The sequence below is a fragment of the Bradyrhizobium sp. WSM4872 genome (genome assembly GCF_055811715.1).
In genome coordinates this window covers 170323-225734 of record NZ_JBVVPT010000009.1, presented here as the reverse complement: position 1 = coordinate 225734, position 55412 = coordinate 170323, and the positions used below count along the sequence as shown (strand labels likewise).

54 protein-coding genes, 1 tRNA gene, 1 pseudogene and 1 riboswitch (1 of these 57 running past the window's edge) are annotated in these 55412 nt (G+C 64.4%); of the genes and pseudogenes, 29 read left to right on the top strand and 27 right to left on the bottom strand.

The features are described from left to right. Positions 1–66: 66 nt before the first annotated feature. From AC0L3C_RS15715 to AC0L3C_RS15690, 6 genes are all read left to right on the top strand, one after another. A complete protein-coding gene (locus tag AC0L3C_RS15715; RefSeq protein ID WP_473408412.1) occupies positions 67–1221 on the top strand; it encodes an HlyD family secretion protein in 1155 nt (384 codons plus the stop codon). After that, positions 1218–2837, top strand: coding sequence for a DHA2 family efflux MFS transporter permease subunit (locus AC0L3C_RS15710; protein WP_473408411.1), 1620 nt, complete (start codon positions 1218–1220; stop codon positions 2835–2837). The genes AC0L3C_RS15715 and AC0L3C_RS15710 overlap by 4 nt, the downstream gene beginning before the upstream one ends. Before the next feature lie 95 nt (positions 2838–2932). Then, positions 2933–3934, top strand: coding sequence for an NAD(P)H-dependent flavin oxidoreductase (locus AC0L3C_RS15705; protein WP_473408410.1), 1002 nt, complete (start codon positions 2933–2935; stop codon positions 3932–3934). 107 nt (positions 3935–4041) lie between these two features. Next, positions 4042–4461, top strand: coding sequence for a hypothetical protein (locus AC0L3C_RS15700; protein ID WP_473408409.1), 420 nt, complete (start codon positions 4042–4044; stop codon positions 4459–4461). Positions 4462–4580: 119 nt separating this feature from the next. Then, complete coding sequence (locus AC0L3C_RS15695; protein WP_473408408.1) at positions 4581–6146, top strand: alkaline phosphatase D family protein; 1566 nt, start codon at positions 4581–4583, stop codon at positions 6144–6146. Positions 6147–6293: 147 nt separating this feature from the next. Then, the gene (locus AC0L3C_RS15690; protein ID WP_473408407.1) at positions 6294–7112 is read left to right on the top strand and encodes an aldo/keto reductase; all 819 of its coding nucleotides are present in this window, start codon (positions 6294–6296) and stop codon (positions 7110–7112) included. Positions 7113–7181: 69 nt separating this feature from the next. Here AC0L3C_RS15690 and AC0L3C_RS15685 read toward each other — a convergent pair whose 3' ends face one another. Both AC0L3C_RS15685 and AC0L3C_RS15680 read right to left on the bottom strand, forming a co-directional pair. Beyond that, the gene (locus AC0L3C_RS15685; protein ID WP_007607347.1) at positions 7182–7409 is read right to left on the bottom strand and encodes a hypothetical protein; all 228 of its coding nucleotides are present in this window, start codon (positions 7407–7409) and stop codon (positions 7182–7184) included. Between the two features lie 96 nt (positions 7410–7505). Then, the gene (locus tag AC0L3C_RS15680) at positions 7506–8033 is read right to left on the bottom strand and encodes a hypothetical protein (RefSeq protein WP_473408406.1); all 528 of its coding nucleotides are present in this window, start codon (positions 8031–8033) and stop codon (positions 7506–7508) included. Positions 8034–8117: 84 nt separating this feature from the next. On the opposite strand from AC0L3C_RS15680, the gene AC0L3C_RS15675 reads away from it, so the two are divergent. Further along, positions 8118–8390, top strand: a complete 273-nt coding sequence (locus AC0L3C_RS15675; RefSeq protein ID WP_473408405.1) for a helix-turn-helix domain-containing protein — start codon at positions 8118–8120, stop codon at positions 8388–8390. Between the two features lie 17 nt (positions 8391–8407). Further along, complete coding sequence (gene hpaD, locus AC0L3C_RS15670) at positions 8408–9262, top strand: 3,4-dihydroxyphenylacetate 2,3-dioxygenase (protein ID WP_473408404.1); 855 nt, start codon at positions 8408–8410, stop codon at positions 9260–9262. Positions 9263–9272: 10 nt separating this feature from the next. Here hpaD and AC0L3C_RS15665 read toward each other — a convergent pair whose 3' ends face one another. Both AC0L3C_RS15665 and AC0L3C_RS15660 read right to left on the bottom strand, forming a co-directional pair. Then, complete coding sequence (locus AC0L3C_RS15665) at positions 9273–10508, bottom strand: aminotransferase-like domain-containing protein (protein ID WP_473281453.1); 1236 nt, start codon at positions 10506–10508, stop codon at positions 9273–9275. A 65-nt stretch (positions 10509–10573) separates the two neighbouring features. Continuing rightward, positions 10574–11101, bottom strand: coding sequence for a DUF3124 domain-containing protein (locus tag AC0L3C_RS15660; protein WP_473265166.1), 528 nt, complete (start codon positions 11099–11101; stop codon positions 10574–10576). A gap of 67 nt (positions 11102–11168) precedes the next feature. Here AC0L3C_RS15660 and AC0L3C_RS15655 point away from each other — a divergent pair, with 67 nt between their 5' ends. From AC0L3C_RS15655 to AC0L3C_RS15640, 4 genes are all read left to right on the top strand, one after another. Continuing rightward, entirely contained in the window at positions 11169–12896 is a 1728-nt protein-coding gene (locus tag AC0L3C_RS15655) for a cation:proton antiporter domain-containing protein (protein ID WP_473265167.1), read from the top strand. 174 nt (positions 12897–13070) lie between these two features. Further along, complete coding sequence (gene ribB / locus AC0L3C_RS15650; RefSeq protein WP_007607359.1) at positions 13071–14147, top strand: 3,4-dihydroxy-2-butanone-4-phosphate synthase; 1077 nt, start codon at positions 13071–13073, stop codon at positions 14145–14147. Between the two features lie 160 nt (positions 14148–14307). Next, positions 14308–15522, top strand: a complete 1215-nt coding sequence (locus tag AC0L3C_RS15645; RefSeq protein ID WP_473408403.1) for an acyl-CoA dehydrogenase — start codon at positions 14308–14310, stop codon at positions 15520–15522. 149 nt (positions 15523–15671) lie between these two features. Further along, positions 15672–16592 (top strand): MBL fold metallo-hydrolase, encoded by a 921-nt coding sequence (locus AC0L3C_RS15640; protein WP_007594719.1) that lies wholly within the window; start codon positions 15672–15674, stop codon positions 16590–16592. Between the two features lie 116 nt (positions 16593–16708). Here the strand turns inward: AC0L3C_RS15640 and AC0L3C_RS15635 are convergent, their stop codons facing one another. Together AC0L3C_RS15635 and AC0L3C_RS15630 are read right to left on the bottom strand one after the other, a co-directional pair. Further along, the gene (locus AC0L3C_RS15635; protein WP_007594716.1) at positions 16709–17563 is read right to left on the bottom strand and encodes a DUF1499 domain-containing protein; all 855 of its coding nucleotides are present in this window, start codon (positions 17561–17563) and stop codon (positions 16709–16711) included. Positions 17564–17735: 172 nt separating this feature from the next. Beyond that, positions 17736–19364, bottom strand: a complete 1629-nt coding sequence (locus tag AC0L3C_RS15630) for a fatty-acid--CoA ligase (protein WP_473265168.1) — start codon at positions 19362–19364, stop codon at positions 17736–17738. A gap of 65 nt (positions 19365–19429) precedes the next feature. Between AC0L3C_RS15630 and AC0L3C_RS15625 the strand changes: the two are divergent. Continuing rightward, positions 19430–20549, top strand: a pseudogene (locus AC0L3C_RS15625) (extensin family protein). Between the two features lie 38 nt (positions 20550–20587). On the opposite strand, the gene AC0L3C_RS15620 reads toward AC0L3C_RS15625, so the two are convergent. Further along, complete coding sequence (locus AC0L3C_RS15620) at positions 20588–21274, bottom strand: L,D-transpeptidase (RefSeq protein WP_007594711.1); 687 nt, start codon at positions 21272–21274, stop codon at positions 20588–20590. A gap of 336 nt (positions 21275–21610) precedes the next feature. Here AC0L3C_RS15620 and AC0L3C_RS15615 point away from each other — a divergent pair, with 336 nt between their 5' ends. From AC0L3C_RS15615 to AC0L3C_RS15605, 3 genes are all read left to right on the top strand, one after another. After that, the gene (locus AC0L3C_RS15615; RefSeq protein WP_473265170.1) at positions 21611–22588 is read left to right on the top strand and encodes a magnesium transporter CorA family protein; all 978 of its coding nucleotides are present in this window, start codon (positions 21611–21613) and stop codon (positions 22586–22588) included. A gap of 186 nt (positions 22589–22774) precedes the next feature. Further along, the gene (locus tag AC0L3C_RS15610) at positions 22775–22993 is read left to right on the top strand and encodes a hypothetical protein (RefSeq protein ID WP_473265171.1); all 219 of its coding nucleotides are present in this window, start codon (positions 22775–22777) and stop codon (positions 22991–22993) included. Positions 22994–23189: 196 nt separating this feature from the next. After that, positions 23190–23819 (top strand): Uma2 family endonuclease, encoded by a 630-nt coding sequence (locus tag AC0L3C_RS15605; protein ID WP_473281439.1) that lies wholly within the window; start codon positions 23190–23192, stop codon positions 23817–23819. Between the two features lie 40 nt (positions 23820–23859). On the opposite strand, the gene AC0L3C_RS15600 is transcribed toward AC0L3C_RS15605, so the two are convergent. Together AC0L3C_RS15600 and pdxH are read right to left on the bottom strand one after the other, a co-directional pair. Then, on the bottom strand, positions 23860–24612 hold the full coding sequence (locus AC0L3C_RS15600) for an SDR family NAD(P)-dependent oxidoreductase (RefSeq protein WP_473265173.1): 753 nt from the start codon (positions 24610–24612) through the stop codon (positions 23860–23862). 97 nt (positions 24613–24709) lie between these two features. Continuing rightward, on the bottom strand, positions 24710–25351 hold the full coding sequence (gene pdxH / locus AC0L3C_RS15595; protein WP_473408402.1) for a pyridoxamine 5'-phosphate oxidase: 642 nt from the start codon (positions 25349–25351) through the stop codon (positions 24710–24712). Positions 25352–25464: 113 nt separating this feature from the next. Here pdxH and AC0L3C_RS15590 point away from each other — a divergent pair, with 113 nt between their 5' ends. Then, positions 25465–25866 carry an RT0821/Lpp0805 family surface protein gene (locus AC0L3C_RS15590; RefSeq protein WP_473265174.1) on the top strand — a complete coding sequence of 134 codons (402 nt, stop codon included), beginning with the start codon at positions 25465–25467 and terminating at the stop codon, positions 25864–25866. 107 nt (positions 25867–25973) lie between these two features. Continuing rightward, positions 25974–26936, top strand: a complete 963-nt coding sequence (locus tag AC0L3C_RS15585; protein ID WP_473265175.1) for a DnaJ C-terminal domain-containing protein — start codon at positions 25974–25976, stop codon at positions 26934–26936. Between the two features lie 329 nt (positions 26937–27265). On the opposite strand, the gene AC0L3C_RS15580 is transcribed toward AC0L3C_RS15585, so the two are convergent. Both AC0L3C_RS15580 and AC0L3C_RS15575 read right to left on the bottom strand, forming a co-directional pair. Then, complete coding sequence (locus tag AC0L3C_RS15580; protein ID WP_473265176.1) at positions 27266–28036, bottom strand: anti-sigma factor family protein; 771 nt, start codon at positions 28034–28036, stop codon at positions 27266–27268. Between the two features lie 106 nt (positions 28037–28142). Continuing rightward, positions 28143–28631 carry a sigma-70 family RNA polymerase sigma factor gene (locus AC0L3C_RS15575; RefSeq protein ID WP_007594679.1) on the bottom strand — a complete coding sequence of 163 codons (489 nt, stop codon included), beginning with the start codon at positions 28629–28631 and terminating at the stop codon, positions 28143–28145. Between the two features lie 172 nt (positions 28632–28803). Between AC0L3C_RS15575 and fabI the strand changes: the two genes are divergently transcribed. The 4 genes from fabI (at position 28804) to AC0L3C_RS15555 (ending at position 32776) form a co-directional block, all read left to right on the top strand. After that, positions 28804–29619 (top strand): enoyl-ACP reductase FabI, encoded by an 816-nt coding sequence (gene fabI, locus AC0L3C_RS15570; RefSeq protein WP_473265177.1) that lies wholly within the window; start codon positions 28804–28806, stop codon positions 29617–29619. A gap of 13 nt (positions 29620–29632) precedes the next feature. After that, positions 29633–30232, top strand: a complete 600-nt coding sequence (locus AC0L3C_RS15565) for a histidine phosphatase family protein (protein ID WP_473408401.1) — start codon at positions 29633–29635, stop codon at positions 30230–30232. A 184-nt stretch (positions 30233–30416) separates the two neighbouring features. Beyond that, positions 30417–31505 carry a chorismate synthase gene (aroC, locus tag AC0L3C_RS15560; RefSeq protein ID WP_473408400.1) on the top strand — a complete coding sequence of 363 codons (1089 nt, stop codon included), beginning with the start codon at positions 30417–30419 and terminating at the stop codon, positions 31503–31505. 80 nt (positions 31506–31585) lie between these two features. Beyond that, entirely contained in the window at positions 31586–32776 is a 1191-nt protein-coding gene (locus AC0L3C_RS15555) for an adenylate/guanylate cyclase domain-containing protein (RefSeq protein WP_473265180.1), read from the top strand. Positions 32777–32779: 3 nt separating this feature from the next. On the opposite strand, the gene clpS is transcribed toward AC0L3C_RS15555, so the two are convergent. From clpS to AC0L3C_RS15530, 5 genes are read right to left on the bottom strand one after another with little or no spacing between them, the layout of a single operon-like run. After that, positions 32780–33085 (bottom strand): ATP-dependent Clp protease adapter ClpS, encoded by a 306-nt coding sequence (clpS, locus tag AC0L3C_RS15550; protein ID WP_007594672.1) that lies wholly within the window; start codon positions 33083–33085, stop codon positions 32780–32782. A gap of 43 nt (positions 33086–33128) precedes the next feature. After that, positions 33129–33470, bottom strand: a complete 342-nt coding sequence (locus AC0L3C_RS15545) for a DUF190 domain-containing protein (protein ID WP_473408399.1) — start codon at positions 33468–33470, stop codon at positions 33129–33131. A 4-nt stretch (positions 33471–33474) separates the two neighbouring features. Continuing rightward, complete coding sequence (gene crcB, locus AC0L3C_RS15540) at positions 33475–33903, bottom strand: fluoride efflux transporter CrcB (RefSeq protein ID WP_473408398.1); 429 nt, start codon at positions 33901–33903, stop codon at positions 33475–33477. A gap of 6 nt (positions 33904–33909) precedes the next feature. Further along, on the bottom strand, positions 33910–34308 hold the full coding sequence (gene crcB / locus AC0L3C_RS15535; RefSeq protein WP_473265207.1) for a fluoride efflux transporter CrcB: 399 nt from the start codon (positions 34306–34308) through the stop codon (positions 33910–33912). A 7-nt stretch (positions 34309–34315) separates the two neighbouring features. Beyond that, positions 34316–35527: an MFS transporter gene (locus tag AC0L3C_RS15530; RefSeq protein WP_473408397.1), complete on the bottom strand. Its 1212-nt coding sequence runs from the start codon at positions 35525–35527 to the stop codon at positions 34316–34318. Positions 35528–35662: 135 nt separating this feature from the next. After that, a riboswitch (Fluoride riboswitch) is annotated at positions 35663–35740 on the bottom strand. Between the two features lie 259 nt (positions 35741–35999). Between AC0L3C_RS15530 and AC0L3C_RS15525 the strand changes: the two genes are divergently transcribed. Then, positions 36000–36869: a DUF1194 domain-containing protein gene (locus AC0L3C_RS15525; protein ID WP_473265184.1), complete on the top strand. Its 870-nt coding sequence runs from the start codon at positions 36000–36002 to the stop codon at positions 36867–36869. 167 nt (positions 36870–37036) lie between these two features. Continuing rightward, complete coding sequence (locus AC0L3C_RS15520; RefSeq protein ID WP_473265208.1) at positions 37037–37669, top strand: hypothetical protein; 633 nt, start codon at positions 37037–37039, stop codon at positions 37667–37669. Positions 37670–37884: 215 nt separating this feature from the next. Here AC0L3C_RS15520 and AC0L3C_RS15515 read toward each other — a convergent pair whose 3' ends face one another. Next, positions 37885–38943: a class I SAM-dependent methyltransferase gene (locus tag AC0L3C_RS15515; RefSeq protein ID WP_473265186.1), complete on the bottom strand. Its 1059-nt coding sequence runs from the start codon at positions 38941–38943 to the stop codon at positions 37885–37887. Between the two features lie 168 nt (positions 38944–39111). On the opposite strand from AC0L3C_RS15515, the gene AC0L3C_RS15510 reads away from it, so the two are divergent. Further along, the gene (locus tag AC0L3C_RS15510; protein ID WP_473408396.1) at positions 39112–39714 is read left to right on the top strand and encodes a hypothetical protein; all 603 of its coding nucleotides are present in this window, start codon (positions 39112–39114) and stop codon (positions 39712–39714) included. Positions 39715–39719: 5 nt separating this feature from the next. Here the strand turns inward: AC0L3C_RS15510 and AC0L3C_RS15505 are convergent, their stop codons facing one another. The 8 genes from AC0L3C_RS15505 to AC0L3C_RS15470 all read right to left on the bottom strand — a co-directional run bounded on the left by AC0L3C_RS15505 (position 39720) and on the right by AC0L3C_RS15470 (position 48719). Further along, positions 39720–40967, bottom strand: a complete 1248-nt coding sequence (locus tag AC0L3C_RS15505) for a class I SAM-dependent RNA methyltransferase (protein ID WP_473408395.1) — start codon at positions 40965–40967, stop codon at positions 39720–39722. Then, on the bottom strand, positions 40960–41694 hold the full coding sequence (locus AC0L3C_RS15500) for a TlyA family RNA methyltransferase (protein ID WP_473265189.1): 735 nt from the start codon (positions 41692–41694) through the stop codon (positions 40960–40962). The genes AC0L3C_RS15505 and AC0L3C_RS15500 overlap by 8 nt, the downstream gene beginning before the upstream one ends. A 26-nt stretch (positions 41695–41720) precedes the next feature. Next, positions 41721–42275: a nucleoside 2-deoxyribosyltransferase gene (locus AC0L3C_RS15495; protein ID WP_473408394.1), complete on the bottom strand. Its 555-nt coding sequence runs from the start codon at positions 42273–42275 to the stop codon at positions 41721–41723. 33 nt (positions 42276–42308) lie between these two features. Continuing rightward, a complete protein-coding gene (gene dxs, locus AC0L3C_RS15490) occupies positions 42309–44237 on the bottom strand; it encodes a 1-deoxy-D-xylulose-5-phosphate synthase (RefSeq protein ID WP_473265191.1) in 1929 nt (642 codons plus the stop codon). A gap of 593 nt (positions 44238–44830) precedes the next feature. Then, positions 44831–45082: an exodeoxyribonuclease VII small subunit gene (locus AC0L3C_RS15485; RefSeq protein WP_007594646.1), complete on the bottom strand. Its 252-nt coding sequence runs from the start codon at positions 45080–45082 to the stop codon at positions 44831–44833. 74 nt (positions 45083–45156) lie between these two features. After that, positions 45157–46086, bottom strand: coding sequence for a histone deacetylase family protein (locus AC0L3C_RS15480; RefSeq protein ID WP_473281404.1), 930 nt, complete (start codon positions 46084–46086; stop codon positions 45157–45159). A 134-nt stretch (positions 46087–46220) separates the two neighbouring features. Continuing rightward, positions 46221–47879: a bifunctional metallophosphatase/5'-nucleotidase gene (locus AC0L3C_RS15475; protein ID WP_473265193.1), complete on the bottom strand. Its 1659-nt coding sequence runs from the start codon at positions 47877–47879 to the stop codon at positions 46221–46223. Positions 47880–47957: 78 nt separating this feature from the next. Then, the gene (locus tag AC0L3C_RS15470; RefSeq protein WP_473265194.1) at positions 47958–48719 is read right to left on the bottom strand and encodes an enoyl-CoA hydratase-related protein; all 762 of its coding nucleotides are present in this window, start codon (positions 48717–48719) and stop codon (positions 47958–47960) included. A 247-nt stretch (positions 48720–48966) separates the two neighbouring features. Here AC0L3C_RS15470 and AC0L3C_RS15465 point away from each other — a divergent pair, with 247 nt between their 5' ends. Beyond that, positions 48967–50208 carry an MFS transporter gene (locus AC0L3C_RS15465; RefSeq protein WP_473265195.1) on the top strand — a complete coding sequence of 414 codons (1242 nt, stop codon included), beginning with the start codon at positions 48967–48969 and terminating at the stop codon, positions 50206–50208. 91 nt (positions 50209–50299) lie between these two features. On the opposite strand, the gene AC0L3C_RS15460 is transcribed toward AC0L3C_RS15465, so the two are convergent. Then, positions 50300–52078, bottom strand: a complete 1779-nt coding sequence (locus AC0L3C_RS15460) for an acyl-CoA dehydrogenase (protein ID WP_473408393.1) — start codon at positions 52076–52078, stop codon at positions 50300–50302. Between the two features lie 254 nt (positions 52079–52332). Between AC0L3C_RS15460 and AC0L3C_RS15455 the strand changes: the two genes are divergently transcribed. Continuing rightward, positions 52333–52407: transfer RNA gene (locus AC0L3C_RS15455), tRNA-Gln, on the top strand. Between the two features lie 234 nt (positions 52408–52641). Then, positions 52642–53229, top strand: coding sequence for a DUF4062 domain-containing protein (locus AC0L3C_RS15450; protein WP_473265197.1), 588 nt, complete (start codon positions 52642–52644; stop codon positions 53227–53229). Between the two features lie 93 nt (positions 53230–53322). Here the strand turns inward: AC0L3C_RS15450 and AC0L3C_RS15445 are convergent, their stop codons facing one another. Continuing rightward, on the bottom strand, positions 53323–54210 hold the full coding sequence (locus AC0L3C_RS15445; RefSeq protein WP_473408392.1) for a hypothetical protein: 888 nt from the start codon (positions 54208–54210) through the stop codon (positions 53323–53325). Positions 54211–54393: 183 nt separating this feature from the next. On the opposite strand from AC0L3C_RS15445, the gene AC0L3C_RS15440 reads away from it, so the two are divergent. Beyond that, positions 54394–55412, top strand: the 5' portion of a protein-coding gene (locus AC0L3C_RS15440; protein ID WP_473408391.1) for a CaiB/BaiF CoA transferase family protein. It continues 169 nt past the right edge of the window; 1019 of the gene's 1188 nt are visible here — the first part of the coding sequence; its start codon is at positions 54394–54396; its stop codon lies off the right edge, out of view.

Below are 55412 nucleotides of genomic sequence, written 5' to 3'. Positions count from 1 at the left end.
CTCGCGTCGCGTGAGCCGGCTTTGGCGGCTCTGCCGCCAGTTTGATCCCTGAGAAAGGTGTTCACCGTGGATGCTCAAACCCGGGAGCGTGATCCATCCGCGGAGCAGCCGCAGAGGGCGAAGGAAGCTCCGAAGACCTCTCCTGATCAGGTCCGCGAAGCCAAGGACTCGAAGCCGGCGAAGCCGCCGTCGCTGCGAGACCGGATTCGCGAGCATTGGTTGGTGGCAACCGTTGGCACCATCGTCTTGCTCGCGGCCCTGATCGGCGGATTGCTCTACTGGCTTCAGGTACGTCACTATGAATCCACCGACGATGCCTTCGTCGCGGCGCGCAGCTTTTCCGTGGCCTCCAAAGTCGGCGGCTACGTGACCGAGATCCCGGTCACGGACAACCAGCATGTCAAAGCCGGGGACCTTCTCGCCAAGATCGACGAGCGCGACTATCGCATCGCCATCGATCAGGCCAATGCTCAGGTCGCGGTCGCCAGGGCGAACATCGCCAATGTCGAGGCGCAGATCGTTTCGCAGCAGGAGCAGATCAAGCAGGCGGAGGCGCAGCTCGATCAGGCCCAGGCCCAGCTCAAGTTCTCGCAGGAAGAATTCGCGCGCGCCCAGGATCTCGCCGAGAAGGGCGCCGGCACCGTGCAGCGCCAGCAGCAGACCCGCTCCGATCTTCAGGCGCAGCAGGCCAATACTGAACGCGCGAAGACCGCGGTGACGGCCGCGCAAGTCGGCATCAAGACGCTGCAGGCCCAGCTCGAAGGCGCCCGGGCGCAGCTCGAGCAGTCGCAGGCGCAGCTCGATCAGGCCAAGCTGAACCTGCAATATACCAGCGTCGTTGCCGCGCAGTCCGGCCGCGTCGTCAAGCTCAGCGGCGCCAAGGGCACTTTCGTCAACCCGGGCCAGAGCCTGATGATGTTCGTGCCCGACGAAGTCTGGATCGTCGCCAACTACAAGGAGACGCAGCTCAACGACATGCGGCCTGGCCAGCCCGTCGAGATCCGCATCGACGCCTATCCTGGGCGAAAGCTCACCGGCCATGTCGAATCCGTGCAGCCGGGCTCCGGCACTGCGTTCAGCCTGCTGCCGGCGGAGAACGCCACCGGAAATTACGTCAAGGTGGTGCAGCGCGTGCCGGTGAAGATCGTGGTCGACAGCTGGCCGGCGGATTTGCCCGTTGGCCCGGGCATGTCGGTCGTGCCCTGGACCAAGGTGCGATGACGGATACGGCGCAAGGCGGCGCGTCAGCGGGCGGCTGGTCGCCGGAGCGCTCGGCGGCTGGCGGTCATAATCCCTACCTCATCGCATTCGTCGTCTCGATCGCGACCTTCATGGAGGTGCTCGACACCACCATTGCCAATGTCGCCTTGCGCCACATCGCCGGTGGGCTTGCCGTCGGCATCGACGAGAGCACCTACGTCATCACCAGCTATCTCGTCGCCAACGCCATCGTGCTGTCGATCTCGGGGTGGCTGTCGACCGTGATCGGCCGCAAGCGCTTCTACATGATCTGCGTTGCGATCTTCACGTTCTCATCGCTTTTGTGCGGCTTCGCCTGGAATTTGCAGGCGCTGGTGCTGTTTCGCATCCTTCAGGGCCTTGGCGGCGGCGGCATGGCGACCAGCGAGCAGGCGATCCTTGCCGACTCCTTCCCGCCGCACAAACGCGGCCAGGCCTTCGCGATCTACGGCGTCGCCGTCGTGGTCGCACCCGTGATCGGACCGACGCTCGGCGGCTGGATCACCGACACCTACACCTGGCACTGGGTGTTCCTCATCAACGTTCCCATGGGATTGCTGTCGCTGTTCCTGGTCGGCACGCTGGTCAAGGAGCCGTCGGGTGCGGAGGAGGAGAGGGAGAAGCTGCTGAGCAAGGGCCTGCGGGTCGACTATGTCGGCTTCCTGCTGGTTGCGATCGGGCTTGGCTCGCTCGAATACGTGCTCGACGAGGGCCAGCGCAACGACTGGTTCGGCTCGAACATGATCGTGTTCTTTGCGGTACTTTCGGCCGTGTCACTGCTTGCGCTGATCCCGTGGGAGCTGACGCGCGAGGATCCCATCGTCGATCTCCGCCTGCTCGGCCGCCGCCAGTTCGCAGCCTGCTTCCTGGTCATGCTGGCGACCGGCGCGGTGCTGATCTCGACGACGCAGCTCTTGCCGCAGTTGCTCCAGAGCGATTTGAACTACACCGCCATGTTGGCGGGCCTCGCGCTGTCACCTGGCGGAATCGCGACCCTGGTGCTGATGCCGGTGGTGGGGCGTCTCGTCAGCAGCGTGCAGCCGAAATACCTCATCATGCTTGGCGCTGCCATCGTCGCGTTCTCGATGTGGCATCTCACGGGCCTCACCGGCGACATCACCTACGGCTATGCCGCGATGTCGCGCATCTTCCTCGCGCTCGGTCTGCCTTTCCTGTTCCTGCCGGTCACGACCGCGTCCTATGACGGCGTGCCGCCGGACAAGACCAACCAGGCCTCGGCGCTGATCAACGTCGCCCGCAATATCGGCGGCTCCATGGGCGTTGCGCTGGCGCAGACAATCCTGGCGCAGCGCCAGCAATTCCACCAGAGTCGCCTGATCGAGCACGCCGCGCCATCGGATCTCGGCTACCAGCAGACCGTCGAGACGATGACCCGCTTCTTCCAGGCTCAGGGCTCGAATGCGAGCGATGCGGCCGCGCAGGCGGTCGTCTGGGTCGGCCGCACCTTGCAGCAGCAGGTGGATTTGCTTGCCTATATCGACGTGTTCTGGACGCTCGCGATCATCGCGGTGCTGATGATCCCGACCGCCGCGGTGCTGCGCCCGATCAAGCTGGGCGCTCCCGCGCGGGGGCATTGAGCCAACGGCCGTTCGGAGAGAAAGGGTGACCGCGGCGCAAAAGTCCGGCTAGACTGGTCCGAACACACCAAGCAAAAGCCCGGGAGGTAATTTAAGTGAAGACCGCGATCACCGAACTGTTCGGCATCGAGCACCCCATCATCCAGGGCGGCATGCATTTCGTCGGCCTTGCCGAGCTGGCGGCTGCCGTCTCCAATGCCGGCGGGCTCGGCATCATCACCGGTCTCACGCAGAAGACGCCGGAGCTGCTGGCAAAAGAGATTGCGCGCTGCCGCGATATGACCGACAAGCCGTTCGGCGTGAACCTCACCTTCCTGCCGACCTTCGCCGCGCCGCCTTATCCGGAATACATCGCGGCCATCGTCGAAGGCGGCGTCAAGTCCGTGGAGACCGCGGGCCGCAGCCCGGAAGCCTACATGCCCGCGCTGAAGGCTGCCGGGATCAAGGTCATCCACAAATGCACTTCGGTGCGCCACTCGCTGAAGGCCGAGCGCATCGGATGCGACGCCGTCAGCGTCGACGGTTTCGAATGCGGCGGCCATCCCGGCGAGGACGACATTCCGAACATGATCCTGCTGCCGCGCGCGGCGGAGGAATTGAAGATTCCGTTCGTCGCGTCCGGCGGCATGGCCGATGGCCGCAGCCTCGTCGCTGCGCTGTCGCTGGGGGCGGCCGGCATGAACATGGGCACGCGCTTCATCGCGACCAAGGAGGCCCCGGTGCATCAGAACGTCAAGAACGCGCTGGTCGCCGCGACCGAGCTCGACACCCGCCTCATCATGCGGAGCCTGCGCAACACCGAGCGCGTGCTGAAGAACGCCAATGTCGACCGCCTGCTCGAGATCGAACGCGAGAAGGGCGACAGGCTGAAGATCGACGATATCCACGACCAGGTCGCGGGCGTCTATCCCAGGATCATGCTGGACGGGCAGATGGATGCGGGCGCGTGGAGCTGCGGCATGGTCGCAGGCCTCATCCACGACATCCCCAGCTGCAAGGAACTCGTCGATCGCATCATGGCGGAGGCGGAAACCATCATTCGCAACCGTCTGATGGGGTTTCTTGAAGGGACGGGTGCACCGCGAAAGGTCGCCTGACACCGCCAAACTTCTTAACCACGGCGCCAGTTGACCGCTGGAATTGCGCGCGACACCTCCTAAATAGAGGTAAATTACCTCTTAACAATCAATTTCAGGAGGCGTCCGTGTTTCTGAAGAGCGCTCCTTTTGCAATTGCCGTTGCCCTCGTGCTCGCATGGGGCGGCGTCGCGCGCGCTGACGACTACAAGCCCGACGAATATCTCGGCCTCGATCTTTCGAAGGCGGTGTTGTCGCCGAAGCGGCTCGGGCCCGAAACCCAATTCGCGCCGGTCGCGCTGGAGGCACGCGGCGGCAACGAGGCGCAGGCGCGCGCCGAGCCGGTCGATGTGCCGAAGAAGGTCGCCGCCGAACGCGTGCGCGTCTCGGAGCCGAAGGTTGCGCACGCCAAGCCCGCACAGCCACGCGGCGCGGCGCGCACCAAGCTCGCGCATCGCCGCGGCAATCCGCTCGACGCGCAGGCGATGGACACCCGCATCCAGACCTGGCCGTGCCGCAGCGGCGGCATCTGCAACTGGAAGCATTAGGTTCAGTTCCGAGCCGTCATCCGCACGTCGTAAAACCGTAGGCCCGCGGTCAAGAAACCGTAAGCCGGGGGTCAAACGACGCAGGCACCTTCCGTCGCTAGTCGACGAAGGTTTCCTGAATGGTAGCGCTCCGCGCCTCGCGCGCCTGGACCCGGCGGCAATTCCTGGCCCGTTCCACCTCCAGCCTCGCCGTTGCTGCGCTCGCAACGCCACATCTCAGCCGCGCCGCGGATCGTCCGCAGATCGCAGGCGGCATCCAGTCCGGCGACGTCTCGGATGGGTCCGCCGTGATCTGGGCGCGCGCCGACCGGCCCGCGCGGATGCAGGTGGACTATTCGTCCGTGGAAAGTTTCAAGACCGTCATTGCGTCGGCTTCGAGCGATGCGTCGCCCGATGCCGACTTCACCTCGAAACGGCTGCTGGAAGATCTGCCGCCCGGGCAGGACATCTTCTATCGTGTGCGCTTCGACGACATCGCGACCGGCATCGCCGGCGAGAGCCGCATCGGCCGCTTCCGCACTGCGCCGGCTGCCGGCCGGTCGATCTCGTTCCTGTGGTCCGGCGATACCGCGGGGCAGGGCTGGGGCATCGACACGTCCCGCGGCGGCTACCGCAGCTATCGCACCATGCTCGACAATCGCCCGGATTTCTTCATCCACTCCGGCGATCACATTTACGCCGACTGCACGATCCCCTCCGAGCAGAAGCTGCCGAACGGCGAGTTCTGGCGCAACATCGTGACCGAGGAGAAATCCGAGGTCGCGCACACGCTGGCGCAGTTCCGCGGCAATTACAAATACAACCATCTCGACGAGCACTTCCGCGCCTTCCACGCCGAGGTGCCGATGTTCGCGCAGTGGGACGACCACGAGGTCACCAACGACTGGTCGCCGACCGGCAGCTATGACGCCGCCGGCCATGAGGATGACGGCACCCCGCGCCTGGTCGCGCGCGCCCGCCGTGCCTTCTTCGACTTCATGCCGATCCGCGACATCGGAGCGCGTAAGGGGCGGATCTATCGCAAGATCGCCTATGGTCCTTTGCTTGACGTCTTCATGATCGACATGCGCAGCTATCGCGACGATAGCTGGAACAAGGGCGGCGATCACCGCGGTTGGATCCTGGGCGCCGAACAGCTCGCCTGGCTGAAGCGTGAGCTCGCGGCCTCGCGCGCGACCTGGAAGGTGATCGCGGCCGACCTGCCGATCGGCCTGATCAGCCTGGATGCGGTTGCACTGGGTGATGGGCCGCCCGACCGGCGTGAGCACGAGATCGCCGATCTTCTCGCGTCCATCAAGCGCGCCGGAATTCGCAACATCGTCTGGCTCACCGCCGACATGCACTACACCGCCGCGCATTATTACGATCCGAACAGGGCGCAATTCCAGGAGTTCGAACCTTTCTGGGAGTTCGTCTCGGGGCCCTTGCATGCCGGCACCTGGGGCCCGGGCGAGCTCGACAACACCTTTGGTCCGGTCGCGATGTACCAGAACGGGTGCAGTGAGGCGCAGGGTGAAAACCTCGCCCCCTGTTTCGGATTGCAGTTCTTCGGCAAGGTCGACATCGACGGGCGGACCGGCCTGATGACCGTAACGCTGAAGGACGTCGACAACCGGGACCTCTGGTCGGTCGATATCGAGCCGCAGCCGCAGGCGCGTCCAGCCGTGGTGGCGCAGCATTCCTGAGGGGTGCTAACCCGATCTTGATTGGCCGCATTGCGCCTGCCGCGCTATGCTGTCCGTTCCCGCCACCTCTTTTCCATCCCCGAAGGGTCTGCTCACGCAGCATCGCTGCTGGCCTCCGGCGGGCTGAACGATGTCAGGAGCCTTTTCATGGATCATCTCAAGACACAGGGCATCAGCATGCCCAAGCTCGGCCTCGGGACCTTCCGCATGCAGGGCGATGCCTGCCGCGCGGCGGTCGAGAGCGCGCTGTCGATCGGCTATCGCCATATCGATACCGCCGAGATGTACGGCAACGAAGAGCCGATCGGCGCGGCGCTCGCCGCGGCCCGGCTGCCGCGGGGCGAGCTGCACGTCACAACGAAAGTCTGGCACGAGAACCTCAGCCCCGACGCCATCCGCCGCGCTTTCGACGCCAGCCTCAAGAAGCTCGGGCTCGACCATGTCGATCTCTACCTCGTGCACTGGCCGTCGAAGGCGGCGAACTGGGGTGCGGTGTTCGAGACCCTGATGAAGCTGAAGGAGGAGGGGCGCACGCGGGCGATCGGCGTCGCCAACTTCACCACCGCGCTGCTTAAGATCGCGGTCGAAGACATCAAGGCGCCGATCGCCTGCAATCAGATCGAATATCACGCCATGCTCGACCAATCGAAGGTGCTGGCCTATCTCAAGGCCAACTCGATTCCGCTGGTCGCCTATTGCCCGTTGGCACAGGGGCGCGTTGCCTCCGATCCGGTACTGGCCGAGATCGGCGCCAGGCACAATGCAACCGCCGCGCAGGTCGCGCTGAAATGGCTGCTCGACCAAAACGGTGTCGCCGCGATACCGAAGGCCTCGCGCCGAGAGAGCCAGCAGGCCAATCTCGACGCGCTGAAGGTCACGCTCGACGACGCCGACCGCAACAAAATCGCCGCGCTGCCGAAGGACAGGCGCTGCGTCAATCCCGGCTTTGCGCCGGCGTGGGACTGACCTCGCCGAACGTTTCGTACACGCAAAGAGATGGCCCCGTGAGGGGCCATCTCCATATTGCGTTGCGCATTAGTCCCAATGATGGCGGTGACCACGCTTGATCACGACGACCCGGTCGCGATGGTGCCAGCCGCGATGCCAGCCGTGATCGCGATGCATGCCGTATTCGGCGCGGGCGCCATACATGCCGTGATGATGACCTCCGCGCTTGATCACCACCGTCTCCGCGCTGGCGAGTGTCGGCAGTGCAACCGCGAGCGCGCCGACAGCGGCAAGCACATAACCAAACTTCTTCATGATGTCCTCCTCCAATGGAATGCAAATCTAAACGGCGCATTCGCGTGAACGTTCCGGAGGAATCGCAGGAGAATTCTGAACGCCTGTTCAGGTGGGTTAATCGCAGCGCTGTTGTGCGGGTGTTGGCGCGCCTGTCGCGACGTATTTGCCGTCCCTGATCGTGTACTCGCCGCGCTCACTGCGATTGTAGATTGCGCGCAAGCTGCCTTGCTTCGAGAGTAGCAGACCGAACTCGCGGGTCTGTTGCAGCACGGGGAAGTACACCATCACATTGAGCATGCCGTCGGCGTTGACCATCGCCGATACCACTTCGTTTTCGTCCTTGGCCTCGCCAAAATTGCGCCGGTACATCACCCTTCCGTCATTCCGGATCTCGTAAGTCAAGAGCGCGCCCTTGTCACGGTCGGGCCGGACCGCGCAGTCGATCGCCCATGAGCCGAGCAAGCCCCATTGCTCGACGGTCGCCGCAAGCGACTCGGCACCGGCCGCGGGCGTGAACGCAACCCACAGCACTGCTGCCGCGATCGAGCGGCTCAAACAACGTCCCATGTCCTGAAAGGCCCCCACCTGCAAACAATTCCGAAGTGTAGCATCCCGCGCGCGATCGTCCACGCTGACCGCCATTCGCGCGCGAATTTGATCCGCGTCAATGAGGCAGCCGGTTTCCCCGGTAGGATGGCGTTCCCGAAGGCGAAATTGGATAGACCGATGCTGAATCAAGTCAGGGATTTCGCAGGCGAGGTGCTGCCGGGGAGCTGTGCCGTGCCGCCTTATTCCGAGAGCGCGTTTCTGGCCGAACTGGGCGACCGCTTGAAGTCCTCACGCATGCGCTGCGTCCTGTCGCGGCGGGAGCTGGCCCGCCGCTCCGGGATTTCAGAGCGCTACATCGCCCAGATCGAGGCCGGCAAGGGCAACGTCTCGATCGTGCTGCTGCTGCGGCTGGCCTCCGCGATCCACGGCAGCCAGCCCCAAGCGGCTTGACCCTTGAGGTGAACGCGATGGGACAACTCGTCCTGGCAGCCAAGGTCACGCATGTCCCATCGCTGATGCTCTCGGAAAAGCCCGGCAGTCACTTGCGCTCGGCGCGCGAGGCGGCCGTGGACTCGTTGCGCGAGCTCGGTCGGCGGGCGAAAGCACGCGGCGTCACCACTTTCGTGGTGTTCGACACCCACTGGCTCTCCAATTTCGGCTACCACATCAACGCCAACGCGCGGCATTGCGCCTCGTTCACCAGTCACGAGGCGCCGCACATGATTCAGGATCTGAGCTATGATCTGCCGGGCGACACGAGACTCGCCGAAGCAATCGCCGCCGAAGCCGGCGTTGCAGGGCTCGATGTCAACGCGCATCAGGTGCCGAGCCTCGGGCTTGAATATGGCACGATCGTGCCGATGCACTACATGAATTCGGACGGCTTCGCGAGGGTGGTTTCGATCGCCTCGCCGCTGTTCACGTCGTTCGAGGAAAGCCGGACCCTCGGCGAGGCGACGCGCCGTGCCATCGAAAACTCCGGCGAACGGGTTGCGATCCTGGCCAGCGGCTCGCTCTCACATCGGCTCTGGCCCAACAAGAAGTTAGGGCCGGAGGCGTGGACGAGCGTTGCCAGCGAGTTCAACCGCCAGGTCGACCTGCGCGTGCTCGAACTCTGGCAGAGCCGTCGCTACCGCGAATTCCTGGACATGCTTCCGGATTACGCGACCAAGTGCAACGGCGAGGGCGGTATGGCCGACACCATCATGCTGTTCGCCGCCCTTGGCTGGTACGAGTACGATGGCAGGGCCGAGCAGCTCTGCGAATACTTTCCGTCATCCGGCAGCGGCCAGGTCAACGTGGAGTTTCACGTCCCCACGTAAGGCGTCGCCCTCACACCCGCCCCTTCTCCACATTGGCGCTGCGGGCCGGCACGCCGAACTCCTTGCGGCAGATCTCGGCCAGTACGGCGACGCCCTCGCGGATCTGCTGATGGGAGGGGCTCGCAAAGCACAGCCGCAGCCGCGATCTGGAATGGTTCTTGTCAGTCGACCATTCCGGCCCCGGATTGATCGATACGCCGGCGGCAAGCGCGGCCTGATACAGCTTCAGCGTATCCACCTGATCGGGCAGCTTCACCCACAGGAAGATGCCGCCCTTGGGCTCCTCGAACTCGGCGGCCGTCCCGAACTGCTCGTTGACGGCCTCCATCAGGGTGTCGAGCTTGGTGCGCAGCGCCTTCGTCAGCGCCGGCACGTGGGTCGAGAAATGCGGCTTGCAATAGGCGGCGAGCACCATCTGCTCCAGCGCGCCGGAGCCCGCGTCCGTCTTCAGTGCCAGCATCCGCGACATCACATCCCAGGGCGCAACGATGAAGCCGACGCGCAGCGCGGGCGCGATCGACTTCGAGAACGAGCCGATATGGATCACGCCGCCGTTCGGGCTCATCGCATGGATCGCCGGCGGCCGCTGTCCTGACCAGACCAGATCGGCATAGCAATCGTCCTCGAAGATCGGCACGCCGTATTGTGCCGACAGCCGCACCAGCTCCGTGCGGCGGCTCTCCGGCATGATGCTGCCGGTCGGGTTCTGCACCGTCGGAATGGTGTAGATGTATTTCGGCCGGATGCCGCGGCCCTTGAGGTCGGCCAGCGTCGTGGCCAGCACGTCCATGCGCATGCCGTCCTTGTCGAGGGGAATGCCAACCACGTTGACCCCGAGCCGGGCCAAACGTGTCAGCGAGCCCTGATAGCTATCCTGCTCGAAGATCACGGTATCGCCGCGCGTCAGCAGCGTGGCGTTGACGAGGTCGAGTGCCTGCAGCGAGCCGGAGACGATCAGGAGATCGTCGACCGTGCAGTTGATGCCGGCATCGCGCTTGAGCTTCGTCACTAGGAATTCGCGCAAGGGCAGATAGCCCTGGGGACCATGTGCCAGCCCGTAAGTGGCGAGCGAGCGGCCTTCGCGTTGCAGAGCCAAATTGGCCGCCTCGATCAGATGATCGAGCGGCAGCTGCTCGGAGTCGTTGTTGCCGCCGACAAAACTGTATTTGGCGAGGCCCGTCCAGCGCGCAGAGGGGGCCGGCAGCCCTGCGGGAAACAGGGGCGCAAAATCGAAGCTGGACGTCATGGGAGCGTTCCTCGTTCTATTCTTGTCAGGCTGCCGGCTTTGCGCCGGTCAGTCGTGCTTCTTGCTTATTTCCTGCCGACCGTCCGGGTCGGACGGCCCTGGCTGATGAAAGCGTAATGCGCGTTGGCGACGCCGCCAACCATCAAGGCCTCGACAGCAGGCTCGGCGATCTCGCTTGTTGCGGCCCAATCGACGAGGAAATTGGCTCCCGTTCCGCCGCGTACGTCGTCGGTCGGAATGAAGATCGAGACGGTGGCGAGGGGCTTCAACGCGACGGGCGCCTTCAGATAGCTCTCGACCTGCTTGCCCGCGGTGTCGAAATAGGCGATGCGTTTGACCACCAGTGCTTGCGTCTCGGAGGCGTTGTGCACGCTCAGGGTCACCGAGAAGTCGACGCGCAGCTTGCCCTGGCTCATCGCGACGCTGGAATAGGCGGGCACGTAGAATCCGCCGGAAACGGCGAGTTCTTCTTTTGGCAGTGCGGTGAGGGAATCAGCAAAGCTTTGTTCGATATTGACCTTGGATTGAGCGGCTGCCGGTACGGAGGAGGCGAGGGGGCATAGCAGCATTGCAATGGCGAGCCCCATCCGCATGTGACGAATTGCTCGCTTGCCGCGCCGCACTCGATCACTAGGGTGCGGCAAAACGGACCAATCTGGCATGCACGAGCTCATTCGCGACATCACTCTCTGTATCCTGTTTGCCTGGATGCTGGGCCTGCTTGCCCACTTCTCCAGGCAGCCGCTGATCCTGGCCTATCTTATCGCCGGCTTCTGCATTGGTCCATTTGGCGCCGGCTGGGTCAAGTCGCAGGAATCGATCAGCGTCATCTCCGAGCTCGGCCTGATCTTCATGCTGTTCATGATCGGCCTGGAGATCGACCTGAAGAAGATCGTGCGGGCGGGAAAGGTCATCCTGTTCGCGGCAGGCGGCCAGCTCCTCGGCGGCTGCCTGCTCGGGGTGCTGTTCTTCGCCGGCATCGGCCTGTCGCTCGGGGGCGGGCAGTTCGACGCGGTTTATCTCTGCGTCGCTTGCGCGCTGTCGAGCACCGTCATCATCGTCAAGGTGCTCTACGAGAAGCGCGAGCTCGACACGCTGCCGGGCCGCATCACCCTCGGCGTGCTGGTGCTGCAGGACATCTTCGCCATCCTGTTTCTGGCGGTGCAGCCGAGCCTTGCCAATCTGGAAATCAGCGTCATCCTGCTCTCGATCGGGCGCGTCGCGGTGCTGGTCGCCGCCGCCCTGCTGGTGAGCCGCTACGTGCTGCCGCGCCTCTTTCACCAGATCGCCCGCCGCCCCGAGCTGATCCTGCTCGGCGCGCTCGCCTGGTGCTTCCTGGTCGCCGAGACCGCCGAGCGGCTGTCGCTGTCGCGCGAGATGGGCGCCCTGATCGCCGGCGTCTCGCTCTCGACCTTTCCCTACGCGCTCGACGTCACGGCCAAGGTCACCACGCTTCGCGATTTCTTCATCACGCTGTTCTTCGTCGCGCTTGGCATGACCATTCCCGTGCCTGGCCTCTCCGTGATCGGGCTTGCCCTGATGATCGCGGCGTTCACGGTGGTGAGCCGCCTCGTCACCACCTTCGCCCCGCTCTATCTGATGAAGCAGGGGCTGCGCGCCAGCCTGTTGCCGGCCCTGAATCTCGCGCAGATCTCCGAGTTCTCGCTGGTGGTGATCCAGACCGGCGTCGCCGACCACCACATCGCAGCCGAGACGGCGAATGCGGCCTCGTTCGCTTTCGTGGTGCTGGCGGTGCTCTCGACTTTCGTGATGACCCGCAGCGACGAGATCACCCGCTGGGCGATCGGCCCCCTCAAGCGGATCGGCTTGCGCGATCTCGACCACGGCAATGGCCAGGGCGAGGAAGGGCACGAAGGCCACGGCGAGGCGCGCCGCATCGTCATCCTCGGCTTTTTCCGTGCGGCGAGCGCGCTGCTGGCTGAGATTGAACGGCAGGCACCGGTGCTGCTCGAGCAGATCACCGTGGTCGACTTCAACCCGAATGTGTACCAGACGCTGCTTTCGCGCGGCCTGCACGTGATCTATGGCGATATCAGCAGCGCCGACACGCTGCTCCATGCCGGCGTCGGCAAGTCCGAGATGATCATCCTCAGCGTACCGGATGCGCTTCTGAAGGGGGCCAGCAACGAGAAGCTGGTCCGCCACGTCCGCACCCTCAACCCGACCGCCATGATCGTTGCCACGGCCGATCTGTTGTCGGATGTGGACGAACTCTACGCGGCTGGCGCCAGCTATGTCACCGTGACCAGGCTCAGCGACGCCCATGAGCTGTTCACGGTGATCGAGGCCGCCCAAGCCGGCCTGTTGGCCGACAAGCGTGCCGAGCTCGATCAGCGGCTCGGCGAGCGGCGCGAGGTGCTGCCCTGACCGTGCCCGGCCGGCTTCTCACCGGCCTTTTCCGTGCCCATATCCCTGATCTGCCTGGTGCAAGCCGCCCATCGGGCAGGGCTGCGGTCCGGCATATGCGGTTGCGCCGGGGACACTAGCGCCCCGGCCCAAGTCCGGCTAAGCCTCCGGGCCATAACCGATAGAGATTGGGAAATGCCGGATAACGTCCAGGAAGTCTTGCAGGCCTTTGCCCGGGGTGAGCTCGTGGTCGTCACCGACGACGATGACCGCGAGGGCGAGGGCGATCTGATTGTCGCCGCCTCGTTCTGCACCGCCGAGAAGATGGCGTTCATCATCCGCCACACCTCCGGCATCGTTTGCGCGCCGATCACCACCGAAGATGCGCGCCGCCTGCGGCTCGATCCGATGGTGGCCCACAACGATTCCGCGCACACCACCGCATTCACGGTCTCGATCGACTACAAGCCCGACGGCGGTACCGGCATCTCGGCCGAGGAGCGCGCCTCGTGCTGCCGCGCGCTGTCCAATCCCAACGCCGGCGCCAACGACTTCGCCCGTCCCGGCCACATCTTCCCGCTGATCGCCAAGGACGGCGGCGTGCTGCTGCGCTCCGGCCATACCGAGGCCGCGGTCGATCTGTGCAAGCTCTCCGGCCTGCCACCGGTCGGCGTCATCAGCGAGTTGATGAACGACGACGGCAGCGTGATGAAGGGCGAGCAGGTCGCCCGCTTCGCCGCCCAGCACAAGCTCAAGCACGTCACCATCGCCGACATGATCGCCTACCGCCAGGTGCGCGAGAAGCTGATCGAGCGGGTCTCGACCTTCGTCACCGAGAGCCCGATCGGGCCGCTGCAGGGCTATGCCTACCGCTCGCCGTTCGATTCCATCGCCCACGTCGCCTTCGTCTATAACGGCGTCGGCGACGGCAAGAACGTGCTGACACGCTTCCACAAGCCGAACATCGTCAAGGACATCTTCACCGGCCACAAGCGCATGGCGGCGGTGCTCGAGCACTTCAAGAAATCCGGCCGTGGAGTCCTGGTCTATCTGCGCGACGGTGCGGCCGGTGTCCCCGTGGCGCCGCTGCCCGATGAGAGCGCGACCGAGGCCGACCGCAACCGGCAGTGGCGCGAAGTCGGCGTCGGTGCACAGATCCTGCGCGATCTCGGCGTCACCTCGATCCGGCATCTCACCTCCTCGGTGCACGACTACAAGGGCCTTTCCGGCTTCGGCATCGAGATCGTCGCCAACGAGCTGCTCGAAAGCTAGCGCTGTCATCCCGGGGTGCGCGAAGCGTATCCCCCGAGGCGCGCCTCGCAGGTCCCCGGGATTCACGCAGACCCGTACATCTGCAACGCAATTGCACTTGTTGCCGCGGCGCTTTACGTTGTCGGGCAAATTTTGACGGAACCAGACGAAAGGACGTTTCATGACCGCGCGCCCTCAGGCCAAGGACAAGCCGGCTTCGGCTACTTTCCAGTGGGACGATCCGTTCCTGCTCGACGAGCAGCTCACCGAAGACGAGCGCATGGTGCGCGACACCGCGCGCGCCTACGCCCAGGACAAGCTGCTGCCGCGCGTCGCCAAGGCCTATCTCGAAGAGAAGACGGATCGGGAGATCTTCAACGAGATGGGCGAGCTCGGCCTGATCGGGATCACGTTGCCGGAGGAATATGGCTGCGCCAATGCAGGCTATGTCGCCTATGGTCTCGTCGCGCGCGAGATCGAGCGGGTCGATTCCGGCTACCGCTCGATGAACTCGGTGCAGTCCTCGCTGGTGATGTATCCGATCTACGCCTATGGCGACGAGAACCAGCGCAAGAAGTACCTGCCGAAGCTCGCCAGTGGCGAGTGGGTCGGCTGCTTCGGGCTGACCGAGCCTGACGCCGGCTCCGATCCGGCCGGCATGAAAACCCGCGCCGAGAAGGTGTCGGACGGCTATCGCCTGACCGGCAGCAAGATGTGGATATCGAACGCGCCGATCGCCGACGTGTTCGTGGTCTGGGCCAAGTCGGCCGCGCACGACAACCAGATCCGCGGCTTCGTGCTGGAGAAGGGCATGAAGGGCCTGTCGGCACCGAAGATCGGCGGCAAGCTGTCGCTTCGCGCCTCCATCACCGGCGAGGTCGTGATGGAGGGCGTCGTGGTTCCGGAAGACGCGCTGCTGCCCAACGTCTCCGGCCTGAAGGGCCCGTTCGGCTGTCTCAACCGCGCCCGCTACGGCATTTCATGGGGTGTGCTCGGCGCGGCCGAGGACTGCATGCACCGCGCCCGCCAGTACACGCTCGACCGCAAGCAGTTCGGCAAGCCGCTCGCTGCGACCCAGCTCGTGCAGAAGAAGCTAGCGGACATGCAGACCGAGATCGCGCTCGGACTTCAGGGCTCGCTGCGCGTCGGTCGCCTGATGGACGAGGGCAAGTTCGCGCCCGAGATGATCTCGATCATGAAGCGCAACAATTGCGGCAAGGCCCTCGACATCGCCCGCGTCGCGCGCGACATGCACGGCGGCAACGGCATCTCGATCGAGTATCACGTGATGCGCCACGTCCATAACCTCGAGACCGTCAACACCTACGAGGGCACCCACGACGTCCACGCCCTGATCCTGGGCCGCGCGATCACGGGCATTCAGGCGTTTTTCTGAGCAAACCGCCAGAGTGTGGGATGCGACTGAACTCTCCAATTGCGTCATGGCCGGGCTTGTCCCGGCCATCCACGTCTTAGACCACGCGAAGAACGTGGATGCCCGGCACAAGGCCGGGCATGACGAAGTCAGCAAGGTATGAGCAAGCTATGTCCGACAACGACGACGTCCCGTTCAACCGCGACTTTCCGCTGAAGCCCGGCATCGTCGAGGAGGTCCGCCCCGGCGTGCGGCGGGTGCTCTGTAACAATCCGAGCCCGTTCACCTTCACCGGCACGGTGAGCTACATCGTGGGCCGAGGCAACGTCGCGATCATCGATCCCGGTCCGGACGACGAGGCGCATGCGGCGGCGCTGCTCGATGCTGTCAGCGGCGAGACGGTGAGCCATATCTTCGTCACCCACACCCACCGCGACCATTCGCCGAACACCGCGCGGATCAAGCGGGCGACCGGCGCGCCTGTTTACGCCGAAGGCCCGCACCGCGCCTCGCGCCCGCGTTTCGAGAGCGAGAAGCACAACCCGGAATCCGGCGCCGACCGCGACTTCGCGCCCGATATCAGGATCGCCCATGGCGATGTGGTCGAAGGCGACGGTTGGCGGCTCGAGGCCGTGGCGACACCCGGCCATACCGCCAATCACCTCGCGTTTGCCTGGCCCGAGCGAAAATTCAACTTCGTCGGCGATCACGTGATGGGATGGTCGACCTCGATCGTGGCGCCGCCCGACGGCTCGATGATCGACTACATGGAATCGCTGGATCGTCTCGCCGCGCGCGAGGAGGATGTGTATTTCTCCGGCCACGGCCCCGAAATTCCGGACGGTCCGCGCTTCGTGCGCTTCCTGATCCGTCACCGCAAGGCGCGTGAAGCCTCCATCCTGCACCGCCTTGCCAAGGGCGAGACCGACATCCCGACCATGGTCCGGGCGATCTATATCGGCATCGATCCGAGGCTCACCACTGCGGCGGGCTACTCCGTGCTGGCCCATCTGGAAGACCTGGTCGCCCGCGGCGTAGTGGCGACGGACGGCGATCCCGTGATTGGCGGGACCTATCGGATGGCGAACTAGTCTCTCGTCATTCCGGGGCGCGCGTTAGCGCGAACCCGGAATCCATTTATCCCCGAAAGCTGCGGCCCGATGGATTCCGGGCTCGCCGCTTCGCGTCGCCCCGGAATGACAGAATCCTATTTCTTCACCGTCTTCGCCGGCGCCTTCGGCGGCGCCACCGGCGTCTTCTTCACCGGCTTGAGTGCGTCGGCATCGGCGGCGGTGTTGAGATCGTCGATGAATTTTTTCACCCGCGCGGCGTTGCTGCCGAGATCGCTCTCGAAATAGCGCGAGGCGGAGCGGATATCGACGCGGGAATCCTCGCCGTCGGGCACGACCCGGATCGCGATGTCCTCGCGGAAACCCATGATCGGCGAGCGCGCCACCGCCTCGATGCGGCCGATGCGGCGCGGCGGCTGCGGCGCGCGCTCGTCAATCACAAGCCATTTCCGCTTGTTGACCAGCTGAAGCGCGATCGCATAGGCGCGGTCGACCGAAATCTCGAGCTCGATCGGCTCGATATCGGGATAGAATTGACGCTGCTGCTCGGCCGAGTAGAGGCCGGCATACACCGCGGTATTGGCGCCATCGCCGGTGCGCAGGCGGGCCAGTGCGTCGAAGCGCGGCGGGTCGATCGGGTCGGTGGTGATGTCGTGGATCGCCGGCAGCTTGCGGTATTGCAGGCCGAGATAAGCAGGATAGGCGAGGATCGCGCCGTCGATCAGGAAGGCAAGCAGGATGCGCGCCATGCCGCGCGAGCCGTTCTGCCAGATCGCGGCAAAGCCGGCGAGCCCGAACAGGATCGAGAGCGCGGCGATCCCGAGCCCGCCGAAGAAGGTCGCGAGCGCCGGCTTCATCTCCAGGAAGCCGAACCGGACGATGATGATCGAGACCACCACCGCCACCACAGCGAACACGGCCAGATTGCGCGCCCAGCTCGCGAGGCTGGACACGGGCTCCGACTGATAGGGAGCGGAAAACCTGCGGGCCATCGGGTGAGCTCTGCCGGGGTCTTGAGGGCGATGCCGGCCGATCAGGCACGACGATGGGCCGTTGAGACCACGGCCCCGAGGCAAATTCAAGGGTTCCCGGGATGTTACGGCCTGTCATTCCGGGTTCGAGGCCGTTGGCATCGCCCGGAATGACGGTGTTTGGTTTGGCCGCCTACGCCGCCGCGTTCGGGAAGCGGTATTCCTTGAACTGGTCGCGCAGCGCAGTCTTCAGGATCTTGCCCGTTGCCGTATGCGGGATGCCCTCGACGAAGGCAACGTCGTCGGGCATCCACCATTTGGCGATCTTGCCGTCCATGAACTTCAGGATGTCCTCGCGGCTGGCCTGCTGGCCCTGCTTCAGCTGCACGATCAGCAGCGGACGCTCGTCCCATTTGGGATGGAACACCCCGATCACGGCGGCTTCCGCCACGGCGGGATGGCCGACCGCGAGGTTCTCCAGGTCAATCGAGGAGATCCATTCGCCCCCGGACTTGATCACGTCCTTGGAGCGGTCGGTGATCCGCATGTAGCCGGCTTCGTCGATGGTCGCGACGTCGCCGGTGTCGAAGAAGCCGTCCTCGTCGAGAATGTCAGTGTCGACCCGGTAATAGGCCTTGGCGACCGCCGGGCCGGCGACCTTGAGGCGGCCGAAGGTCGTGCCGTCCCACGGCAGTTCCTTGCCCGCATCGTCGGTGATCTTCATCTCGACGGCGAACGGCGCGTAGCCCTGCATCTGGAGCACGTCTAGCCGCGCCTCGCCGGTCGCATTCTGGAACGGCGGCTTCAGCGCCGCGACGCTGCCGATCGGGCTCATCTCGGTCATGCCCCAGGCGTGGCGGACGTTCGAGCCCATGTCGAGGAAGGCCTTGATCATCGAGCGCGGCATCGCCGAGCCGCCGCAGATCACCATCTTCAGATCCGGCAGCTTCAGATTGTTGGCGGTCATGTGCTGGAGCAGCATCAGCCACACCGTGGGCACGCCGGCGGTGTGCGTCACCCTCTCGGTCGAGAGCAGCTCATAGACCGAGGCGCCGTCGAGCTTGGCGCCGGGCATCACGAGCTTGGTGCCCTGCGAGGGCGCGGAGAAGGCGATGCCCCAGCTGTTGGCGTGGAAGAGCGGCACAACGGGGAGCATGGTCTCGGAGGCGCTGGTGCCGAGCGCGTCGACATTGTTGGCCATCAGCGCGTGCAGCACGTTGGAGCGATGCGAATACAGCACGCCTTTGGGGTCGCCGGTGGTGCCTGACGTGTAGCACATCGCGGCCGCCGTGTTCTCGTCAAAGTCCTTCCATTTAAACTTGCCGTCGGCCTCCGCAATCCAGTCCTCGTAGGCGACCACGTTCTTCAGCGTCGTCTGCGGCATGTGCGCCTTGTCGGTGAGCACGACGTAGCGTTCCACGCTTGTCAGCTTGTCGGCGATCTTCTCCAGGACCGGAATGAACGTGATGTCGGTCATCACGATGCGGTCCTGCGCATGGTTGATGATCCAGGCGATCTGCTCGGGGAAAAGGCGGGGATTGACGGTATGGCAGATGGCGCCGATCCCCATGATGCCGTACCAGACCTCAAGATGGCGCCAGGTGTTCCAGGCGATCGTTGCGACACGGTCGCCGAGCTTGATGCCGTCGCGCTCCAGCATCTGCGAGACCTTGAGGGCGCGCTTGTGGATATCGGCATAGGTGGTGCGATGGATCGGTCCCTCGACCGAGCGCGTCACGACCTCCTGCTTGCCATGAATCTTGGCGGCGTGTTCGATGATCCTGTGGCAGAGCAGGGGCCAGTCTTGCATCAAACCAAGCATTCCGTCGTTCCTCCGAGAAGCCGCTGGGCGGATTGTCGCTCTCAGCGTTGGGCCAAAGAATTGTCATGAGTTTTAGCCTGCCCGCCTTTCGCCGCAAATGGTCTTGTCGCGGCTATATGTCCGTCGGCGCGGCCATGGTTACCGTCGCGCTCGGGCTCGCGGACCGGGCAGAGGCGCGCAGATATGGGTCCCCGCTGGATATCTTTGGTATTGCTGCACCACGGCCGCGCGCGACGGTTCATTCTGCCAATATCTCCGGCAAGATCCCGCTCCCAAGGCCTCGCCCTGAGGAGGCCCCCAAGGGATCGGCCAAGGCATCGGAGGAGGCTCCTGCGGAGACCGACGGCAAGCCTTCCACGGAAAGGCCTTCCGCGGACAAACCTGGCGCCACCAAGCCCGCCGAGGCGGCGCCGCCGCCCGAGAAACAGGCCTCGGCGTGCCGCCTCGCGCTGACCGAGGAGATCGCTATCGCGCCCTCGATCCCGGATATCCGCGGCCCTGGCGCTTGCGGCGGCGAGGATCTGGTGCGGCTCGAAGCCATCGTGCTGCCGGACAAGCGCAAGGTGGCGGTCAAGCCGGCGGCGATCCTCCGCTGCACCATGGCGTCCGCGATCGCCGATTGGGTGCGCAAGGACGTCGTGCCGCTGGCCGCGAGCCTCGGCTCGACCATCAGCGATCTCGACAATTTCGACAGCTTCGAGTGCCGCGGCCGCAACCGCGTTGTCGGCGCCATGCTGTCCGAGCACGGCAAGGCCAACGCGATCGATGTGCGCGCCATCAAGCTCGCTAACGGGCAGTCGATCGGCCTGACCGATCGCACCATGTCGCGCGAGTTGCGCGAGCGCGTGCTGCATTCGGTCTGCTCGCGCTTTTCGACCGTGCTCGGTCCCGGCTCGGATTGGTACCACGAGGACCATATCCATCTCGACCTCGCGCAGCGGCGCAACGACTACCGGATCTGCCAGTGGAACGTCTGGGATCCCCTGCCGCAAATTGCCCCGCTGCTGCCGGCCGAACGGCCCGAGGAGGCGCCGCCACGTGAGGTCGCGGCCAAACCCGAAGCCAAGCCCGAAGCAAGGCGTTGATGACGAGGCGGCGGAGACATCTCCCGCGCCTGCGGACAAATCGGAGGCCGAGGGCAACAAAACCCGGCCGCACAAGCCGGCAACAAAAAAGCGCCGGTAAAACCGGCGCTTTTGAATCTCATAGAGATCAGGACGGGATCAGTAGCTGCCCGCCTGGCCAGTTCCGCCGCCGCCGAGCGCGAGGCGCGAATTGTAGGGCGAATCGCCGTGCTTCGGTTCGAGCACCACGACGATGGTGCCGACCTTGACGCGGCCATAGAGGTCGATCGCGTCCTCGTTGGTCAGGCGGATGCAGCCCGAGGAGATCGAGGCGCCGATATATTCCGGCTGATTTGTGCCGTGAATGCGGAACAATGTGTCCTTGCCGCCCGAATACAGATACATCGCCCGCGAACCCATCGGATTGTCCGGACCGGGGGCGACGAAGGTGGGCACGCCCAGGCGCGAAATTTCGCCGGGGGTCGGGTGCCAGGCCGGCCATTCGGTCATGCTGCCAACCTTGGCAATGCCGGACCAGGCCATGGCTTCTTCACCGACGGTGATGCCGTAGCGGATCGCCTTGCCGCCATCCAGGACGTAGTAGAGGTAATGGTTGTCGGAATCGACCACGATCGAGCCCGGCGATTCCTTGCGGTGGTACTCGACGATGGCGCGGCGGAACGGCTCTGCGACCGGGGTGTTCTCGTACCGAACCTTGGCAAGGAGTTCCTTGTCCTTCGGCTTGAAGGCCTTGGTGTCGGTCGCTTCAAAATGCGTGGCCTGCATGCAGCCCGACAGCATCAGGCCAGCGGCCAAAATACCCAGCGTAACTTTCAGCAACGACATGATTTGGTTCCAATCGACAACAACAAGCTTTCGTGGGGCTTGAGCAGGCCCAATTCCACGACTCCGTTGGCCCTATTATCGTTGAAATCTGCCACAATTCCAGCCTTACGAAGCTTCTCCCGCGCTGCAAGACCTTACCTGTGGCTTTTCTGCCGCAAGTTTTGCGGGCCAGAGTCGGTTTCGGGGCAAAACGGGCGCATGTGTCGATTCCATGCCACAGTTGGGCCACGGCGTCGCCACAAATGCAAACGCTCCGTTAATGTGCTTGTCATCATCAACTTGTCAGAATCGCGCTAAGGGCTGTCAGTCTGTCGCAGGCCCCTGCTGGAGTTGTGCATGTTTTCTGTGTTCGTTCCCTCCGAGTCATCCCTCAAGAAGGCCATCGTCGAGGATCTCGCGGCAGTCCCGGAGCATGCGGTCTGGATCGACCTGGTCAACCCGACCGCGGCCGAGGACAAAGCCGTCGAGAAGCTGTCGGGGATCGCAATCCCGACCCGGGAGGACATGCAGGAAATCGAGATCTCCAGCCGCCTCTATATGGAGAACGGCGCGCGCTACATGACCGCGACGCTGATGTGCCACTCCGATACCGATATGCCCCGGACCACGGCGGTGACCTTTATTCTCGGTGACCACCGCCTGGTAACGGTGCGCTATGACCAGCCCAAGCCCTTTGCGCTGGTCGAGGCCAAGCTGGCCCGGTCCTGCGCGCCGGCCATTACCGGCGAGATGGTGCTGATGGAACTGCTCGATGCCGTGATCGACCGCTGCGCCGACATCCTGGAGCGCTGCGGCGCCGAGATCGACCAGGTCTCGCATGACATCTTCGAGCCGGAGAGCGAGCGCCACGGCCACGCCAAGCAATATTCGCAAATCCTGATCTCGATCGGCCGCAAGGGCGATCTGACCTCCAAGGTTCGCGAGAGCCTGGTCTCGATCGGCCGCGTCGTCGCCTTCCTCTCGGCGGTGGTGGAGGGCGTGAAATGGTCGAAGGACATGCGCGAGCAACTCAAGACCATGCAGCGCGACGTGGTCTCGCTGACCGATCACGCCTCCTACCTCTCCAGCAAGATCACCTTCGTGCTCGACGCAATGCTCGGGGTCGTCAATCTCGAGCAGAACAACATCATCAAGCTGTTTTCGGTCATGGCGGTTGTCCTGATGCCGCCGACGCTGATCGCCTCGATCTACGGCATGAATTTCAAGTCGATGCCGGAACTCGAATGGGCGCACGGTTATCCGTTCGCGCTGGTGCTGATGCTGATCGCGGCGATCGTTCCGTACTGGATATTCAAGTGGAAGAAGTGGCTGTAATAGCTACCGAGACCTTACGCGGGAAGCAGAGACACGGTGTCTGGTGTCGCAGAATAGAGCGGGATTGCGGCCGCACGGGGATGTGTGCTCGCCGCCCCAATTCCTCCGGTAAAATTTGAGCGGTGGGCTGAACGTTTGCGCGAAACTTGTCTGCGATAAGGAGCAGGTAAGCCGCGAGGAACAGCCATGGTTGAAAAACACATAACGACGCCCCCCAACGTCATCGATCTGGCGAGCTATCGCCACATCGTGACGAGCGGCAAGGCGTCGTCGATGTCGGCACGCATGTGCCGGCACTGTGGTGCTCCGCTGCTCGACGGTGAGAACGACGACGATTGCTCGACCGCAATCAGCACGGCCGCTCCGCAGCCACGCGAGAGGTCACGTCGGATTCGACTCGATTGAGGAACGGAAGCCAAGGGCGATCCAGGTCTTGCGGCGGCGTTGTCTGGATCGCCTTGCTCCCGTTCCCGTAGCTCTTCCCTACCATTGGATCGTAGTATCTGACGGGAAGGTGGCGGCCCCTGCCAGCCCTCCTTATCTCTATTGGCGTTCGCGGCGGAGCCGATTGGGCTCACGCCCGGTGACGTCGGAGACGCCCATGGGTGTTGGAATCAAAGAACCCACCAGGGCCGGGCGCATGTCCGGCGAGCGCTTCCGTGTGTTCCAGGAAGGTCGGCCGGACCATGAGCGCTGGGAGCTTGTCGGAGGTGTCCCGATGATGATGACGCCGCCAACGATTGCGCATAACCGCATCGCGGGAAATCTTGAGCGTCTGCTCAACGACGCGCTCGCGAGTCACGATCAGAGTCGCATCGCAATGCAGCGTCCCGGCATCGAACTTGGGTCGGGCGAATTCCGCCCCGAGCCGGATGTTGCCGTCATCGATGCGGAGTACGAGCCGGACCAGAGGTTCGTCGAGCGAGCCTATCTGCTGGCAGAGATCGTCTCCGCCAGTGACGACACGCGGGTGCCCGCCACCGAAAAAAGGTGGATCGACGTCAAACGAACCATCTATCTCGCGCACGCGGCCTGCGAAGCGGTGCTCATCATCGAGCAGGACCGGATGGAGGTCCGTCTCGACGCGAGAACGCCGAGTGGCGGGAGCTCGCAAACACTCGGCGGGTCCGAGGAATTGAAGCTGCCCGCATTCGGAGTGCAATGCGCCGTTGCTGATCTCTATCAGGGGACACCGTTACAGCCGCGGCGTGGCCGAAAGCGCCCCGCTTGAAGGGCTCTCAGACTCTCCGTCTTTGTACGATGACGAGAGCTTACACGTGCTGGCCGCCGTTGATGTGGATCTCGGCGCCGTTGACGTAAGACGAGGTGTCCGTGCACAGCACATATATGATCTTGGCGACCTCGTCGGGCGTGCCGAGCCGGTGCATCGGGATCTGCTGGTCGACGATCTTCTCGGTGCCCGGCGACAGGATCGAGGTGTCGATCTCGCCCGGCGCAATCGCGTTGACGCGCACGCCGACGCGGCCAAAATCGGACGCCATCTCGCGCGTCAGGGACGCGAGTGCGGCCTTCGAGGTGGCGTAGGCCGCGCCCGCGAAGGGATGCACGCGCGAGCCCGCGATCGACGTGACGTTCACGACAGAGCCCTTGGCCGTCTTCAGTTCCTCGATCAGCCCGCGCGCCATCATGATCGGCGCGAAGAAATTGACGTTGAACACGTGCGTCCAGGTGTCGAGGTCGGTGTCGATCGAGCCGAGCCTGGAGCCGCCGGCGCCCTTCGGCGAGATTGCGGCGTTGTTGACCAGCGCGTGCAGCATCCCGCCTTCGAGACGGTCGCGGATGTCGGAGATCGCGCGCGTGGTATCGGCGGGGGTGGCGAGGTCGACCTGGATATGGTCCTCAGGGCCCGCGTCCCAAGGACAATCCTCCGGGAACGGATGCCGCGAGCAGGTGATGACGCGCCAGCCGGCCGAGGAGAAACGGATCACGGTGGCATGGCCGATGCCGCGGCTCGCTCCGGTCAGGAGCAGCGTACGGCGCGGCGCATTGGACGACTGCGGCATGGACATCTTTCAGGTTGGAGCATGATCCGGACCCGGAGGGCCGCGTTAGCGCAAAGCGTGCGGCGGCTTTCCGAAAGGATCATGCTCGAACAAAATACTAGGGATACATCCGCGTCTTGGACCATTTCTGGCCGGTCGCGTCACGGCGAAATTCGATGCGGTCGTGCAGACGGAATGGGCGGTCATGCCAGAACTCGATACGCGACGGCGTGATACGCCAGCCGCTCCAGCCCGGCGGCCGCGGCACCTCGCCAATCATGTGCTTGGCGGCGACCTTGGCGATCGCCTGCTCGAAGGCGAAGCGGCTCTCCAGCTCCTGCGACTGCTTGCTCGCCCAGGCGCCGATCTGCGCCTGCTTCGGGCGGGTCGCGAAATAGGCGTCGGCCTCAGCCTCGGTCACCGGCGTCACGTTGCCGCGGATGCGGACCTGACGGCGCAGCGACTTCCAGTGAAAAAGTAACGCCGCCTTAGGATTTGCGGCGAGTTCGCGGCCCTTCTGGCTGGCGATGTGGCTGTAGAAGACGAAACCAGCGGTATCGAAGCCCTTCATCAGCACCATGCGCACGTCCGGCAGGCCATCGGGATCGACAGTTGCGAGCGCCATGGCGTTCGGATCGTTCGGCTCGCTCTTGATGGCTTCGTTCAGCCAGGCCTCGAACAGCGCAAACGGCTCGTCGGCGGCGGTGAAATCACCGGATGTTAAGGGTGTCTGGTGTTTCATCGGGGTCGTGTCGGTCATGTCTGGGGTCCGAGTTGCGTCCTGCGGTCCAAAACGCGTCGTTGTCTGCTACCGCCCTATATAGGGTATGGGGACGCGTTGGCCTATCGGCGATCCGGCCGTCCGGCTTCGTCATGACGATCATTCTGATCGGGCTCGGCACCGGCGGTTGCAGCTTTTCCCGCAATGACAAGAGTGCCTACGCCAAGGCGGACGACAGCGACCTCACCGGCTCGATCGCAATGCCGGCCAAGGCGCCGACCGAGACAGATCTCGCCTTCGCCCGCAACGCGGCCTCCGACGTCCTCAGCAAGAACGACAAGGATTCCAGCCAGCATTGGGAGAATCCGGAAACCGGGGCGCGCGGTTCGGTCACGCCGATCGCGCAATCCTATGCCGCCGAGGACGGCCGCAAGTGCCGCGACTTCCTGGCAAGCTACGTCAACGGCAGCACCGAAAGCTGGCTCCAGGGCGCGGGCTGCCAAAGCAGCCGTGGCAGTTGGGAGATTCATACGCTAAAGCCGTGGCGGAGCTAGGAATCGCTTCACCAGACTAGTTGCAAAAATACCACTCGCCCCCCACATGAAGCTCAGCGGGCGGGGAGCCCTTTGAACAATTCGATTTCTTGAAGGAGACGTGACGGATGCGCGACCCCTATGAGGTCTTGGGGGTGCCGCGGAGCGCCAACGCTGCCGCGATCAAGAGCGCCTATCGCAAGCTTGCCAAGAAGCACCATCCCGACAGCAACAAGAACGACCCGAAGGCGGCCGAGCGCTTCGCTGAGCTCAATTCGGCCAACGAGATCCTCGGCGACGAGGACAAGCGCAAGCAATTCGACCGCGGCGAGATCGACGCCGACGGCAAGCCGCGCTTCCAGGGCTTTCCGGGCGGCGGTGGGCCGCGCGGGCGTGCGGGTCCCGGCGGATTCGAGAGCTATACGTTCCGCGGCGGCGGCGCGGGCCCTGGTCCGGGTGGCGGCGCGTTCGAGGACATTCTCAACAGCATGTTCGGCGGTGGGCCGCGTCCGCGCCCCGGGGCCGGCGGCGGTGCACAGTTCGAATTCGACACCGGCGGGATCGGGCTCGATCTCGACGTCAATGTCGCCATGACCGTCTCGCTGGAGGAGGCGGTGAAGGGCGGCGAGAAGCGCGTTCGGCTGCCGAACGGCAAGGAACTCAACGTCAAGATTCCGGCCGGCGTGACCGAGGGCCAGCAGATCCGGTTGCGGGGACAGGGCGAGAGCGCTCAGGGCCATCCGCCGGGCGATCTCCTGATCACGATCAGCATCGCGCCGCATCCGTTCTTCAAGATCGAGGGCGCTGATCTCAGGATCGACCTGCCGGTCACGCTTTACGAGGCGGTGCTTGGCGGCAAGGTCCGCGTGCCCACCCTCGGCAATGCCGTGGAGCTTTCGGTCCCGCAAAACACCTCCAGCGGCCGGACCTTCCGCCTCAAGGGCAAAGGATTGCCAAAAACTGGCGGAACCGGGGATCTCTTCGTCACTGTCAGGATTATGTTACCGGACGGGAACGATGCCGAGCTTGAAGCATTGATGGAGAAGTGGCGGGACCAGCGCCCCTACAATCCACGTAGCGGGCTTGGCTAACGCATGATCTGGAAAAGTGTGAAGGGGTTCTCCTAAAGACTGAGAGCGTCGTCCATCGGGATGATGCTCATCATATGCCCGAGGCGTGGTAGCCCTTCTTGGCACGTGCTTGACGTGTCGGCTGTCCGGCGGGGCAGCCGATAAAAAGGTGCGGCCTCGAGAGGGGGACCAGCGCGGTACCAAAAACCCCAATCGAGGCCGCCCGCGTCGATCGGCGGATCGAACGCTGCTCATTTTCGCGTGATCATCCGGTGCGATAATGAGACGCGCCGATGTCTTCATTCCAAATTTTCAATGTCGGAATCGAGGCACCGCCATTGCGTGGTTGTCTAGGTGCCGCTTTTCTCTGCCTGGTCGTAGACGGCCTGCGCCACTTTGGTCAGCCGGTCGCGGTCACCGCCACCGCTGACGACGTAGCCGACGCCGCGCTCCGACCAGAACAGCGCCCCGTCCTTGTCCGTTCGGGCGTAGCGCATCTGCGTCGCGCCATTCTCGGTCTTGGCGGTGTAGATCGTGTACCGCTCGCCCGAGGCGCCCTCATACATCAGGAACGACGCCGGCCCGTTTGGCCCCGGCAAAAGCCGGCCACCGACGAGCTTCAGTCCACTCGCCTCCAGGTTCGGTGCAAACACGGTCCAGCCGCAGCGTCTGGTCAGCCAGGCCTGGAGGTGGTCGCGCTCGTTGCCGCCGACCTCGACGGGATGGCGAACCTCGACGACGTAGAGGCGGTGGGCGTCGAGCGCGTCGGTCGTAAAGCTCTGGAAGGTCGAGGGCGCGTTGGCGGCACCGTGCGCCAGCCAGCCGGCGGTGCCGCCGGCGAGGAAGGCCACCAGCACGGCCGCGGCGGCGCCATACAGCCAGTGCCGCGGGCGGCGCTCCAGCCGTTCGAGCTCCAGCCGCGCCGGCACCGGCTCCTGGGCGACGGAATCGTAGCGGGCGTGCAGCATCTCGGCCATGGCACGCCAGGACTGCACGCGCTCGGCATCCTCAGGCTGCGCGGCAAGCCAGCCCTCGACATCGGCGCGGCGCTCGGCCGGCAGCTCGCCGTCGACATAGGCGTGCAGTTCGTCCTCGGTCACTGGGATCTTGCGGTCGTTCATATCGATCGTCTCTGGCTCTGCGGCCCAAAATGTTTTTCGTGGTTCAACTGCGTCGCTTCCCATGCCATGCAGGAGAAGCGACCGGGGCGATGCATCAATCCTGCCATCATTTCACCCGCCTGAGCGCCGGGCGCTCACCCTCCAGCGAGGCTTTGACGTGGGCGCGGGCGCGTGCCAGGCGCGACATCACGGTGCCGATCGGCACGCCCTGGATGTCGGCGACCTCGCGGTAGCTCATGCCCTCCAGCATCACCAGCAGCAGCACCGAGCGTTGCTCCTCGACGAGCGTCGCCAGCGCCCTCTCGATATCGCGCCCTTCGGCTTCGGTCCCGCTGGCATCCGGATTGTTCTCCGTCAGCTGCATGAATTGCGGCCGCCGTGCCAGCGAGCGCCGCCGGTTCTTGTTCAGGTTGGTCAGGATCGTATAGAGCCAGCTCCTGACGTCGCCCCCGAGGAAGAGACGCTCCGAACGCAGCGCCCGCACCAGCGTATCCTGCACCAGATCGTCGGCCGCATCCGCCTCGCGCGTAAGCGCGCGGGCGTAGCGGCGCAACGCCGGGATCATGGCTTCAACGCTCTGGCGAAACGCACTCATTGCGGTCTTGACGTCCTGATGTTCGGCGCGAGCGCCACAACGATCATAACACCCGAGCGGAACGGCTATTCCGGCGCTTGAAACAGCGTTAACGCCGCGTATTAGGACTGTACCGCAAGGGAGGGCTGGTGTACCTCCAAACCTCACCGGGAGCTCGACGGGACGTTAGCAAATGGCGCAGAATTCAGGTCTGATGCAGGGCAAGCGGGGCGTGGTCCTCGGCGTTGCCAACAACCGCTCGATCGCCTGGGGCATTGCCAAGGCATGCCACGCGGCCGGCGCCGAGCTCGCCTTCACCTATCAGGGCGATGCGCTGAAGAAGCGCGTCGAGCCGCTCGCCGCCGAGATCGGCGGGCTCGTGCTCGGCCATTGCGACGTCACCGATGCCGCGACCATCGATGCGGCCTTCGCGGTGCTGAAGGAGAAGTGGGGCAAGATCGACTTCCTGGTGCATGCGATCGCCTATGGCGAGCAGCTCGACGGCCGCTACGTCGACACCACGCAGGAGAATTTTTCGAAGTCCCTGCTGATCTCCTGCTACTCGTTCACGGCCGTGGCGCAGCGCGCCGAGAAGCTGATGGCCGACGGCGGCTCGCTCATCACGCTCAGCTATTACGGCGCCGAGAAGTGGATGCCGCATTACAACGTCATGGGCGTTGCGAAAGCGGCGCTCGAAGCGAGCGTGCGTTACCTCGCCGCCGATCTCGGCGAGAAGAACATCCGCGTCAACGCGATCTCCGCGGGGCCGATCAAGACCCTCGCGGCGTCCGGCATCGGCGATTTCAGATATATCCTGAAATGGAACGAAGCCAACGCACCGCTGCGGCGCAACGTCTCCACGGAAGACGTCGGCGGCAGCGCGCTGTATTTCCTCTCCGACCTCTCGCGCGGCGTCACCGGCGAGGTGCACCACGTCGATTCCGGCTATCACGTGCTCGGCATGAAGCGCCCGGACGCGCCGGACATTTCGTTCGGCGGGAAGGACTAACTTTCACCCAGCAATGCCCGTGCCCACGATCTATTACCTTCGCCACGGCGAGACCGAGTGGAATGCGCTCGGGAGGCTTCAGGGCATCAAGGACATTCCGCTGAACGCACGCGGTCGCGGTCAGGCTGTGCAGGCCGGCGGCATTCTCGCCGATCTCTTCAAGCGCGAGGGCCGCGACAAGGCCGCGTTACCCTACGTGTCGAGTCCGCTTGGCCGCGCGCGAGAGACCATGGAACTGGCGCGGAGCAAGCTCGAACTGCTGACTGCGGACTATACGCTCGACGATCGCCTGCGTGAGATCGGCTACGGCTCCTGGGAGGGACTGACGCTGGCCGAGAGCGAGGCCTCCGATCCCGAGATCTACGCCCGGCGCCTCGCTGACAAATGGACGGTGGGCCCCGCGGGCGGGGAGACTTACGCCGATGTCCAGGTCCGCGTGCGCGCCTGGTACGACCAGCTCCGGACCGACACCGTCGCGGTCGCCCATGGTGGGACCTGCCGGGCCCTGATGGTTTCACTCGGCCTGGAGACGCCGGCGAGCGCCGCCGAACTCTACATCGAGCAGGGCGCCGTCTACGTGTTCCGGGACGGGCGACTGGAGAAGTTCAGTTAAGGCGGCTCGCTTCCGCGTCCTCCGCCGTCATGCCCGGGCTTGTCCCGGGCATCCACGCCCTTTTTGCGCTTGTGGGCCAAGAACGTGGATGGCCGGGACAAGCCCGGCCATGACGACTGTGTCGGGCATTTGACCCCAATTTCAGGGCGAGTTAAGTCAGCACTGACTTACGAGTTAGATACGAATGTCCTTCAACACCTTCGGCCATATGTTCCGCGTCACGACCTTCGGCGAGAGCCATGGGGTGGCGATCGGCTGCGTGGTCGACGGCTGCCCGCCCATGATCCCGCTCGTCGAGGCCGACATCCAGGGCGACCTTGATCGCCGCCGGCCCGGCCAGTCGCGCTTCACGACCCAGCGTCGGGAAGCGGACCAGGTCAAGATCCTGTCCGGCGTGATGGCGCATCCCGAGACCGGCGTGCAGGTGACGACGGGCACGCCGATCGGGCTCCTGATCGAGAACACCGACCATCGCTCGAAGGACTATTCCGAGATCAAGGACAAGTTTCGCCCTGGTCATGCCGACTTCACCTATGAAGCGAAGTACGGCCTGCGCGACTATCGCGGCGGCGGCCGCTCGTCGGCGCGCGAGACCGCGACGCGCGTCGCCGCCGGCGCGATCGCGCGAAAGGTGCTGCCCGACGTGAAGGTGCGCGGCGCGCTGGTGCAGATGGGGCCGCACAAGATCGACCGCGCGAAGTGGGATTGGGACGAGATCGCGAAGAATCCGTTCTTCTGCCCCGACAAGGACAAGGCCGCGTTCTTCGAGACCTATCTCGACGGCATCCGCAAGAGCGGCTCCTCGATCGGCGCGGTGATCGAGGTCGTCGCCGAAGGTGTGCCGGCCGGCCTTGGCGCTCCGATCTACGCCAAGCTCGATTCCGAGCTCGCCTCCGCAATGATGAGCATCAATGCGGTGAAGGGCGTCGAGATCGGCGCCGGCTTTGGCGCGGCCGAGCTGACCGGCGAAGAGAACGCCGACGAGATGCGCACCGGCAATGACGGCACGCGTTTTCTGTCCAATCATGCCGGCGGCGTGCTGGGCGGCATCTCCACGGGGCAGCCGGTGGTGGTGCGTTTCGCGGTCAAGCCGACCTCGTCGATCCTGCAGCCGCGTCTCACCGTCGATCGCAACGGCGCCGACACCGAGATCATGACCAAGGGCCGCCACGATCCCTGCGTCGGTATCCGCGCCGTTCCCGTCGGCGAAGCCATGATGGCCTGCGTGCTGGCGGATCATTTCCTGCGCGACCGCGGCCAGGTCGGGCGCTAGCGTTGCGCGAGGCGCTTGTATCGCGCCACTAGCCCACCGCGCAGCTTGACGATCCCACAACTTCGTCCGCAAATGCCGACATGGAAAGCTCCGAGCTCCAACGTATCACCAGCTGGCTGATCGACGGCGCCTGGTCGTCGAAGACCCCGGCCGAGATGACGGCGGAAGCCTGCGAACGGATGGTCGCGGCCGGTCTGCCGCTATGGCGGTTCGGCATCTTCATCCGCACGCTGCATCCCGAAATTTTCGGCCGCAACTTCATCTGGCGGGAGGGCGAGGAGGTCGAGATCGGCACGGTCGATTTCGAGATCCTGGAGACGCCGGAATTCGCCAGAAGTCCGCTGCGGGTCGTGTTCGAGCAGGGACTTGAGGTGCGGGGACGCATGGACGATCCCGGCAGCAAGCATTTCCCTTTTTTCGACGACATGCGTGCCGAAGGCGTAACCGACTACGTCGCGACGCCAATGCAGTTTCTCGACGGCTCGGTCCACGCGACGAGCTGGACCACGCGCCATCCAGGCGGCTTCAGCGATGACCAAATCGCGGCGATTCACGCGATCATCAAACCGCTCGCGCGCATCACCGAGATCATCAGCCTGCGCCGCACCGCCGAGATGCTGCTCGACACCTATGTCGGCAATCGTGCCGGCGCGCGCATCCTTGGCGGTCAAATCCGCCGCGGCCACAACGACACCATGCAGGCTGCGATCTGGCTCTCCGATCTGCGCGGCTTCACCGCACTGTCGGACCGGCTGCCGGCCGAGACCGTGGTCGAGATCCTCAACCATTATTTCGACTGCCAGGTCGCCGCGATCCGCGGCCATGGCGGCGAGGTGCTGAAGTTCATGGGCGACGGCCTGCTCGCGGTATTCCCCATCGACGAATATGTCGGCGATGCCGCGCATGTCTGCACGCGGGTGCTGGAGGCGGCGCGCGAATCCCGCGCCAGCGTCGAGGCGCTCGCGTATCCTGTCGGCGACGTCGTCGAACGCTTCCGCTTCGGCGTCGCGCTTCACGTCGGCAACATCCTCTACGGCAATATCGGCGGCGGCAACCGCCTCGATTTCACCTGCATCGGCCCCGCCGTGAACCTTGCCGCCAGGCTCGAGAAGATCACGGGTCGCCTGGGACGGACCGTCGTCGCCTCGGAGGGCTTCGCCAATGTCTGTCGCCACGACTGGCACGAACTCGGCGAATTTCCGATTGCGGGCTTCTCAAAGGCGCAGCGCGTGTACGGGCTGACTGAGGAGACGCCGGCGCTAGTCGACTGAGCACTATTCCTCCGGCTCCGTGGTGAACAGCAGGGGATAGCCCTTCGTGCGGCCGGCATCCGTTGCGCGGGTAGCCTTGGTCTCGGCGACGTCCTTGGTGAACACCGCGACGACGCAGGCGCCGAGCTTGTGGGCGGTGATCATCACCTTGTAGGCCTGATCCTCGGTCATGCGGAATTCGGCCTTGAGGATCATCGTGACGAACTCGCGGGGCGTAAAGTCGTCGTTGATCAGGATGACCTTGTGCAGCTTCGGCCGCTCGACCTTGGTCTTCGTCCTGGTTTTCGGTTTGGCAACGGTATCGTTCATTCCGCCTCCCGGATATGGCGGGCTCCGGTTCCTGCCGGCGCGCTCAGCGCGCGGCCTTCTCACCATATTGCAGGACCTGCACCTTCTCCAAGGTGATCAGGCCGCTCGACATCATGCCATCCAGGATGGGCAGGAATGCATTGATGGTGTCCTCGCTGTCGACGATCTCGATCAGCAGCGGCAGGTCTTCCGAGAGCCGCAGAATCTTCGAAGTGTGCAGCCGGCTCGACTTGCCGAAGCCCATCGGGCCGCGCAGCACGGTGGCGCCGGCCAGATGCCGCTCGCGCGCCGTCATCACGATCGCTTCATAGAGCGGCTTGCCGTCGAAATGGTCGCTCTCGCCAATGAAGATCCGGAGCGAAACTGCCTGATTGGGGATTTGCATGGTGTCAGCTCCTTCGCAAGCGGTTGGTGCCGCTGGCCATCATATGGCCTGCCCATACCGACACCAGCCAGCAAATGACGGACGCCGCGATATAGGCGAGCGCCGTGTATTTCATGCCGCCGTGGAACAGGCGGAAGGTCTCGAGGCTGAAGGTTGAAAAGGTCGTGTAGCCGCCGCAGAACCCGGTCATGACGAACTGCCGGTGCTCGGGCCGCGCCAGCAGGCGGCCGTCGGGCCCGGTCAGCGTCGCGTAGAAGCCGATGATCAGCGAGCCCGTGGCGTTGATGAACAGCGTCGCGACGGGGAAGCCGGGGCCGGTGTCGAGCGCAAGCCCGACCAGATAGCGCGTCAGCCCGCCGACCATGCTGCCGGCGGCAATCCAGGCATAGAGCGTCGCGGTGCGCCAGCGATCGGCAGAGGAGGGGGACTTCATCTGCCGCTAGCCTCCCAGAGTGTCCGCGAGGAGGAAGCCGCAACTGACGGCCGCGAGGCAGAGCACGACCGAGACCGCGACATTTCCGAGCGCGTGCATCGCCTCGCCGTTGCGCGCCAGCGTCAGCGTTTGCAGGCTGAACGAGGACACCGTGGTGTAGCAGCCAAGAAAGCCGGTGACCGCGAACAGCCATGGATCGGGCGCGGCGAAGACCGAGCCCGGATGGGTCGCCAATGCGCCAAAAATGCCGATCAGAAAGGCGCCGGTGACGTTGATGGTCACGGTGCCCCACGGAAACGTCTCGCCCAGCCGCCGGGCGATCACGCCGGAGATAAAATAGCGCGCGCAGCCGCCCAGCACGCTGCCGATCATGATCGCAAGCACTCCGCTCAGCACGGCGAACAGCCCCCCGTCATCGTTTCTCCTCCATTGCCAGCCCGTTGCCGACGGCGAACAGCCCTGTGAGCGCGACGAGGGCGAAGCCGAGCCCCGCCAGGAACGTGCCGGCCGGACCATAGGCATCCCACAGTGCGCCGGCGATCACGCTTGCGGCCAGCATGGCAAGGCCGGTGAACAGGTTGAAATAGCCGAACGCGGTGCCGCGCAAGCCCGGTGGCGCTGCGTCGGCGACGAGGGCCGAGAGCAGGCCTTGCGTCAATCCCATATGCAGTCCCCACAGCACGACGCCGAGGGCGAGGCCCCCAAGGTTCGGCAGCAGCGCGAGCGCGAGATCGGCGCCGGCGAGGAAGACGAGGCCAAGCGCGAGCAGGCCGGTGCGGTTGATCCGGTCCGAGAGTGCGCCGGCCGGATAGGCCGACAACGCATAGACGATGTTCATCAGCACCAGCACGGCCGGCACCCACATCGCATTGAGCCCGATGTTCTGTGCGCGCAGGATCAGGAAGGCCTCGCTGAAGCGCGCCAGCGTGAACACGACGCCGACCGCGACCACGCGCCAGTACACGGACCCGAGCTGGCGCATCGCGGCGGTATTCAGCGGATTCCTTGACGGCTCTCGGCTTGGGTCCGGCTCCGGCTCGCTCACCGCGAACGCGATCAGTCCGAACGACAGGAAGCCCGGCAGCACGGCCACCCAGAACACCATCGTAAAATTGTCCGCCGTCCACCACATCAGCCCGATCGCCATGAGCGGCCCGACGAACGCACCGATCGTATCGAGCGACTGACGCAGGCCGAAGCTCGCGCCGCGCAAACCGATAGGTGCGATATCGGCGATCAGTGCATCGCGCGGCGCGCCGCGAATGCCCTTGCCGACGCGGTCGATGAAGCGCGCGGCAACCAGCCATCCGACGCTTGGGGCAAGCGGGAATAGCGGTTTTGTCAGCGCGGCGAGCCCGTAGCCGAGCGCGGCGAGAAATTTGCGCCGGCCGAGCCAGTCGGACAACGCGCCGGAGAAGATCTTCGTGATCGAGGCGGTCGCCTCCGCAATGCCCTCGATGAAGCCGACGGTGAGCGTGGAGGCGCCGAGCACGGTGACAAGATAGACCGGCAGCAGTGCGTGGATCATCTCGGAAGAGACGTCCATCAGCATCGAGACGAAACCGAGCACCCAGATTCCCCTGGGCAGCCCCGCACGCGCAGCATTCGGTGTTGTCGTCGTCACGTCCAGGACTTCTCCTCGGCCTCTGCTTGACCTCTGCTCGACCTCTCCTTGGCCTTCGCACCAGGCAACAAAAAACCCGCCAGCGGCGGGTTTGTCCATGCTCCCGCCGAAGACAGAGGCCTGAAAATTGCCCCTCCTCAAGCAGGAGTCACCAGCCCACTACGGTCACAGGCAGCCGGGCGGTTGTCGGGGGACTCCATCCCCATCTGTGTCGTCAGCCTAGCATGGAAATGGCGCCGGACAAGTGGGCGGGGTGCTCTGTCCCGTGGCCCGTTCTTCCGGGAGCGCACGATCGCGCAGTCCGCGGCGCGAGCGCGGCAACATGGCGGCAGCTTTGCGTGATGCTTCGCAATCCCCGACCCGCAAGTCCTAACGCGCAAATCCCTAACTGGAATGTGAAGCGCAAGCGATCTTCGGACTTTGCGGCAAGGCGATTGCATGTCACCATCGCGTCATACGACGGGAGGCTGCGATGCGCTTGCTGTTCTCGATCGGGGCTGTGCTGGTGACCGGCATGTTTGCCGGAGGGGACGTCGCGGGCATCGCGGCACCAGGACCCAAATTCGAGTCGCCTAAAATTCAGCCGCAGCGGCAAGCAGCCGACAGGGACGCACAGACGGTCGATGTCGAGCTGATCCTCGCTGTCGACGTCTCCTACTCCATGGACATGGACGAGCTCGCAATCCAGCGTGAAGGCTATGCGCAGGCGATCCAGTCGAAGGAATTCCTGCAGGCGCTGAAGCTGGGTCCGAACGGCCGCATCGCGGTGACTTATTTCGAATGGGCCGCCTCGACCGACCAGAAGATCATCATTCCCTGGCGCCTGATCGACGGACCGGAGACCGCCGATGCCGTCGCCGCCGAAATCCTGAAGACGCCAATCCGGCGCGCCTCGCGCACCTCGATCTCCGGCGCGATCAGTTTCGCGATGCCGCTGTTCGACGAGGATCCCTATCGGGGCTTGCGTCGTGTGATCGACATTTCCGGTGACGGTCCCAACAACAATGGAACTCCGGTCGCGATTGCGCGCGACGCAGCGATCGAGAAGGGCATCGTGATCAACGGCCTGCCGATCATGGTCAAGGAGCCGTCCTATTCGACCATGGATATCGACAATCTCGATTTCTACTATGAGGATTGCGTCATCGGCGGCCCCGGTTCCTTCGTCATCACGATCAAGGACCGCGACAAGTTCAAGGAAGCCATCCGCACCAAGCTCTTGATGGAGGTTGCGGGCCGTATGCCGGAGCGCCCGGTGATGCGGGTTGCGGAGAAGGACAAGGAGCCGCGTGTGAACTGCATGATCGGCGAGAAGATCTGGTCGGACCGCTGGGGTCGCTAGATGCGCCACCTCCGATCACGACATTTGTTGGCTTCGTCCCGCGGTTGAATTTAACCGTTCGTTAATCGGTGGGTGGCCCTAATCCAATTGTTTCCGTCAATGACCTGATATTGCTGGCCGGCGCGCAGACGAAGGCGGGTTTGTCAGACTGGTCCGCCGAGCAACCAATGGCCATCGTCACGCAGAGCACCAGCCAGATTTCTCCTGCCAGCGAGCGGGTCTATCACCAGAGCAACCTGCTCGGTGAATGGAAGGGCAATTGGGCGGGAAACAATCAGGCCGTCGGCTTCAAGGTCGTGAACATCCGCGGCGCCCGCGCGCAGGTGGAATACACCCATAACGGGCACACCGAACGTGGTTTTGGCAAGGTCGACGGTGCAACCATCAGCTTCGGTTCGGTCACGATCGGGACCAAGAACGGCAAGAATGCGGCGCTCGTGTTCTCCGCCGGCGGCGGTCAGGCCAGTGCATCACTTGAAAAACAGGCGCCGCCCGCCTCCGAAAGCCGTCTCATCGGAAGCTGGGGTGGCTATTCGGCCGACAACAACAAGAGCGCGAGCTTCCGGGTCGTCTCCATCACCGGCAACGAGGCGCTGGTCACGACCACCATCGACGGCGTCACCCGGCAGGGCACCGGCATCGTCTACAAGAACGTGGTCATGTTCGGACAAACGCAGATATCGACGGACGACGGAAAGAACGGCAAGGTCATCTTCCAGGTTGGAAACAAATCTTTCCAGGTAGGGGTGACGAAATTACCGCCGTCCGACACGTCGTCCTCGGTGGACAAGACGGCGTAGCCGATCACGGCTGCTGCTCGCTGGACCGCGTCAGCGCCTTCAATTGCCGGTCGATCTGACGCAAGACGTCGCAGGCGGGCGTCAAAGCGCCATTGCCGATCATTTGCGGCGGCCAACTTACGTTGCGGCGCGAGCGAGGCAAGGATGGCGGCGCCAGGCGTGGCTGTAGCATCGGCATGACCATATGCCGCAGCCACGCGCCGGAATGAGGAAGATCAGATCCGCGCCTCCAGAATCAGATTGAAGGGCGTTTCAGCAGCGCGGCGGAAGCGCGTCAGTCCGCCCTCTCGCGCGACGTTGCGCAGCCTTGCCTCGCCCGCTTGGGCGCCCAGTCCGAGGCCCACCTCCTGGTCGAGCGAGGCCGGCGTGCAGATCATGGTCGATGCCGCATAATAGACCCGCCCGACCGGGTTGAGATTGTCCTCGAGGCGGTCGCCTGCGAACGGCTCGACCAGCATGCAGGTGCCGTCCTTTGCCATGGTCTCGCGCACGTGGCCGATGGCGCCGACGGGATCGCCCATGTCGTGCAGGCAATCGAAGAAGCAGACGAGATCATAGCCCTCGGCCGGATAGGTCTTGGCGGAATGAACAGCGAAGCTGACCCGGTCGCCCAATCCGGCCTCGGTGGCCGCCTTTCGCGCGGCCTCGATCGAACCCTCGTGATAGTCGAAGCCGTAGAAGCGGGAGTTCGGGAAGGCTTCCGCCATCAGCCGTGTCGAGACGCCGTGCCCGCAGCCGACATCGGCGACCTTGGCGCCGCGCTTCAGCTTGTCCACGACGCCATCGAGCGCGGGCAGCCATTCCTGCACCAGATGGTGCATGTACCCGGTGCGGAAGAAGCGGGCGGTGCCGCAGAACAGGCATTCGCTGCGCCGGTTCCAGCCGACGCCCTTGCCGGATTTGAATGCGTCCGAGACCTTCGGCTCGTCGAGAAACGCCGAGGCAATGACATTGCCGAACGCGCCGAGGAACACCGGACTGTCCTCATCGGCAAGCGCCATCGCCTGCTCCGGCAGCATCGAGAATTTTGCCGAAGCGGAATCGTATTCGATGTAGCCGGACGCCGCCTGGCTTGCGAGCCATTCGCGGACGTAGCGCTCCGCCGTCCCGGTGGCGTTTGCGAGCTCGGACGAGTTCATCGGTCCCTTGGCGGCAAGGGTACGGTAGAGACCGAGCTTGTCCCCGAGCAGGACCAGCGACGCATTCATCGCCGCACCGAATTCGGTGACCATCTTGCCCATAAAGGCATTCAACCTGTCGGAATTGACCTCCATGACAGCCTCCGTGCTGACGCGCCCCCTTAGGTGGGTCAATCCGGCATGCGGGAAGTTCAAACTGGCAGGAAAACGTGATCCCGGAACTCAAGGGAAGACTGGTGTCGCTATGCTGGCATTCATGATGTCTGGTGGGTATAATTCGCAAGCTTTTCGACGGTTATTTGGATGTCCAGGCTTACACGCTCTTGCGGTCTCGCGGTTTTTCTTGCCCTGCTCTGCCTCGGCGAAGCGCCGGCTCATGCGCAAGGCGCACCCCTGCAATATTGGATCCCCGGCGGACCTTTCGGCTTCGGCGGCGTCGCCGGCCAGAGCGCCGACAGCTACGGCAATTTCCCGAGCTTCAATGGCGGCGACGCAAGCGGCCGCAGCAATTTTGCGAACGGCTTCTTTGTCGTCAGCCAGCATGGCAATCTCAACTGGAGCGGCCTCAGCCCGGCCGGACTGAGCGGCAATTTCAGCGCGCTCTCCTACGACAGCACGCAGTTCGGCTACAACACCAAGACGGCGGGCGGCATGCCTGTCACGTTCTTTGCCGGTTTCGACACCCTGAAATACGGCAACGGCATCGGCAGCTCGCTTGCGCCGCTCACCTCCAGCGCCTCGCCCGGCTACGGCGCATTTGCGGGTGTCGAGTTCAAGCCGACCTCCAACCTCAGCCTGTCGTTCGGGGCCGGGTTCACCCAGCAGGATTCGGGCCGCATGGATAGCGATCTCAGATCGAACATGCTGCCTGGCGAGTCGCCGGCGTTGAGTGGCCTTCGGCGCTAACTAGTCTAGCGCGTGAACTTCGCAACGAGCTCGACATGCGGCGTGTGGCGGAACTGATCCACCGGCACGACTACGTCGATGTTGTAGCCGCCATCGATCAGCAGCCGCGCGTCGCGGGCAAATGTCCCGACGTTGCAGGAGACCGCGACCACCACAGGCACCTTGCTGGCGGCGAGCTTCAGCGCCTGTGCCTGCGCGCCCTGGCGCGGGGGATCGAACACCACTGCATCGAAATCGCGCAGCTCCTGCGGCACCAGAGGGCGGCGGAACAGGTCGCGCGGCTCGCACCTGATCGGCTTGAGGCCGGGCGTGCGCGCGGCTTTCGCAAGGGTTGCGACCGCACCGGCATCGTTGTCGTAGGCCGTGACGCGCGCCTTCTCTGCAAGCCGCAGAGCGAATGGCCCGACGCCGCAGAAGAGATCGAGCACCTCCTTGGCCTTGCCGATGCGCTCCGCGACGAGCGCGGCCAGCGTCTCTTCGCCAGCAACGGTTGCCTGCAGGAACGAGCCCGGCGGCAGAGTCACTTCAGCACGGCCCATCTTCACGGTCGGCGCCAGGCGTTGCAGCACCAGTTCGCCATGCCGTGTCAGCCGCGCCAGACGGTGCTGCTCGGCGACGCGCGACAGCGCCGTCACGAGCGGGGTTGGCAGCGGGCCGGAGCCGCGCACGTCGACGTCGAGACCGTTGGCGGTTGCGGTGACCTGGATGTCCAGCGGTTTCGTTACTGACATTCTGGACGTCAGCAGTTCGGCGAGCGCCCAACCGGCATCGAGTGCACCCTCGAGCCCGGGATCGAGGATCGGGCAGCGATCGATCGGGATGACGTCGTGCGAGCTGGCAGCCGAGAAGCCGACCTTGAGGATGTCATGGGTGACGAACCGGCCGTGCAACGTGATGCGCCTGCGCCCCGCACCGTGGGCATCGACCAGCGACGCCACCTCGCAGTCGATGCCGGCCTGGGCCAGGGTCTCGACCACGATGCCGCGCTTCCAGGCGTGATACGGTTCAGTCGCCCAGTGCTGGATCGCGCAGCCGCCGCAGACGCCGAAATGCGGACAGAACGGCGCGACGCGCTCGGGGCTGGCGACATCCACCGCCAGCAGCTTGCGGCGGTCGGGATGGTTGCCGACGACATGATCGACCTCAACGGTCTCGCCGCCGAGCGTGTAGGGCACATATATGGCGTCGCCGGCGTGGAGCGAGACGCCGTCGCCGCGATGGCCGACGTGATCGATCGTCACGCGCTCAACCACGGCGCGCGCCCAGGAAGAATTCGATGTTGCCGTCGCCGCCGGTGATCGCCGACGGGAACACCTCGATATCGGTGCAGCCTAGCGAGGCAGCAAAGGCTGCGATGTCCTCGCAGATCTCGCGGTGCACGGCGGCGTCGCGGACGATGCCCTTCTTGTTGTGCTTCCGCTCCGCCTCGAATTGCGGCTTGATCAGCGCCAGCAGGCTCATCGGCGCGGCGGCCAGCGACAGCGCCACGGGCAGCACCGTCTTGAGCGAGATGAAGCTGACGTCGATCACGACGACATCGGGCCGCGCCGGCAAACGCTTGCCGTCATAGGCGCGGATGTCGGTCTCTTCCATCGACACGATCTTGGAGTGCCTGCGCAGCGAGGGATGCAATTGGCTGGTGCCGACATCGACGGCAAAGACCAGACTCGCGCCGTTCGCCAGCAGCACCTCGGTGAATCCGCCGGTGGACGCGCCGACGTCGAGGCAGACATGGTCCTCGATCTCGATCGGGTAGCGCTCCAGCGCGCCGGCGAGCTTGACGCCGCCGCGGGAGACGTAGGGGTGCGCGGGCTCGGCCTGGATCACGGCGTCCTCGGCGATGGTCTCCGACGGCTTTGCGACCTGCTTGTCGTCGGCGGTGACGAGCCCGGCCTCGATCGCCGCGCGCGCCCGCGCCCGGCTCTCGAACAGGCCGCGCTCGACCAGCAGAACATCCGCGCGCTTGCGGGCAGGGGACATCATCTCTCCAAAGACGCCTGAGGCGCTTATGTAGCGATCAATCGCGCGGCCGCCATCCGGACGCAAGGCTCAAACGCGGCCAGATCGTGCCAGACGTCGATCGGCATCTGCGCCGGCGTCACCAGCGGGCAGCCATGCAGCTCCAGCGCGTGGATCATCATGAGATTGTCGACGAGGCCAAAATCCTCGACCGTCAGCCCCTGCGCGTCGACCAGCCGTCCCTCCTCGGACGTCACGTCCATGAAGCGACCGACACGATCGGCATAGGCGGCGCCGTCATTGGAATAGGCGAGGCAGAACTTGTGACGGCCGGCCATATAGCCGAGCTCGTAGACGGTGCCGGGATCGGCGCCGGCGCCGCGGAACGGCGTGAGGTTGGCGATGATCGCATCGGCGGCGTCCATCATCGCCTCGTTGCCGCAAAAGATCTGCCGCGAGGCGTCGGGAGCGGCGAGGTCGATCTCGTTGTCGAGCGGATAGAGGCCGGTGAGGCCGTTTGCGGCACAGATGGCACCCTTCTGCCGGCCGATCTCGACCGCATCTGGCAGGAACACGTCGGGGCCTGCCAGATAGATTTTCATCAGAGCTGCTTCGCGGAAGGTCGAAGCTCGCTTTTAGGCGAGCTTGACCGTCTCGGCCTTAACATCCTTGCCGAGCGCCTCGAACACCTTGGCGACGATGCCCTTGGCATCGAGACCGGCACGACCGTACATCGCCGCCGGGGTATCGTGGTCCTGGAACACGTCGGGCAGCACCATGGTGCGGAACCGCACCAGGCCGCTGTCGAGTGCGCCCTGATCGGTCAGGTATTGCGCGACATGCGAGCCGAAACCGCCGACCGAGCCTTCCTCGATCGTGATCAGGATCTCGTGGTCGCGCGCGAGCTTGAGCACCAGCTCGGTGTCCAGCGGCTTCATGAAGCGCGCATCCGCGATCGTGGTCGAAAGGCCGTGGGCTGCGAGCTCGTCGGCGGCCTTCTCGCATTCGGCGAGGCGCGTGCCGAAGGAGAGCAGGGCGATCTTGCTGCCCTGGCGGACGATGCGGCCCTTGCCGATCTCGAGCGGAATGCCGATTTCGGGCATCTCGATGCCGCGGCCTTCACCGCGCGGATAGCGCAGCGAGCTCGGACGATCGTTGATCGCGACCTGGGTCGCGACCATGTGCACCAGCTCGGCTTCGTCGGCCGCGGCCATGATGACCATGTTCGGCAAACAGCCGAGATAGGCGTTGTCGAACGAACCGGCATGGGTGGCGCCGTCGGCGCCGACGAGGCCGGCGCGGTCGATGGCGAAGCGCACCGGCAGGCTCTGGATCGCGACGTCATGCACGATCTGGTCGTAGCCGCGCTGCAGGAAGGTCGAGTAGATCGCGCAGAACGGCTTGTAGCCTTCGGTGGCGAGACCGGCGGCGAACGTCACTGCGTGCTGCTCGGCGATGCCGACGTCGAAGGTGCGGTCCGGGAACGCCTTGTTGAAGATGTCGACGCCGGTGCCGGAGGGCATCGCCGCGGTGATGGCGACGATCTTGTCGTCCTTCTCCGCTTCCTTGACGAGGCTCTGGCCGAACACGTTCTGATAGGCCGGCGCGTTCGGCTTGGACTTGGCCTGGGTGCCGGTCGCGACGTCGAACTTGACCACCGCGTGGTACTTGTCGGCGGAGGCTTCCGCAGGGCCGTAGCCCTTGCCCTTCTGCGTCACGACGTGAACCAGGATCGGGCCGGTCTCCATGTCGCGCACGTTCTTCAGCACGGGCAGGAGATGGTCGAGGTTGTGGCCGTCGATCGGACCCACGTAATAGAAGCCGAGCTCCTCGAACAGCGTGCCGCCGTCCATCATGAAGCCGCGGGAATATTCCTCGACGCGGTTGGCGCGGTTGGCGAGGATCTTGGGCAGGCGCTGGTTGATCTGCTTGGCCACATCGCGCAGCGTGCGATAGGTCTTGCCCGAGTAGAGCCGCGACAGATAGGCGCTCATCGCGCCGACCGGCGGCGCGATCGACATGTCGTTGTCGTTGAGGACGACGATCAGGCGCGAGTTCATCGCGCCCGCATTGTTCATGGCCTCGTAGGCCATGCCCGCCGACATCGCGCCGTCACCGATCACGGCGATAACGTTGTTCTTGCCGCCGGAGAGGTCGCGCGCGACCGCCATGCCGAGGCCGGCGGAGATCGAGGTCGAGGAATGCGCGGCGCCGAACGGATCGTAATCGCTTTCGCTGCGCTTGGTGAAGCCGGAGAGGCCGCCGCCGGTGCGCAGCGTGCGGATGCGATCGCGCCGGCCGGTGAGGATCTTGTGCGGATAGGCCTGGTGGCCGACGTCCCAGATCAGCCGGTCGCGCGGGGTGTCGAAGACGTAATGGATCGCAGTGGTGAGTTCGACCACGCCGAGGCCCGCGCCGAAGTGACCGCCGGTCACCGAGACGGCATCGATGGTCTCCTGACGCAGCTCATCGGCGACCTGGCGAACCTGCTCGATCTTGAGCTTGCGCAGGTCGTCCGGCGTCCGGATGGTGTCGAGAAGCGGCGTTTTACTGTATGCGTTCACGGCGATTTCCAATTTGTCAGCGCCGGAAGGTCATTCCGGTGCGCGATGGGTTTGCACAATATCGGCGCAGCGCGAGTCCTTAAACCGTCGGAGCCACCTGCATGGGGCAAAGCCCCGTCTTCAAGCTTAGGTGAGCTTAAGTGCTCTCCGGTTCAGTCTCTGTGATCCCTGTCACTTAGATCGGCTTCGTCCATCCAGCCAATTCATCAGCAGTTTGAAGCGCTTGTCGTTGGTAATCAGTGCCCACGCAAGGCTTACAAAAAGCCACACTCCGCGCAGCTTTACACCAAAGCTTGGGCCAAAGCCAACCCGCTCCGCCGATTACGGCCATGCACCTGCAACCCGCGGGCCAGAGTGGTTAATCCTGGCGTCAACGGAAGGGTTCCAAGCTTGGCCGGTTCCTCGGCAAGGTTTTTGGCGCGGGCAAGCTATTTTTGGACGGATTCAGGAGGGCGAGGGCCCGTGAGGGAGGTTCCGTGACCTTCAGAGCGCCGGTTCCCTGGGATCAGGCAGCAGCGACGCCCGACGACGGCGTGCGATCATGAGAATTACCGGTTCCCGCTGCGTGAGAGAGGCGGCTTTGAAGGCGCCCCTTACTGGACGTCGAGCGGCGCGGTGCCGGTGGCCTGGCCGCTGGCATCGGTGGTGATCTTGTCGACGCGCGCCTCGGCCTGGCGCAGCAACTCCTCGCAGCGACGCTTCAGGGCCTCGCCGCGCTCGTAGATCGTCACGGATTCCTCAAGCGGCACCTTGCCGTCCTCGAGCCGCTTCACGATGGTTTCGAGCTCCTCGATGGCGCGTTCGAAGGTCAGCCTGGAGATGTCGATTTGGGTATTTTCGGCCATATAAGTTTCCGATTGCCCGATTCGCTTCACGTCGGAGAAAGCAAAGTTTTGCGGGCGCAATGTGGCGGGGTGCGTCAGGCGCCCATCAGGGCGCCGACATGCGCCGTAACAGATTCTTTCAATCCTTGCAGGTCGTAGCCGCCCTCAAGCACAGAAACAACGCGTCCCCCGGCGGTCTTGTCGGCGAGGTCCATCAGCTTGCGCGTGACCCAGGCATAATCCTCCGCGCGCAAATTCAGTGACGCCAGCGGATCGCGATAATGCGCGTCGAAGCCTGCAGAGATGACGAGCAGCTCCGGGCTGAATTTTTCGAGCTGCGGCAGGATCAGATTCTCGAACGCGATGCGGAATTCCGGCCCGCCGTCCTCGGAGGCGAGCGGCGCGTTGACGATGGTGTCGTGGTCGCCGCGCTCGCTCTTGGCACCGGTGCCCGGAAACAGCGGCATCTGGTGCGTCGAGCAGTACATCACGGTCGGGTCCGACCAGAAGATGTCCTGCGTGCCGTTGCCGTGATGCACGTCGAAATCGACGATGGCTGCGCGCTTGATGCCGTATTTGCGCTGCGCGTGGCGCGCGGCGATGGCGACGTTGTCGAAGAAGCAGAAGCCCATCGGCTTGCCGATCTCGGCGTGGTGGCCGGGCGGGCGCACCGCGACGAAAGCGTTGCGATGCTCGCCCGCCATCACCGCTTCGGTCGCCGCGACCGCGCCGCCGACGCCGCGCATCACCGCTTCCCACGTGCCAGGCGACATCGAGGTGTCGCCATCGACATAGACCTGTCCGCTGGTCGGCGCGATGTGGCGCAGCTCCGTCACGTAGTGCTCGTTGTGGCAGAGCGTGACGAGGTCGAGATCGCCCTCCGGCGCCTGGTCGCGTACCAGGAACTGGAAGCGCTCATGCGACAGCGCCTCCTCCACCGCGCGCAGGCGGTCCGGCCTTTCAGGGTGTCCAGGCGGCGTGACGTGGTCGAGGCAGGCCTTGTGGGAGAGGAGAAGCGTACTCATCAGTCGGCCTCATGGGATGCGGGCTCTCGACGTCGCTTGGCGCATCCGGCGCCAAAACGCAAATGCAAAACCCAATCTATGCGTTCCCCCGGGAATGGCAAAGGGTGGTCCCGGACCGGCCCGTTTGACCCGGATCAATTCACGCGCAGGATGCGGCTCAGCGGCAGCGGCCCGATCGGTCCGTGCGCCCTGAAGAACGCGAACAGCGCGTCGGCGTCGTAGCCGCCATATTGCGGCCCCGTGCCTTGTTTGGCGACGGTAAAGCCGTCGCCACCGACTGCGAGGTAATCGTTGAGGGTGACGCGGTAGCCGCTTCCGGCTTCGATCGGCCTGCCATTGAGCGTCATTTTCTCGTTGATCACGCGCTCGCCGTATGGCTTCGCCGCATCCCAGGCATAACTGAACCCGTTCGAGACCTGGAGAATCCGCGGCCGCTTCGGGTCGAGCCATTGCTGCTCCAGCATGTCCTTGAGCTGGCTGCCCGTGACCGTCATGGTGACGAGCCGGTTGCGGAACGGCTGGCTGGCGAAAACGTCGCCGAAGGTGATCGCGCCGTTCTCCTTTGGAACGATGTCAGTGCGGATGCCGCCGGGATTGGTGAGCGCGATGACGGCGCCGCCGTCCTTGGCGTCCCTGGTCGCGGCGAGCTGCGCGTCCGCAATGACGTCGCCGAGCGCGCTTTCGCCGGCTTCGTTCGGCACGCGTGACAGCGTCTGTGTCACCGATCCAGCCGGGCGATTGGCGATCGGCGCCGAAAGCTTGTCGTAGGCATCGATCAATGCGGTCTGCTCGGGATCCCTGGGCAGCGAGGCATTGGCGACGATGACGTTCTCGGCTCTGGCGCTGACGATGTCGCGGGTTGCCGGATCGAGCTTGAGGTCGATCGCGGTGACCAGCGTACCGTATTTGTCGCCGCTGGTGACGAGGCGCCCGTCAATATCGCAGACATAAGCACGATGAGTGTGGCCGCTGACGACGACGTCGACGGCGCGATCGAATTTCTTCACGATGTCGACGATTGGCCCGGTGATGGCAGGGCATTCATTGTAGTCGCCGGCCGGCTCGCCGCCCTGGTGGATCAGCACCACGATCGCCTCGACCCCACGCGTCTTCAGCTGCGGCACCAGCGCGTTCACCGTCTCGGCTTCGTCGCGGAATTCGAGGCCCGTGATGCCCGATGGCGAGACGATGCCCGCGGTGTCCTTCAAGGTCAGCCCGATGAAGGCGATGGGGATGCCTTCGAACTCCCTGATCTCGTAAGGCGGCAGCACGCTCTTGCCCGTCGCCGTCTCGATGGTGGACGCCGCGAGATAGCGGAATTTGGCGCCCGTGAAGGGATGCGGCCCCTGGCAGCCGTCGACGGGATGACAGCCCCCGTTCTGCATCCGCAACAGCTCGGTCTTGCCCTCGTCGAATTCGTGATTCCCGACCGAACTGATCGCGAGCCCCATCATCGAGAGCGACTCGATCGAAGGCTCGTCGTGGAACATCGCCGACAGGAACGGGCTTGCGCCGATCAGGTCGCCGGCGGCGACGAAGATCGTGTTCTTGTGTCCTTCGCGCAGCTGCTTCACCAGCGTCGCCATGTATTCGGCACCGCCGGCCGCCACCATCACCTTCCTGGACTTGTCCTCGGGATCGCTGATCCGGATGCCGCCCGGCGGCGGGCGCAGATTGCCGTGGAAATCGTTGATCGCGAGGATGCGCAGCTCGACGGGTGCGGCGGTTTGGGCGGACGCGGGCGGCACGGCGAGCGCGAGCGCGAAGATAGTCAGGCGGAGAACATGTCGCATGGAACCAGACTAGTCGTTCCGCACGAAGATTTCACGAAAGTTATCGCGGCATTCCGGGGCGAGGCGCCGGGCGGCACCCTACTTTTTCTTCTTCCTGTTCGCAAACGCGTTGAAGGCGGCGGTGGCTTCTTCCGACTTCAGCCGCTCACCGAACAAATGGGCCTCCTGATCGATGCGGCGGGTGAGCTCCTCGGATGCCACGCGCAGCAGTTTGCGTGAGGTCGCGACCGCTTCGGCGGGGAGCCGGCAGATATCGCGCGCCACCTTGCGCGCCTCGACCTCGGTATGACCCGGCGAGACCACGGTGTTGACGAAGCCGGCGGCATGCGCTTCCGCGGCCGTAAAAGTCCGCCCCATCACCAGCATGGCGAAGGCGCGCTGATAGCCCATCGTGTTCGGCATCAAGAGGCTGGACGCGCCGACCGGCACGAGCCCGAGATGGATGTAGGGCGCGGAGAACGTCGCCGCGTTCGAGGCCAGCACATAGTCGCAATGGAACAGCATCACGGTGCCCATGCCGATCGACGCGCCGTCCACGGCCGCGATCACCGGCTTGGCGTTGAGGGCGAGCGAATAGAGAAACTTGGCACCGTCGGACAGCGTCTCGGGGCGCGACGTGTCGGCGTGCATGAAATCGTCGATGTCGTCACCGGCGGTGAACACGCCGGAGCCCCCGGTGATGATCATGCAGCGGATATCGGGATTGTTCTGCGCGGTGTCGATCGCGCGGCTCATCTCCCGATACATGTCCTGCGTGATCGCGTTCTTCTTGCTCGGGCGACGCAGGGTGATAACGCGCGTTCCGCGCTCTTCGGTGACGACGATATTGCCATTCGGCATGAGGGGCCCCTGCGGTCACCGCGATACTGACATTGGCTAGACTCGCGAAACGTCAGCCTACATCATCTTGCAGGCGTGCCAATGCGCTCGCGCGACCTTTTGGAGAGCGAATCCGCGTGAGAGGGGCGCATCACGCTCCCCGCCGTGCTGCGCGTTGCAACAATCAGCTACCTTTTTCATTTGAAAAACCCCTTGGTTGTGGTGCACGATCGCCTCGCGCCGTTCCATTTGGCGGATTGCCCGATTGATGAGTACCGCCACTCGTGTTGACGAATCCTCGCTGCACTATCGCGGCTGGCGCGTCGTGCTGGCCTGCTTCCTGATGGCTTTCTTCATGTTCGGCTTCGGCCTCTACGGCCAGGGCGTCTATCTCGCCGAACTGCAGCGCGCCCATGGCTGGCCGGGCACGCTGGTCTCCGCGGCCAGCACCTTCTCCTTTCTCCTGACTGCGGTCCTCGTCATCTTCACCGACGATCTGCTCGCCCGCATCGGGCTGCGGTCGCTGATCCTGTGCGGCCTGTCGGCGCTCGGCGCTTCGACGGTGCTGCTGGCGCTGCTGCAGACGCCTTGGCAGCTCTATCTCGCTTACGCGCTGATGTCGGTCGGCTGGACCGGCATGGGCACGGTGGTGATCGCGACCGTGCTGAACTCCTGGTTCGAACGGCGCCGCGGGCTCGCGCTCAGTCTCGCCTACAACGGCGCGACCTGCGGCGGCATCGTCCTCGTGCCGCTGCTGCTGTCGCTGAGCGCCAGCATCGGCTTCCGTTCCGCGATGCTGGCGGCCACGCTCGCGATGGTGGTGCTGGTGCTGCCGGTGGTGGTCATCTTCACCGGCTGGCGAACCGAAATGCCGCCGACATCGGGTGGGGATTCATCCGCTGGCGGCACCGCCGTGCCTGCGGTTCACTCGCGCAAGACGCTGCTCGCCAATCCGGCGTTCTGGACCATGGTGCTGCCGATCGCGGTCGCGCTGCTGGCGCAGATGGGATTCATCATCCACCAGGTGACGTTCCTCGAACCGCTGATCGGCCGCGCCAGTGCGGGCCTTGCCGTCACCATCATGGCGGCGATGGCTGTGGTCGGGCGGCTGTCGCTCGGCCTGTTCGTCGACCGGCTCGATCCGCGGCTCGCCTGCGCGGCATCGATGACGAGCCAGGCGGCGGCTCTGTTCGTGCTTCTGCAAAGCACGAACCCGACCGTGCTGCTCGTGTGCTGCGCCGTCTACGGTTTCTCGATCGGCAACATGATCACGTTCCCGCCCTTGATCATCCAGCGCGAGATCGGCGCGAGCGCCTTCGCCGCCGCGATGGGACTGGGCACGTCGATCAGCGGCATTGTCAGCGCCTTCGGCCCCGGCATCGTCGGCCTCGTGCGCAGCGTCACCGGCAACTACACGAGCGCGTTTGCGATGTGCGTGGTGCTAGATCTGGTGGCGGCGGGCGTGGTGCTGTGGCGGCCGGGGAGACGCACGAAGCTCGCGGCTTCGTAGCCCGGATGGAGCGCAGCGCAATCCGGGATTCGTGCCACGAACGATGACGGCCCTGGATTGCGCTGCGCTCCATCCAGGCTACGCGTCCCAGCTACCCCAACAGCACCGCATCCGCCGCCGCGACCGACTCCGCGCTCTCCGTCACGGTTCGCTCGAGCGCGCCGGCCTGCACGGCGATGTTCTCGGCGAAGAAGCGCGCCAGCGAGACGTAGCGCGCGGCGTCCGTGATGCCATCGGATTTCGCGGCGAGCGCTTCGGACGCCAGCATGCAGCCGCCGAGCGTGGCGCCGAACTGTTGCAGATACGGCGTCGCGCCGGCCAGCGCCTCGTTCGGCGCGGACGCAACCCGCTCCAGCAGCCATTTGCTGGTGCGCGTCAGCGCCTCCAGTGCCTCGCGCAATTTAACGCCCGTGGTGCCGAAGGCGGGATCGTTGGAGGCTTCGACTTGCTTCACGATGGCCGAGAGTTCGTCGAGCAGCGCCCACACCGCTGCGCCGCCGTTGGTCGCGAGTTTTCGCGTGACGAGGTCGATGGCCTGGATGCCGTTGGTGCCCTCGTAGATCGCGGTGATGCGCGCATCGCGATAGTGCTGCGCCGCGCCTGTTTCCTCGATGAAGCCCATGCCGCCATGCACCTGCACGCCGAGATAGGCGACCTCGTTGCCGACATCGGTGGAATAGCCCTTGGCCATCGGCGTCAGCAGTGCCGCGCGCGCGGCAGCGTCGGCGCGGACCTTCGGATCCCTGGCGCGCGTCGAGACGTCGATCGCCACCGCGGTCGCATAGCAGATGGTGCGGGCCGCCGCGGTCTGCGCCCGCATCCGCATCAGCATGCGCTTGACGTCGGGATGCACGAAGATCGCATCGGAGCCGTCACCCTTCTTGCCGAGGGCACGGCCCTGCTTGCGCTCTTGTGCGTACGACAATGCCTGCTGATAGGCGCGGTCGGCGACACCGACGCCTTCGAGGCCGACGCCGAGGCGGGCCTGGTTCATCATCGTGAACATGCAGCGCATGCCCTGGTTCTCTTCGCCGACCAGGAAGCCGATCGCGCCGCCATGATCGCCCATGGTCATGGTGCAGGTGGGCGAGGCATGCATGCCGAGCTTGTGCTCGACGCCGGAGGCAAAAATGTCGTTGCGCGCACCGAGCGAGCCGTCTTCGTTGACCATGAATTTGGGAACGAGAAACAGCGATATCCCCTTGGTCCCGGCGGGCGCGTCCGGCAGACGCGCCAGCACGAAATGCACGATGTTGTCGGTCATGTCGTGCTCGCCATAGGTGATGAAGATCTTCGTCCCCTTGATGCGATAGGTGCCGTCGGCCTGCTTCTCGGCGCGGGTGCGCAGCGCGCCGACATCGGAGCCGGCCTGCGGCTCGGTCAGCTGCATCGTGCCGGTCCATTCGCCAGAGACGAGCTTCTCGAGATAGGTCTTCTTCAACTCGTCGCTGCCATGCGCGTCCAGCGCCTCCATCGCCGACGCCGTCAGCAACGGGCAGAGGCCGAAGGCGACGTTGGCGGCGCTCCAGATCTCGGTGCAGGCGGCGTTGATCGCGAGCGGCAGGCCCTGGCCGCCAAAATCCTCGGGGCCGGAGACCGCGTTCCAGCCGCCCTCGGTCCAGCGCCTGTAGGCATCCGGCCAGCCCGGCGCGGTCGTGACCTTTCCGTCGCTGAGCTTGATGCCGTGCTCGTCGCCCACCTTGTTGAGCGGCGCCAGCACGTCGGTCGCGAACTTGCCGGCTTCCTCCAGCACGGCGCTCACGATATCGCCGTCGAAATCGCCGTAATGGCCGGCCTCCATGGCAGCCTTCAGGCCGGCGCCGTGGGTGAGCGACAGCAGCATGTCAGAGATCGGCGCGCGGTAGGTCATGGCTCACTCCCATGGACAGTTCTTGGCCGCCGTATTCCCATGAAACGGGGGAGGTCTCAACTGTCAGGAGGGGTGGCGGAACGCCCGTCGGCAACGGGCTGGCGTAGCGCTCATATAAGGCATGACGCGGCGCCACCGGCCCCTGTGGTATTTTGCCCCTCCGGGCGGTTGAAATGCCGCGCCTCTCCCTATAGACCGGCACCACTCGAGGGAATCCGCGGACGCTCCTGTCGCCGCCGTTCCCCAGGGCCTGATGGGGCGTAGCCAAGCGGTAAGGCAGCGGATTTTGATTCCGCCATTCGGAGGTTCGATCCCTCCCGCCCCAGCCAGGTTGTGTAATTATATCAATGCGATATGAAAAGATCCGAAGTGCGATCGCAGGCCGTCCGAAAGGCTCAGTTGCACTCAGGTTCTTCGTGCACATTCTTCTGAGTACAACTGTCCACCTTTTGTATTTTGCGTACCGAAGTCGAGCGATGATAGGCCGACAATCGACTTCAACGTTGCATAGCGCGGGCTGTCGACACTGACCTCTTCATTCTGCGTGGCTCGAGGATTATCACTTGCAAGCTAAGAAGTATCAGGTTTTCGTTTCTTCGACTTACACCGACTTAGTTGAGGAGCGTCGCGAGGCTATCGAAGCTATTCTCGATCTCGATCATATTCCTGCGGGTATGGAGGGTTTCCCTGCGATCGACATGGAGCAATTTAAGTACATTCAACGGGTAATAGATCAGTGCGATTATTACGTGTTGTTGGTTGGTGCCCGATATGGCGCCGCTAGATTCTCAGTACGACGTGAAGTTTACTTACTTGGGCCAGCGTGGGGAAACGGTAAATTCGTCAATCAAAATGACGTGGCGAGAGATATTTGTCGGCATCGCCCCAAAGTTGTCGATACCGCAAGTGCCAAAGACCTGGCGATTTATCTGGAGCGCTATCTCAAGCAATCGGGGCGGTCTAATCGCAGCGGGATCGATCTCAACTCGGTCACCGCAGACCAGATCAGAGTACAGCTTGGAGCGTACGGTCTGATTAAGGAAATTCGTGGAACGAATACGAATGGTGGTTTGGGCGAATGGCTCCAGCTCACGGAGCTGGGTGACCGAATAATGAAAGAAGCGATGGTAGTCAAAGCGAAGGAAGCATGAGTCACTCGCTCGTTTCAGCGGAAACGCCTCAAGTGGCATACTGTCAGCGGCCCGCGGCCAGAAATTTCGTAGCTCGGTCGCACAACCCAGCCCCTATCCCTCGTATTGGTCCGGCTCCATCGCCCAGAACGACTGATCGTGGCCAGCCGCATAGTTCCGGTTGTTGATCGCCGGATTGCGATTGACCATCGGGCGCATGAACATCGGGTGGGTGGCGCTGCGCACTTCGTGCTCGACCGTGAACAGAGGCTTGCCGCTGTCGAGATCGACGATGTCGCAGAAGCGGTACTGGTACTGATTGTCCTCGCGCGAGACCAGATTGCGTGCGAGCAGCTTGCGGTACGGGCCGGAGAAATCGGTGATGTACATCTGCACATGGTGGCCGTCATAGTCGCCTTGGGGCCGATCGGTCTCGCGGAACAGCAGATGCTGGTCGCGGCCCGTTTTCACGGCGGCGACCGTGCCGTCGCCGTTCCACAGCTCTGATGGCATGCCCATGATCTCGGGGTAGAAGGCACAGATGCGCGCGGCGGATCCCACCGGCACGTCGAACTCGACATAGGGAATGCCGAGCGCGACGCGGCCGAAGCGCGCGGCGTCGGGCTCGTAGCAGCGCAGGCGGTTGCCCCACGGACAAATCGCCTCGACATGGTCGTTGTGCTCGGCGAAGGCGAACGCAGTGCCCTCGAGCTTCTTTGCGACCGACGCCAGCCGGGCGAGCAGCGCCTCGCGGCCCGCGATGACCAGTCCGGTATGGCCGCGCAACACCTGCGGCCTGCCGCTCGGCAAATGAAACTGGCTGCGGCCGGCATTGATCCACATGTTGGTGTCGGACACCATCAGATAGGGATCGCGGGTGAGCCCGAGGCCTGTGACGTAGAACAGCGTGGCGAGGCGCTGGTCCGGGACCTGGATGTTGACGTGCTCGAAATGGATCGCGTTGCCGAGATCTTCTTTGGAGCGATCGAATTGTTGCGGCATGGATGAGGCTCTGATGGGGGAGGGACAGGTCCATACTAGAGCACAATTTCCGCCAGTCGAAATGATTCGCCGATCACATCTTGAGGGCAGGGCATGGCTTGAGGGAAGGGCGTGGCGTCCGTTGCCACCTTGCCGCAAATGCCAATCCCTGTAAGCTGACAAAAAGCACAAAGGAAGAGATCGATGGGAGGGGTTCTGGACGGCGTCCGGGTTCTCGATTTCGGGCGCTATATCGCGGGGCCCTATTGCGCGACCTTGCTGGCCGAATTCGGCGCCGAGGTCATTCGCGTCGAGAAGCGCGACGGCAGCGAGGATCGCTTCGTGGCGCCGGTGGGCGAGGGCGGCGAAGGTGCGCTGTTTCTTCAGGTCAATCGCAACAAGAAGTGCCTCACGCTCGATCCGATGAAGCCGGAAGGGCAGGAGGTGATGCGCCGGCTGATTGCGACCGCGGACGTGGTCGTCGCCAATCTACCGCCGCAGACCTTGCGCGCGATGAAGCTCGATTACGACTCGCTGAAGGCGATCAAGCCGGACATCATCCTGACGACGGCCACCGCGTTCGGCGGGCCGGGGCCATGGTCCGACCGCGTCGGCTTCGACGGCGTCGGCCAGGTCATGTCGGGCTCGGTGTACATGACGGGCGTAGGCGATCCGCCCTACCGGGCCGCGGTCAACTGGGTTGATTTCGGGACCGCGCTGCATTGCGCGTTCGGCACGCTCGCCGCGCTGATCGAGCGCGGCAAATCCGGGCGCGGGCAGATCGTCGAGGGCGCATTGCTCGCAACCGCCTTGTCCTTCACCAATGCCACGCTGATCGAGCAGGCCGTCATCAACGTCAATCGGGTGCCGACAGGCAATCTCGGCCAGACCGCGGCGCCCGCCGACATCTACCGCACCAGGGACGGCTGGGTGCTGTGCCAGGTCACGGGGCATCCGCTGTTCAAGCGCTGGGCGAAACTGATGGGCGAGGAAGAGTTGTGGCTGGGCGATCCGCGCTTTGCCGACGACATCAGCCGCGGCAACAACGGCCCTGTCATCAGCGAGCGGATGGCGCGCTGGTGCGCCGAGCGCACCACGCAGGAAGCGGTCGACACCCTGGGCAAGGCCATGATTCCGACCGGCCCCGTGCTGAGCCCGCAACAAGCGCTGGATCATCCGCACATCCGCGCCGCCGGCTTCATGCAGGACGTCGACTATCCCGG

Excerpts from the sequence above, each read along its gene's own strand:
- AC0L3C_RS15675 (WP_473408405.1), top strand. The coding sequence starts at position 8,118 with ATGCTGAATCAAGTCAGGGATTTCGCAGGCGAGGTGCTGCCGGGGAGC.
- AC0L3C_RS15555 (WP_473265180.1), top strand. The coding sequence starts at position 31,586 with ATGGAAAGCTCCGAGCTCCAACGTATCACCAGCTGGCTGATCGACGGC.
- AC0L3C_RS15620 (WP_007594711.1), bottom strand. The coding sequence starts at position 21,274 with ATGTCGTTGCTGAAAGTTACGCTGGGTATTTTGGCCGCTGGCCTGATG.
- AC0L3C_RS15710 (WP_473408411.1), top strand. The coding sequence starts at position 1,218 with ATGACGGATACGGCGCAAGGCGGCGCGTCAGCGGGCGGCTGGTCGCCG.
- fabI (WP_473265177.1), top strand. The coding sequence starts at position 28,804 with ATGGCGCAGAATTCAGGTCTGATGCAGGGCAAGCGGGGCGTGGTCCTC.
- AC0L3C_RS15630 (WP_473265168.1), bottom strand. The coding sequence starts at position 19,364 with ATGCTTGGTTTGATGCAAGACTGGCCCCTGCTCTGCCACAGGATCATC.
- AC0L3C_RS15640 (WP_007594719.1), top strand. The coding sequence starts at position 15,672 with ATGTCCGACAACGACGACGTCCCGTTCAACCGCGACTTTCCGCTGAAG.
- AC0L3C_RS15690 (WP_473408407.1), top strand. The coding sequence starts at position 6,294 with ATGGATCATCTCAAGACACAGGGCATCAGCATGCCCAAGCTCGGCCTC.
- AC0L3C_RS15605 (WP_473281439.1), top strand. The coding sequence starts at position 23,190 with ATGGGTGTTGGAATCAAAGAACCCACCAGGGCCGGGCGCATGTCCGGC.
- AC0L3C_RS15510 (WP_473408396.1), top strand. The coding sequence starts at position 39,112 with ATGTCCAGGCTTACACGCTCTTGCGGTCTCGCGGTTTTTCTTGCCCTG.
- AC0L3C_RS15585 (WP_473265175.1), top strand. The coding sequence starts at position 25,974 with ATGCGCGACCCCTATGAGGTCTTGGGGGTGCCGCGGAGCGCCAACGCT.
- AC0L3C_RS15580 (WP_473265176.1), bottom strand. The coding sequence starts at position 28,036 with ATGAACGACCGCAAGATCCCAGTGACCGAGGACGAACTGCACGCCTAT.
- AC0L3C_RS15525 (WP_473265184.1), top strand. The coding sequence starts at position 36,000 with ATGCGCTTGCTGTTCTCGATCGGGGCTGTGCTGGTGACCGGCATGTTT.
- AC0L3C_RS15680 (WP_473408406.1), bottom strand. The coding sequence starts at position 8,033 with ATGGCGGTCAGCGTGGACGATCGCGCGCGGGATGCTACACTTCGGAAT.
- AC0L3C_RS15545 (WP_473408399.1), bottom strand. The coding sequence starts at position 33,470 with ATGCAAATCCCCAATCAGGCAGTTTCGCTCCGGATCTTCATTGGCGAG.
- ribB (WP_007607359.1), top strand. The coding sequence starts at position 13,071 with ATGCCGGATAACGTCCAGGAAGTCTTGCAGGCCTTTGCCCGGGGTGAG.
- AC0L3C_RS15465 (WP_473265195.1), top strand. The coding sequence starts at position 48,967 with ATGAGTACCGCCACTCGTGTTGACGAATCCTCGCTGCACTATCGCGGC.
- AC0L3C_RS15635 (WP_007594716.1), bottom strand. The coding sequence starts at position 17,563 with ATGGCCCGCAGGTTTTCCGCTCCCTATCAGTCGGAGCCCGTGTCCAGC.
- AC0L3C_RS15610 (WP_473265171.1), top strand. The coding sequence starts at position 22,775 with ATGGTTGAAAAACACATAACGACGCCCCCCAACGTCATCGATCTGGCG.
- AC0L3C_RS15515 (WP_473265186.1), bottom strand. The coding sequence starts at position 38,943 with ATGGAGGTCAATTCCGACAGGTTGAATGCCTTTATGGGCAAGATGGTC.
- AC0L3C_RS15445 (WP_473408392.1), bottom strand. The coding sequence starts at position 54,210 with ATGCCGCAACAATTCGATCGCTCCAAAGAAGATCTCGGCAACGCGATC.
- clpS (WP_007594672.1), bottom strand. The coding sequence starts at position 33,085 with ATGAACGATACCGTTGCCAAACCGAAAACCAGGACGAAGACCAAGGTC.
- AC0L3C_RS15685 (WP_007607347.1), bottom strand. The coding sequence starts at position 7,409 with ATGAAGAAGTTTGGTTATGTGCTTGCCGCTGTCGGCGCGCTCGCGGTT.
- AC0L3C_RS15575 (WP_007594679.1), bottom strand. The coding sequence starts at position 28,631 with ATGAGTGCGTTTCGCCAGAGCGTTGAAGCCATGATCCCGGCGTTGCGC.
- AC0L3C_RS15460 (WP_473408393.1), bottom strand. The coding sequence starts at position 52,078 with ATGACCTACCGCGCGCCGATCTCTGACATGCTGCTGTCGCTCACCCAC.
- crcB (WP_473408398.1), bottom strand. The coding sequence starts at position 33,903 with ATGAAGTCCCCCTCCTCTGCCGATCGCTGGCGCACCGCGACGCTCTAT.
- AC0L3C_RS15480 (WP_473281404.1), bottom strand. The coding sequence starts at position 46,086 with ATGAGTACGCTTCTCCTCTCCCACAAGGCCTGCCTCGACCACGTCACG.
- AC0L3C_RS15485 (WP_007594646.1), bottom strand. The coding sequence starts at position 45,082 with ATGGCCGAAAATACCCAAATCGACATCTCCAGGCTGACCTTCGAACGC.
- AC0L3C_RS15565 (WP_473408401.1), top strand. The coding sequence starts at position 29,633 with ATGCCCGTGCCCACGATCTATTACCTTCGCCACGGCGAGACCGAGTGG.
- AC0L3C_RS15600 (WP_473265173.1), bottom strand. The coding sequence starts at position 24,612 with ATGCCGCAGTCGTCCAATGCGCCGCGCCGTACGCTGCTCCTGACCGGA.
- AC0L3C_RS15520 (WP_473265208.1), top strand. The coding sequence starts at position 37,037 with ATGGCCATCGTCACGCAGAGCACCAGCCAGATTTCTCCTGCCAGCGAG.
- AC0L3C_RS15645 (WP_473408403.1), top strand. The coding sequence starts at position 14,308 with ATGACCGCGCGCCCTCAGGCCAAGGACAAGCCGGCTTCGGCTACTTTC.
- AC0L3C_RS15695 (WP_473408408.1), top strand. The coding sequence starts at position 4,581 with ATGGTAGCGCTCCGCGCCTCGCGCGCCTGGACCCGGCGGCAATTCCTG.
- pdxH (WP_473408402.1), bottom strand. The coding sequence starts at position 25,351 with ATGACCGACACGACCCCGATGAAACACCAGACACCCTTAACATCCGGT.
- AC0L3C_RS15475 (WP_473265193.1), bottom strand. The coding sequence starts at position 47,879 with ATGCGACATGTTCTCCGCCTGACTATCTTCGCGCTCGCGCTCGCCGTG.
- aroC (WP_473408400.1), top strand. The coding sequence starts at position 30,417 with ATGTCCTTCAACACCTTCGGCCATATGTTCCGCGTCACGACCTTCGGC.
- AC0L3C_RS15660 (WP_473265166.1), bottom strand. The coding sequence starts at position 11,101 with ATGCGGATGGGGCTCGCCATTGCAATGCTGCTATGCCCCCTCGCCTCC.
- AC0L3C_RS15470 (WP_473265194.1), bottom strand. The coding sequence starts at position 48,719 with ATGCCGAATGGCAATATCGTCGTCACCGAAGAGCGCGGAACGCGCGTT.
- AC0L3C_RS15495 (WP_473408394.1), bottom strand. The coding sequence starts at position 42,275 with ATGAAAATCTATCTGGCAGGCCCCGACGTGTTCCTGCCAGATGCGGTC.
- AC0L3C_RS15655 (WP_473265167.1), top strand. The coding sequence starts at position 11,169 with ATGCACGAGCTCATTCGCGACATCACTCTCTGTATCCTGTTTGCCTGG.
- AC0L3C_RS15615 (WP_473265170.1), top strand. The coding sequence starts at position 21,611 with ATGTTTTCTGTGTTCGTTCCCTCCGAGTCATCCCTCAAGAAGGCCATC.
- AC0L3C_RS15590 (WP_473265174.1), top strand. The coding sequence starts at position 25,465 with ATGACGATCATTCTGATCGGGCTCGGCACCGGCGGTTGCAGCTTTTCC.
- AC0L3C_RS15665 (WP_473281453.1), bottom strand. The coding sequence starts at position 10,508 with ATGACGTCCAGCTTCGATTTTGCGCCCCTGTTTCCCGCAGGGCTGCCG.
- hpaD (WP_473408404.1), top strand. The coding sequence starts at position 8,408 with ATGGGACAACTCGTCCTGGCAGCCAAGGTCACGCATGTCCCATCGCTG.
- AC0L3C_RS15500 (WP_473265189.1), bottom strand. The coding sequence starts at position 41,694 with ATGTCCCCTGCCCGCAAGCGCGCGGATGTTCTGCTGGTCGAGCGCGGC.